This is a genomic window from Streptococcus oricebi, assembly GCF_017883985.1.
GTDB classification, from domain to species: Bacteria; Bacillota; Bacilli; order Lactobacillales; family Streptococcaceae; genus Streptococcus; species Streptococcus oricebi.
This window is the reverse complement of sequence record NZ_PRDG01000004.1, coordinates 1-57,671: the sequence shown is the minus strand read 5'-3', so window position 1 is coordinate 57,671 and position 57,671 is coordinate 1. Positions and strand designations below refer to the sequence as shown.

General features: G+C 45.2%; 50 protein-coding genes, 1 rRNA gene and 1 pseudogene (1 of these 52 running past the window's edge). 48 read left to right on the top strand and 4 right to left on the bottom strand.

What is annotated here, in order from left to right:
- The 20 genes from C4K46_RS06965 to C4K46_RS06870 all read left to right on the top strand — a co-directional run.
- Window positions 1-1,180 carry the 3' portion of a BglG family transcription antiterminator gene (locus C4K46_RS06965; RefSeq protein ID WP_209628181.1) on the top strand. The gene continues 479 nt to the left of window position 1, outside the view, so the window shows 1,180 of its 1,659 coding nt (coding positions 480-1,659); its start codon lies beyond the left edge, outside the window; its stop codon occupies window positions 1,178-1,180.
- A 223-nt stretch (window positions 1,181-1,403) separates the two neighbouring features.
- Window positions 1,404-2,105 (top strand): CPBP family intramembrane glutamic endopeptidase, encoded by a 702-nt coding sequence (locus C4K46_RS06960; RefSeq protein WP_209628180.1) that lies wholly within the window; start codon window positions 1,404-1,406, stop codon window positions 2,103-2,105.
- 188 nt (window positions 2,106-2,293) lie between these two features.
- Window positions 2,294-3,385 carry an L-ascorbate 6-phosphate lactonase gene (ulaG, locus tag C4K46_RS06955; protein WP_209628179.1) on the top strand — a complete coding sequence of 364 codons (1,092 nt, stop codon included), beginning with the start codon at window positions 2,294-2,296 and terminating at the stop codon, window positions 3,383-3,385.
- 310 nt (window positions 3,386-3,695) lie between these two features.
- The gene (tkt, locus tag C4K46_RS06950) at window positions 3,696-5,666 is read left to right on the top strand and encodes a transketolase (RefSeq protein ID WP_209628178.1); all 1,971 of its coding nucleotides are present in this window, start codon (window positions 3,696-3,698) and stop codon (window positions 5,664-5,666) included.
- Window positions 5,667-5,707: 41 nt separating this feature from the next.
- Window positions 5,708-6,235 (top strand): hypothetical protein, encoded by a 528-nt coding sequence (locus C4K46_RS06945; protein WP_209628177.1) that lies wholly within the window; start codon window positions 5,708-5,710, stop codon window positions 6,233-6,235.
- A 112-nt stretch (window positions 6,236-6,347) separates the two neighbouring features.
- Entirely contained in the window at window positions 6,348-6,836 is a 489-nt protein-coding gene (locus C4K46_RS06940; RefSeq protein ID WP_209628176.1) for a prolyl-tRNA synthetase associated domain-containing protein, read from the top strand.
- Window positions 6,837-6,956: 120 nt separating this feature from the next.
- Window positions 6,957-7,283, top strand: a complete 327-nt coding sequence (yajC, locus tag C4K46_RS06935) for a preprotein translocase subunit YajC (RefSeq protein WP_209628175.1) — start codon at window positions 6,957-6,959, stop codon at window positions 7,281-7,283.
- Between the two features lie 128 nt (window positions 7,284-7,411).
- The gene (locus tag C4K46_RS06930; RefSeq protein ID WP_209628174.1) at window positions 7,412-8,161 is read left to right on the top strand and encodes an isoprenyl transferase; all 750 of its coding nucleotides are present in this window, start codon (window positions 7,412-7,414) and stop codon (window positions 8,159-8,161) included.
- A gap of 9 nt (window positions 8,162-8,170) precedes the next feature.
- Entirely contained in the window at window positions 8,171-8,974 is an 804-nt protein-coding gene (locus C4K46_RS06925) for a phosphatidate cytidylyltransferase (protein WP_209628173.1), read from the top strand.
- A gap of 218 nt (window positions 8,975-9,192) precedes the next feature.
- On the top strand, window positions 9,193-10,449 hold the full coding sequence (gene rseP, locus C4K46_RS06920) for an RIP metalloprotease RseP (RefSeq protein WP_209628390.1): 1,257 nt from the start codon (window positions 9,193-9,195) through the stop codon (window positions 10,447-10,449).
- A gap of 55 nt (window positions 10,450-10,504) precedes the next feature.
- Window positions 10,505-12,361, top strand: a complete 1,857-nt coding sequence (locus tag C4K46_RS06915; protein ID WP_209628172.1) for a proline--tRNA ligase — start codon at window positions 10,505-10,507, stop codon at window positions 12,359-12,361.
- A gap of 585 nt (window positions 12,362-12,946) precedes the next feature.
- Window positions 12,947-17,338 (top strand): PolC-type DNA polymerase III, encoded by a 4,392-nt coding sequence (locus C4K46_RS06910; RefSeq protein ID WP_209628171.1) that lies wholly within the window; start codon window positions 12,947-12,949, stop codon window positions 17,336-17,338.
- Window positions 17,339-17,348: 10 nt separating this feature from the next.
- A complete protein-coding gene (locus C4K46_RS06905) occupies window positions 17,349-17,507 on the top strand; it encodes a hypothetical protein (RefSeq protein WP_209628170.1) in 159 nt (52 codons plus the stop codon).
- 14 nt (window positions 17,508-17,521) lie between these two features.
- On the top strand, window positions 17,522-18,763 hold the full coding sequence (locus C4K46_RS06900; RefSeq protein WP_209628169.1) for an aminopeptidase: 1,242 nt from the start codon (window positions 17,522-17,524) through the stop codon (window positions 18,761-18,763).
- Window positions 18,764-18,822: 59 nt separating this feature from the next.
- The gene (locus tag C4K46_RS06895) at window positions 18,823-19,053 is read left to right on the top strand and encodes a GlsB/YeaQ/YmgE family stress response membrane protein (protein WP_209628168.1); all 231 of its coding nucleotides are present in this window, start codon (window positions 18,823-18,825) and stop codon (window positions 19,051-19,053) included.
- A gap of 179 nt (window positions 19,054-19,232) precedes the next feature.
- Window positions 19,233-21,278 carry a BglG family transcription antiterminator gene (locus tag C4K46_RS06890; RefSeq protein ID WP_209628167.1) on the top strand — a complete coding sequence of 682 codons (2,046 nt, stop codon included), beginning with the start codon at window positions 19,233-19,235 and terminating at the stop codon, window positions 21,276-21,278.
- Window positions 21,278-21,562, top strand: a complete 285-nt coding sequence (locus C4K46_RS06885) for a PTS sugar transporter subunit IIB (protein ID WP_209628166.1) — start codon at window positions 21,278-21,280, stop codon at window positions 21,560-21,562. Before C4K46_RS06890 ends, C4K46_RS06885 begins: the two co-directional genes overlap by 1 nt.
- Window positions 21,563-21,594: 32 nt before the next feature.
- Entirely contained in the window at window positions 21,595-22,947 is a 1,353-nt protein-coding gene (locus C4K46_RS06880) for a PTS ascorbate transporter subunit IIC (RefSeq protein ID WP_209628165.1), read from the top strand.
- A 4-nt stretch (window positions 22,948-22,951) separates the two neighbouring features.
- Complete coding sequence (locus tag C4K46_RS06875; RefSeq protein WP_209628164.1) at window positions 22,952-23,806, top strand: transketolase; 855 nt, start codon at window positions 22,952-22,954, stop codon at window positions 23,804-23,806.
- On the top strand, window positions 23,803-24,735 hold the full coding sequence (locus C4K46_RS06870; RefSeq protein WP_209628163.1) for a transketolase family protein: 933 nt from the start codon (window positions 23,803-23,805) through the stop codon (window positions 24,733-24,735). The genes C4K46_RS06875 and C4K46_RS06870 overlap by 4 nt, the downstream gene beginning before the upstream one ends.
- 76 nt (window positions 24,736-24,811) lie before the next feature.
- On the opposite strand, the gene def is transcribed toward C4K46_RS06870, so the two are convergent.
- On the bottom strand, window positions 24,812-25,426 hold the full coding sequence (gene def, locus C4K46_RS06865; RefSeq protein ID WP_209628162.1) for a peptide deformylase: 615 nt from the start codon (window positions 25,424-25,426) through the stop codon (window positions 24,812-24,814).
- Between the two features lie 349 nt (window positions 25,427-25,775).
- Here def and C4K46_RS06860 point away from each other — a divergent pair, with 349 nt between their 5' ends.
- The 14 genes from C4K46_RS06860 to rpsO all read left to right on the top strand — a co-directional run bounded on the left by C4K46_RS06860 (window position 25,776) and on the right by rpsO (window position 41,437).
- Complete coding sequence (locus C4K46_RS06860) at window positions 25,776-26,570, top strand: hypothetical protein (RefSeq protein ID WP_209628161.1); 795 nt, start codon at window positions 25,776-25,778, stop codon at window positions 26,568-26,570.
- Window positions 26,571-27,620: a DUF4118 domain-containing protein gene (locus C4K46_RS06855; protein ID WP_209628160.1), complete on the top strand. Its 1,050-nt coding sequence runs from the start codon at window positions 26,571-26,573 to the stop codon at window positions 27,618-27,620.
- The gene (locus tag C4K46_RS06850; protein ID WP_209628159.1) at window positions 27,620-28,513 is read left to right on the top strand and encodes a hypothetical protein; all 894 of its coding nucleotides are present in this window, start codon (window positions 27,620-27,622) and stop codon (window positions 28,511-28,513) included. The genes C4K46_RS06855 and C4K46_RS06850 overlap by 1 nt, the downstream gene beginning before the upstream one ends.
- A gap of 19 nt (window positions 28,514-28,532) precedes the next feature.
- Window positions 28,533-30,362 carry a DUF2194 domain-containing protein gene (locus C4K46_RS06845; RefSeq protein WP_209628158.1) on the top strand — a complete coding sequence of 610 codons (1,830 nt, stop codon included), beginning with the start codon at window positions 28,533-28,535 and terminating at the stop codon, window positions 30,360-30,362.
- A 12-nt stretch (window positions 30,363-30,374) separates the two neighbouring features.
- On the top strand, window positions 30,375-31,790 hold the full coding sequence (gene pelF / locus C4K46_RS06840) for a GT4 family glycosyltransferase PelF (RefSeq protein ID WP_209628157.1): 1,416 nt from the start codon (window positions 30,375-30,377) through the stop codon (window positions 31,788-31,790).
- A complete protein-coding gene (gene pelG, locus C4K46_RS06835) occupies window positions 31,778-33,208 on the top strand; it encodes an exopolysaccharide Pel transporter PelG (RefSeq protein WP_209628156.1) in 1,431 nt (476 codons plus the stop codon). The genes pelF and pelG overlap by 13 nt, the downstream gene beginning before the upstream one ends.
- Before the next feature lie 18 nt (window positions 33,209-33,226).
- Window positions 33,227-34,993 (top strand): CotH kinase family protein, encoded by a 1,767-nt coding sequence (locus tag C4K46_RS06830; protein WP_209628155.1) that lies wholly within the window; start codon window positions 33,227-33,229, stop codon window positions 34,991-34,993.
- Window positions 34,983-35,708, top strand: coding sequence for a polyphosphate polymerase domain-containing protein (locus C4K46_RS06825; RefSeq protein ID WP_209628154.1), 726 nt, complete (start codon window positions 34,983-34,985; stop codon window positions 35,706-35,708). Before C4K46_RS06830 ends, C4K46_RS06825 begins: the two co-directional genes overlap by 11 nt.
- A gap of 44 nt (window positions 35,709-35,752) precedes the next feature.
- Window positions 35,753-36,424, top strand: coding sequence for a DUF4956 domain-containing protein (locus C4K46_RS06820; RefSeq protein WP_209628153.1), 672 nt, complete (start codon window positions 35,753-35,755; stop codon window positions 36,422-36,424).
- A 24-nt stretch (window positions 36,425-36,448) separates the two neighbouring features.
- Window positions 36,449-37,825, top strand: a complete 1,377-nt coding sequence (locus C4K46_RS06815; RefSeq protein ID WP_209628152.1) for a DUF4832 domain-containing protein — start codon at window positions 36,449-36,451, stop codon at window positions 37,823-37,825.
- A gap of 28 nt (window positions 37,826-37,853) precedes the next feature.
- Window positions 37,854-38,867, top strand: a complete 1,014-nt coding sequence (gene galE / locus C4K46_RS06810) for a UDP-glucose 4-epimerase GalE (protein WP_209628151.1) — start codon at window positions 37,854-37,856, stop codon at window positions 38,865-38,867.
- Window positions 38,868-39,125: 258 nt separating this feature from the next.
- Complete coding sequence (locus tag C4K46_RS06805; protein ID WP_209628150.1) at window positions 39,126-40,316, top strand: MFS transporter; 1,191 nt, start codon at window positions 39,126-39,128, stop codon at window positions 40,314-40,316.
- Window positions 40,303-41,031 carry a pseudouridine synthase gene (locus C4K46_RS06800; protein ID WP_209628149.1) on the top strand — a complete coding sequence of 243 codons (729 nt, stop codon included), beginning with the start codon at window positions 40,303-40,305 and terminating at the stop codon, window positions 41,029-41,031. The genes C4K46_RS06805 and C4K46_RS06800 overlap by 14 nt, the downstream gene beginning before the upstream one ends.
- A 136-nt stretch (window positions 41,032-41,167) precedes the next feature.
- A complete protein-coding gene (rpsO, locus tag C4K46_RS06795) occupies window positions 41,168-41,437 on the top strand; it encodes a 30S ribosomal protein S15 (protein WP_003026255.1) in 270 nt (89 codons plus the stop codon).
- A 144-nt stretch (window positions 41,438-41,581) separates the two neighbouring features.
- On the opposite strand, the pseudogene C4K46_RS06790 reads toward rpsO, so the two are convergent.
- Window positions 41,582-41,818 (bottom strand): annotated as a pseudogene (locus C4K46_RS06790) (helix-turn-helix domain-containing protein); the annotation flags it as partial.
- Window positions 41,819-42,095: 277 nt separating this feature from the next.
- Between C4K46_RS06790 and C4K46_RS06785 the strand changes: the two are divergent.
- Genes C4K46_RS06785 through C4K46_RS06770 form a run of 4 tightly spaced genes read left to right on the top strand, consistent with a single transcriptional unit; the run spans window position 42,096 to window position 45,079 of the window.
- The gene (locus C4K46_RS06785; RefSeq protein WP_209628148.1) at window positions 42,096-42,371 is read left to right on the top strand and encodes a TIGR04197 family type VII secretion effector; all 276 of its coding nucleotides are present in this window, start codon (window positions 42,096-42,098) and stop codon (window positions 42,369-42,371) included.
- A 6-nt stretch (window positions 42,372-42,377) separates the two neighbouring features.
- Window positions 42,378-42,737 carry a hypothetical protein gene (locus C4K46_RS06780; RefSeq protein WP_209628147.1) on the top strand — a complete coding sequence of 120 codons (360 nt, stop codon included), beginning with the start codon at window positions 42,378-42,380 and terminating at the stop codon, window positions 42,735-42,737.
- Window positions 42,731-44,422 carry an LXG domain-containing protein gene (locus C4K46_RS06775; protein ID WP_209628146.1) on the top strand — a complete coding sequence of 564 codons (1,692 nt, stop codon included), beginning with the start codon at window positions 42,731-42,733 and terminating at the stop codon, window positions 44,420-44,422. Before C4K46_RS06780 ends, C4K46_RS06775 begins: the two co-directional genes overlap by 7 nt.
- The gene (locus C4K46_RS06770) at window positions 44,423-45,079 is read left to right on the top strand and encodes a hypothetical protein (RefSeq protein ID WP_209628145.1); all 657 of its coding nucleotides are present in this window, start codon (window positions 44,423-44,425) and stop codon (window positions 45,077-45,079) included.
- A gap of 81 nt (window positions 45,080-45,160) precedes the next feature.
- Here C4K46_RS06770 and pepF read toward each other — a convergent pair whose 3' ends face one another.
- Window positions 45,161-46,963 carry an oligoendopeptidase F gene (pepF, locus tag C4K46_RS06765; protein ID WP_209628144.1) on the bottom strand — a complete coding sequence of 601 codons (1,803 nt, stop codon included), beginning with the start codon at window positions 46,961-46,963 and terminating at the stop codon, window positions 45,161-45,163.
- Window positions 46,964-47,193: 230 nt separating this feature from the next.
- Here pepF and pnp point away from each other — a divergent pair, with 230 nt between their 5' ends.
- The 7 genes from pnp to C4K46_RS06730 all read left to right on the top strand — a co-directional run bounded on the left by pnp (window position 47,194) and on the right by C4K46_RS06730 (window position 54,850).
- Entirely contained in the window at window positions 47,194-49,386 is a 2,193-nt protein-coding gene (gene pnp, locus C4K46_RS06760; RefSeq protein WP_209628143.1) for a polyribonucleotide nucleotidyltransferase, read from the top strand.
- A 22-nt stretch (window positions 49,387-49,408) separates the two neighbouring features.
- Window positions 49,409-49,993: a serine O-acetyltransferase gene (gene cysE, locus C4K46_RS06755; RefSeq protein WP_018371942.1), complete on the top strand. Its 585-nt coding sequence runs from the start codon at window positions 49,409-49,411 to the stop codon at window positions 49,991-49,993.
- 62 nt (window positions 49,994-50,055) lie between these two features.
- A complete protein-coding gene (locus C4K46_RS06750) occupies window positions 50,056-50,232 on the top strand; it encodes a YdeI/OmpD-associated family protein (protein WP_209628142.1) in 177 nt (58 codons plus the stop codon).
- A gap of 3 nt (window positions 50,233-50,235) precedes the next feature.
- A complete protein-coding gene (gene cysS, locus C4K46_RS06745) occupies window positions 50,236-51,579 on the top strand; it encodes a cysteine--tRNA ligase (RefSeq protein ID WP_209628141.1) in 1,344 nt (447 codons plus the stop codon).
- On the top strand, window positions 51,572-51,961 hold the full coding sequence (locus tag C4K46_RS06740) for a Mini-ribonuclease 3 (protein WP_209628140.1): 390 nt from the start codon (window positions 51,572-51,574) through the stop codon (window positions 51,959-51,961). Before cysS ends, C4K46_RS06740 begins: the two co-directional genes overlap by 8 nt.
- A gap of 346 nt (window positions 51,962-52,307) precedes the next feature.
- A complete protein-coding gene (locus tag C4K46_RS10560) occupies window positions 52,308-52,595 on the top strand; it encodes a DUF308 domain-containing protein (protein WP_245335156.1) in 288 nt (95 codons plus the stop codon).
- Between the two features lie 293 nt (window positions 52,596-52,888).
- On the top strand, window positions 52,889-54,850 hold the full coding sequence (locus C4K46_RS06730; protein ID WP_209628139.1) for an amidase family protein: 1,962 nt from the start codon (window positions 52,889-52,891) through the stop codon (window positions 54,848-54,850).
- A gap of 199 nt (window positions 54,851-55,049) precedes the next feature.
- Here C4K46_RS06730 and C4K46_RS06725 read toward each other — a convergent pair whose 3' ends face one another.
- Window positions 55,050-56,006: an aromatic acid exporter family protein gene (locus tag C4K46_RS06725; RefSeq protein ID WP_209628138.1), complete on the bottom strand. Its 957-nt coding sequence runs from the start codon at window positions 56,004-56,006 to the stop codon at window positions 55,050-55,052.
- 91 nt (window positions 56,007-56,097) lie between these two features.
- Between C4K46_RS06725 and rlmB the strand changes: the two genes are divergently transcribed.
- The 3 genes from rlmB to C4K46_RS06710 form a co-directional block, all read left to right on the top strand.
- The gene (rlmB, locus tag C4K46_RS06720; protein ID WP_209628137.1) at window positions 56,098-56,826 is read left to right on the top strand and encodes a 23S rRNA (guanosine(2251)-2'-O)-methyltransferase RlmB; all 729 of its coding nucleotides are present in this window, start codon (window positions 56,098-56,100) and stop codon (window positions 56,824-56,826) included.
- Complete coding sequence (locus C4K46_RS06715) at window positions 56,823-57,341, top strand: NYN domain-containing protein (protein WP_209628136.1); 519 nt, start codon at window positions 56,823-56,825, stop codon at window positions 57,339-57,341. Before rlmB ends, C4K46_RS06715 begins: the two co-directional genes overlap by 4 nt.
- Before the next feature lie 259 nt (window positions 57,342-57,600).
- Window positions 57,601-57,671 (top strand): 16S ribosomal RNA (locus C4K46_RS06710); the annotation flags it as partial.

The following is a 57,671-nucleotide window of genomic DNA, read 5'->3' as shown; positions in this document are numbered from 1 at the left end:
GGTCCAGTATGTCCACGCGCTTTTGACTAAAATTTTTCTAGAAGGAACGACTAGCTTTATCAGGGTCTTAGAAGATAAAATAAGGGCTTATATCCAAGATGACCTACTCTTATCTAAAGTGCTTCAAGGCTATCTGTCCCAACAAGTCCACTTTATCGAGCAGGACCTGGGGAAAAAGATTAACCGTTATGAGTTAGAGTTTATGCTGCGGATTCTGCCTTATCTCCTTCTTTCTTATCGGAATATGGTCTTGAGCGAGCAGGCCAAGTCTGACTTGAAGAGAGAGTTTAGCCTGATTCGTAAACGGGTAGAGTATCGGACTGCCCAAAAATTACAGGAACTTCTAAATCAAAAATTAGGTCTAAAACTAGATGAAATAGAGGTTTCATGGATTGCTATCCTCTTGCTATCCTACCGCAAGGACCAGGATATTCATGCGACTAGCCAGGATTTTGCAGATTTGAGAGTGGCCGTGGATAATTTTATTTGGCAGTTTGAGGCCCATTCTCCCTATGAATTGGAAAACAAGGAAAACTTGGCCCGCAATCTGATGATTCATTGTAAGGCCCTCCTCTTTCGTAAGACCTATGGTATTTTATCTAAAAACCCCTTGACCCGGCATATTATCCATAAATATCCTGAGCTATATGCTTATACAGAGAAAAATGTCTCTATTCTGGAAGAGGCCTGGTTGATTTCTTTGACCAGAGATGAAATTGCTTATCTAGCCATGCATCTGGGAGGGGCCCTAAAGCATCAGGCGCCTGAACAGAAAAAGACCAAGCAGGTCTATATCGTCTGTGATGAGGGAATTGCTGTTCAGCGGCTCTTGCTCAAGCAATGCCAGTCTTATTTTCCAGCTGACTACATCAGGGCGGTCTTTACCAGCGAGCAATACAAGAGTGTGGAAGATTTGTTGGAGGCCGATTTGGTCATCGTGACCAGTGATGGGCTCAATAGCAAATTTCCTCTTTTACAGGTGAAGCCGATTCTTGATTATGAAGATGCGCTTAAGTTAAAGCGTTTCGCAAACTACGATTTGCTGGACGCAGAACACAGTGACTTTAGGTCGGAGCTAGAGCGCCTGCTCAGCCATTATCTGAGCAATAAAGAGGAGGCCCAGGAACTCCAGTACCAGATTGAAAATCTAGTTGAAAAACAAATTTTGACCGATAACTAGTCTTAATAGGCAGTTCAGGAACAAAAAAAGACAGTTTATGGATTTTTGTTCACTTTTGTCAAAAAATTTGTTAGAATCTTGGCTAGAAAGGGCTGACCAAGAAATGAAGGTGGTTGGAAGGCGAGGGATATTGCTTGGAATGACAAGCTGAAACTAGCTGATAGACAAGTCAATCTCTCAACTAAATCACTCAGCCGCTGGGCAGTTATACCAATAGAAAAACATGAAAAAAATTATCCGCTATAGCTATCCTATCTGCTTATTTTATTTCTTAAGAGTCCTCAGCATTATCTGGATTGAGCTTTTTTTGCAGGGAGGAAGAATTGAGCCCTACAGCGATTTTCAGCTGACTTTTGAACTTACGCTCTTATTGGTGACCAGTCTGGCTGCTTTTGGGGCCATTTATTACTGGGGGGATAGGTCTATCTTTAAATGGCCCAAAATAAAAGTGAGCTATCTGTTAGCAACAATCGGCCTTTATTTCTTTCTGCAAGTTTTCAATCAGTACTATTGGCGGTGGTTTCCTTATCATATTACGGAAAATCAAAAAGCCCTAGACGGTATTGTCTACGCTCATCCAAGCGCCTTTGCCTGGGGGAGTCATTTGTTCACCTCGTCGCTTTTGGGACCCTTGCGAGAGGAGCTAATTTTTCGCGGGGCCTTCATGACGAGCTATTTCAAGGAGTCCAAGTATTTTTTAGATGTTTTTCTTTCAGCCATAGCCTTTTCCTACTTTCACATGATTGGTTTTGCCTGGTCCTGGATTGACTTTTTCTTCTATCTGGTGGCCGGTTTAGTTGTGGCGCTGGTTTTTCGCTATAGCAAGTCCATCTACTATCCCTTGCTTTTCCATATTGCTTGGAATGTCTCTAGTTCCTGGAGTCACATTTGGAGTTTTATTTATTGGTATCTTATCAATCCCTAGAGTGCCTGCAAGTTTCAACTTGCGGGGCTCTTTTTATGCTCTCTAGCTCTCCCAGCCAATAGAGCTAGTGGTCAAAAATAAAGTCCAATTTTGAACACTATCTTGTGTTTTATTTGGTCTTTTTTTCTGGCTTAGTCAAGGCTATACTAAAGGAGTAGAATAAAATTCGTTTCGAGGAGGAGTTAACTATGCCTAATGTAAAAGACATCACTAGAGAGTCTTGGATTCTATCAACCTTTCCAGAATGGGGAACCTGGCTGAATGAGGAAATCGAGGCAGAAGAAGTTCCAGAAAATAACTTTTCTATGTGGTGGTTGGGAAACTGTGGAATTTGGCTAAAGACCCCAGCTGGTGCTAATGTGGTTATGGACCTCTGGTCCAATCGTGGAAAATCAACCAAAAAAGTTAAGGACATGGTTCGGGGCCACCAAATGGCCAATATGGCAGGTGTTCGTAAGTTACAGCCAAATTTACGGGTGCAACCAATGGTTATTGATCCCTTTATGATCAATGAATTGGACTACTATCTGGTTTCTCACTTCCATAGTGACCATATTGATCCTTATACAGCAGCTGCCATTCTCAACAATCCTAAGTTAGAGTATGTCAAATTTATCGGACCTTGGCATTGTGCGCGCATTTGGAAGGAATGGGGAGTTCCTGAAGAGAGAATTATTGTGGTTAAGCCGGGCGACACAATCCAACTAAAGGATATGAAGATTCATGCGGTTGAGTCCTTTGACCGGACCTGCTTGGTTACTCTTCCAGTTGAGGGAGCAGACAAGACAGGTGGCGAGTTGGCTGGCCTAGCAGTTACCGATGAGGAAATGGCCCAAAAAGCGGTCAACTATGTTTTTGAAACACCAGGTGGAACAGTCTATCATGGGGCAGATTCCCACTTCTCAAACTACTTTGCTAAGCACGGTAAGAACTTCAATATCGATGTTGCCCTCAATAACTATGGGGAAAATCCTGTCGGTATCCAGGACAAGATGACCTCGGTAGACCTGTTAAGAATGGCCGAAAATCTACGGACCAAGGTCATCATTCCAGTTCACTATGATATCTGGTCTAACTTTATGGCTTCAACCGATGAAATTCTAGAATTGTGGAAGATGCGCAAGGAAAGACTGCAATACCAATTCCATCCATTTATCTGGGAAGTTGGTGGCAAATACACCTATCCACAAGATAAGGACAGAATCGAATACCACCACCCACGTGGCTTTGACGACTGCTTCGAGCAAGACTCCAATATCCAATTCAAGGCCTTGCTATAATTTTTGAAGAATCATTGGAAGCAGTCTGCTCGTTTCCATAGATTTTCAATAGCTATAAAATACGTAAATAAGATTATCCGTATGTTGCGATATGCGGATAATTTTCATATAATAGAGAAGAATAGAAATTTAGAGTGTCAAGGAAGGCAACCTTTTCCAAAAGGGCTGTCTGGTCGCCTATTAGGGCCCAGGAACTGGAAGGAAAACTGTAAATAAATTAGACCATTTTTGGTTTTATCTGCTATCTGAGACGACTCAAATTCAGAGGCCGACCCTTGGGTCTTGGTCTCACAATCGGAAAGGAAATTCTATGTCAAATTTATCTGTCAATGCAATCCGCTTTTTAGGAATTGATGCCATTGAAAAATCCAAATCAGGTCACCCAGGTGTGGTTATGGGGGCAGCCCCAATGGCCTATGATTTGTTTAGCAAGCAAATGCGTATTACGCCAGAGCACCCAAACTGGATTAACCGCGACCGCTTTATTCTTTCAGCGGGTCATGGTTCTATGTTGCTCTATGCCCTCCTGCACTTATCAGGCTTTTCAGATGTGTCTATGGACCAGATTAAAAACTTCCGTCAATGGGGTTCTAAAACTCCAGGTCACCCAGAATTTGGCCATACAGCTGGTGTAGATACAACGACTGGACCTTTGGGACAGGGGATTTCAACTGCGACTGGTTTTGCTCAAGCAGAGCGTTTCCTAGCTGCCAAGTACAACCGTCCTGACTTTAACATCTTTGATCACTATACCTATGTTATCTGTGGGGACGGTGACTTGATGGAGGGGGTTTCTGCTGAAGCGGCGTCCTATGCAGGTCTGCAAAAACTGGACAAGTTGATTGTACTTTACGATTCAAACGACATCAACTTGGACGGAGAAACCAAGGACTCCTTTACAGAGGATGTTCGCGCTCGTTATCAAGCCTACGGTTGGCATACAGACTTGGTTACTGAAGGGACAGACCTTGCAGCTATTGATGCAGCCATCGAAAAGGCTAAAAAAGCTGGCAAACCAAGCTTGATTGAAGTCAAGACAGTTATCGGTTACGGCTCACCAAATAAACAAGGGACCAACGGAGTCCACGGTGCTCCTCTAGGGGCAGAAGAAGCAGAAGCAACCCGGAAAAATCTTGCCTGGGACTATGCTCCATTTGAAATTCCTCAAGAAGTCTACGATGATTTCAAGGTCAATGTAGCAGAGCGTGGAAAAGCAGCCTATGAGGCCTGGGCTAAATTGGTTGAGGACTATAAGGTAGCTCACCCAGACCTGGCTCAAGAGGTAGCGGCTATTATCGAGGGACGTGAACTAGCAGAGCTCAAGGAAGCAGACTTCCCAGCTCATGAAGCAGGCTTCTCTCAAGCAACTCGTAATTCTTCACAAGATGCCCTTAATGCGGCTGCCAAGGTCTTGCCAACCTTCCTGGGTGGTTCTGCTGACCTGGCTCATTCAAATATGACCTACATCAAGGAAGACGGCCTGCAAGATGATGCCCACCGCCTCAACCGCAATATCCAATTTGGTGTGCGTGAGTTTGCCATGGGGACTATCTTGAATGGTATGGCTGCTCATGGTGGTCTTCGAGTCTATGGTGGTACCTTCTTCGTCTTTTCAGACTATGTCAAAGCGGCGGTACGCCTATCAGCCCTTCAAGGTCTGCCAGTGACCTATGTCTTTACCCACGATTCTATCGCTGTCGGTGAAGACGGACCTACCCATGAGCCAATCGAACACTTGGCTGGTCTTCGGGCTATGCCAAACCTCAATGTCTTCCGCCCAGCGGATGCGCGGGAAACCCAGGCTGCTTGGTATCTGGCCCTAACTAGCCAGTCTACCCCATCTGCCCTGGTTCTCACTCGTCAAAACTTGACAGTAGAAGAAGGAACAGACTTTAAGAAGGTGGCCAAGGGGGCTTATGTGGTTTATGAAGCAGCAGGCTTCGATCGTATCCTCCTTGCTTCAGGATCTGAAGTTAACTTGGCAGTAGCAGCTGCTAAGGAATTAGAAACTCAAGGAATCAAGGTACGGGTGGTTTCTGTACCATCTACCGAACTCTTTGATGCCCAAGATGCAGCCTACAAGGAAGAAATCTTGCCAAATGCCATCCGTCGCCGTTTAGCTGTCGAAATGGGTGCGACCCAAAGCTGGTACAAGTATGTTGGTCTAGATGGTAAGGTCCTAGGTATTGATCGTTTTGGCGCATCAGCACCAGCACCAAAGGTCATGGCAGAGTATGGCTTTACGGTAGAAAACCTTGTGGAGCTTGCCAAAGGTTTATAGGATAGCAACTATTTTTGATTAGATTTTCGGAGGATCTTTGTATGAAAAGAAGGACATATATTTTTACTTTAGTGACTCTGACTTGCTTGGCCTTGGTGGCTTGTTCCAGCCAGTCAGGGACAGATAAGAGCCAAGCTTCGACCGAGCAAAAAACTAGTAGCACTAGCTCTGCTAGTCAAGAGGCAAAGGCTAGCCAGAGTTCCAGTGACCAAAGCTCGACCGATCAGGCTAGCTTCTTGACTGATGAGGAAATTAAGGCTGCCAAGACAGTAGGTGATTTCAAGACTTTGAATGCCAAATGGATTGACAGTCTGATGAAAATGGTCAATGACTTGGGGGTAAGTGTAGCAGAGTCAAACAAGGAGGCCTATCAAAAGCAGGTAGACGCTCTCAAAACCCAGCTAGAGGATACTAAGAAAGAATTTGATAACGGTATGGCCCAGCTAGGAGCTGATAGCGTAGAAGTTCCAGACGGAACCCGCCAGGCCATTGCAGAAAATCTCAAAGGCTCTCTGAAATTTGCTCAAAAAATGCTAGACGAAAACAAAAAACTAGCCCAGAATGGCTAGAAAATAAGAAGTTGGGACTATTTATCCCAGCTTTTTTGTTTTAGTCGCAGACCATTAGCCTTTTCTTAGGCATAACATGATATAATAAAACTAAAAAAGAGCGAGGTGTCTTATGACCAATGAGGAATGGATTTATGCCAAGTTAGATGAGATGGGGATTGTCTATGAGCGACTGGATCACGAGCCTATTATGTCGGTGATTGAGGCGGCTGAAAAAGGCATTGTCCTGCCGGGCTGCCAAGTAAAAAATCTTTTTCTAAGAAATAAGAAGGGCCGTCGCTTTTATCTGGTTATCCTGCCCGATGAAAAGATTGCTGACCTCAAGCAGCTGGCGGAGCTACTGGGTGAAAAAGGGCTTTCCTTTGCTAGTGATGAGCGTTTGGAGGAGCTCCTAGAGGTCAAGCCGGGGGCGGTGACGCCTTTTGGACTGGCCTTTGACCGGGATAAGAAGGTCCAGGTCATTATTGATGAAACGGTTCCTCTAGATGCCCAGGTTGGTTTTCACCCCTTTGTCAATACCACCACCCTCAATATCGCCTATTCAGACCTGCTCCGCTTTTTGGACTGGACGGGTCATGAGGTCCGACGGCTAAACTGCTAAGCTGTTCAGAGAAGGAGTCAGTCTCTAGATGGATTTGCCCTGCTGGCTAAGACTCTTTCTTGTCAATCCTTCCAAAATCTGTTATAGTAGTAAGAAAATGGAAATCCAAAGGAGTAACAAATGAATTATTCATTTTTGATAATGTTGGTTGTCATGGTCGGACTTATGTTTTTCATGCAACGTTCCCAAAAGAAACAACAGGAAAAGCGCCTGGAAAGCTTGAAGAAATTGCAAAAAGGCTATGAGGTTGTCACCATTGGCGGTCTTTATGGAGTGATTGATGAGGTTAATCAAGACAATCAAACGGTCGTTCTTGATGTTGATGGCGTTTATCTGACCTTTGAGCTCTCTGCTATCAAGACAATTTTACCTCAGGCTGAAGGACAAGTGGCTGCTGAAACTGCGGGGGCTAGCGACCTATCGGACGAGTCAGCGATTGAAGAGTAAAATCTGGGAAGAAAAATAAAGGGCCTAGGCTCTTTTTCTTTTGGGCTCTTGCAGAAACGGCCTATCTTGTACATTTTCTAGTCTTTTATGGTATAATAAAATGATTAAACTTTAGCAGGAATAAGGACATGTTTAAATTTAGGAAAAAAGACAAACTCCAACTCCCGCTTGATGTTCCCAAGCATATCGGAATCATCATGGACGGGAATGGTCGCTGGGCCAAAAAACGCATGCAGCCGCGCGTTTTTGGCCACAAGGCCGGAATGGAGGCCCTGCAGGGGGTAACCATTGCCGCCAAAAACTTGGGTGTCCAGGTCTTGACCGTCTATGCCTTCTCAACGGAAAATTGGTCACGACCGGAAAAAGAGGTCAAGTTCATTATGAACCTACCGGTGGAATTTTATGAGCGCTATGTCCCAGAGCTTCATCGCAATAATGTTAAGATTCAGATGATTGGGGATGTTTCGCGTCTGCCTGAGGCGACCTATGAGTCTTTGAGAAAGGCGGAAACCTTGACCAAGCTCAATACAGGTTTGATTTTAAACTTTGCCCTCAATTATGGGGGGCGGGCTGAAATCACCCAGGCCGTAAGGGCGATTTCCCAAGATGTCCTAGATGCCCGACTTAATCCGGGAGACATTAGTGAGGAAATGATTGGTGACTATCTAGAAACCAACCGCCTCCCTCGCCTCCTAAGGGATCCGGATTTAATCATTCGGACCAGTGGTGAGTTGCGCCTCAGCAATTTTCTGCCCTGGCAGAGTGCCTATAGTGAGCTCTATTTTACAAACATCATGTGGCCGGACTTTGATGAGGCGGCCTTGAAGGAAGCTATCTTAGAATATAGCCGACGTCAGAGACGTTTCGGCGGAGTATAGGAGAAGATAATGGATAAGGACTTACAAAAACGGGTTATTTTTGCCGGACTGGCCCTAGCTATTTTCATCCCCCTACTATTGGCAGGAGGGATCCTCTTTCAGATAGGAGTTGGCCTCTTAGCCATGCTAGGGGTACATGAGCTACTGAGAATGAAGAGGCTCTCTTCGGTGACCATTGAGGGAGTTTTGGCCATGTTGGCTGCCTTTGTCTTAACCCTCCCCTTAGAGAACTACTTGACCTTTTTGCCTAGCAATGGCAATACGGTCGCTTACAGCCTGATTGTCTTTCTGCTTTTAGGCTCGATTGTCTTTGGCAAGACCTATACATTTGACGATGTGGTCTATCCGATTGCGACCAGCTTTTATGTGGGTACTGGCTTTCACGCCCTGATAGCTGCCCGTCTGGCTGGAGTAGACAAGGTCCTTCTGGCCCTCTTGATTGTTTGGGCGACAGATAGTGGAGCCTATCTGGTCGGTCGAAAGTTCGGGAGAAGAAAGTTAGCACCTAGTGTTTCTCCTAACAAGACCTTAGAAGGTAGTTTAGGTGGAATTGTCTCAGCTTTTCTAGTGACTCTCGTCTTTCTAATTTTTGATAGGACGGTAGCTAGTCCTCATGGTTTTCTGACTGTTTTGGTCTTTTCTATCTTCTTTAGTATCGCCGGGCAATTCGGAGATTTGGTAGAAAGTAGTATCAAGCGTCATTATGGTGTTAAGGATTCTGGGAAATTCATTCCTGGTCATGGCGGGGTCTTGGATCGCTTTGATAGCATGCTCTTCGTCTTTCCGCTCATGCACTTCCTAGGTCTCTTCTAACTAAAGAGAAAATTCTTCCTAGCCTACTTGGCTGGAAGCAAATGGCTAAAATTGATTATATAAAGGGATGGGACTTGGGCCCAGCTCTTTCATTTGCAGAGCTTTTAGTCTCAATCAAGGCGCTTTTTATTCTGGGCTTGTTAGGCTAATTTTGCAATTTTTAAATAAGATTATAAATAGATATAGAAATATAAGAAGGGAAGGTGGATGATTTACCTATGGGAATACTTGCCTTTATCATCATCTTTGGGATTATCGTAGTCGTCCATGAGTTTGGACATTTCTACTTTGCCAAAAAATCGGGCATTCTGGTGCGTGAGTTTGCTATTGGAATGGGACCGAAAATATTCTCACATATCGGAAAGGACGGGACCTCCTATACCATTCGGATTCTCCCCTTGGGCGGCTATGTGCGCATGGCTGGTTGGGGCGATGATCGAACAGAAATAAAGCTGGGCAGTCCTGCTAGTCTGACCCTTAATGAAGCAGGCCAGGTTACTCGGATTAACCTTTCTGGCAAGCAGCTGGACCAACAGGCCCTCCCCATCAATGTGACTAGCTTTGATTTGGAGGACAAGCTGACCATCAAGGGGCTGGTCCTAGACCAAGAAAAGACCTATCCGGTCCATCATGATGCAACAGTGGTCGAGGAGGACGGGACAGAAGTGCGGATTGCGCCGCTAGATGTCCAGTACCAGAATGCTTCTATTTGGGGCCGGCTCATCACCAACTTTGCAGGCCCTATGAATAATTTTATCCTGGGTATCCTAGCCTTTAGTCTCCTCTTCTTTATCCAGGGAGGCGTACCCAACTACCAGAGTAACCAAGTAAAGGTTGTTGAAGGTGGGGTTATGGCCAAGGCTGGTCTAAAGACCGGGGATCGGATTGAAAAAATCGATAACTATACAGTAAAAAATTGGGCAGAATTGACAGAGGCCGTAAAAAAGGCGACAGACCAGGCCAAGGGTCAACCCCAATTAAGGGTGACGGTCTCCAGCCAGTCAAGCCGCAAGGAAGTTCTTGTGGAGCCCAAAAAGCAAGATGGGGTCTATCGAATCGGTGTTCAACCTAGCCTTAAAACGGGCTTTTTGGATAAGCTAGTAGGCGGTGTGCAAACAGCCTGGACCACAGCGACCAATATTTTAAATGCCCTCAAAAACCTTTTTGTCCGGCCTAGCCTGGATCAACTGGGGGGACCAGTAGCCATCTATCGGATTAGTAGTCGGGCGGCCCAGAGTGGTCTCAACGATGTGATTGTTCTTTTAGCCTCCCTTTCCATCAATATCGGAATCTTTAACCTGATTCCTATCCCGGCCTTGGACGGAGGAAAGATTGTTCTCAATCTCTTGGAGGTCATTCGTAGAAAACCGCTCAAGAGAGAAACCGAGACCTATGTGACCCTGGTCGGTGTTGTCTTTATGCTAGTCTTGATGCTGGCCGTAACCTGGAATGATATTATGCGGACCTTCTTTTAGCGGCTAGTAAAGTCAAGAGTCGCTTAGACTTATGAATTAGAAAAAAGGAAAGAATATGAAACAAAGTAAAATGCTGATTCCTACCTTGCGAGAAATGCCTAGCGATGCGCAAGTGATTAGCCATGCCCTGCTTTTGCGGGCTGGTTATGTCCGCCAAATTTCGGCTGGAATCTATACCTACCTACCCCTGGCTAACCGAGTGATTGAAAAAGCCAAGAAAATCATCCGAGAAGAATTTGAAAAGATTGGGGCAGTAGAAATGCTAGCTCCGGCCCTGCTCAGTGCCGACCTCTGGCGGGAGTCTGGCCGCTATGAGACCTATGGGGAGGATCTCTATAAGCTTAAGAATCGGGAAAAGTCTGACTTTATTTTAGGACCGACCCATGAAGAGACCTTTACAGCCCTGGTCAGAGACTCGGTCAAGTCCTATAAGCAACTGCCCCTCAATCTCTATCAGATTCAAGCCAAGTATCGGGATGAGAAACGCCCCCGAAATGGCCTCTTACGGACCAGAGAATTTATCATGAAGGACGCTTATAGCTTCCATGCAAATGATGAAAGTTTGGATCAGGCTTACAGTGACTATAAGGCAGCCTATGAAAGAATCTTCCAGCGCAGTGGCCTAGACTTTAAGGCCATTATCGGTGATGGTGGAGCCATGGGGGGCAAGGATAGCCAAGAATTTATGGCCATCACCCCAGCCAGGCTTGATCTCGACCGCTGGGTCATTTTGGACAAATCGGTAGCTAGCTTTGAGGAAATTCCAGCAGAAGTTCAGGAAGAAATCAAGGCAGAATTAAATAGTTGGCTGGTCTCAGGAGAGGACACCATTGCCTACTCCAGTGAGTCTGACTATGCGGCCAACTTGGAGATGGCAACTAGCGCCTATAAGCCAGGTAGCCGAGTAGTAGCTGAGGCAGAGATGCTTAAGCTGGAGACGCCTAACTGCAAGAGTATTGATGAGGTAGCCGCCTTTCTAGAGCTAGCAGAAGAGGAAACCATTAAGACCCTAGTTTATCTAGCAGACCAAAAGCCAGTCGTCGCCCTTCTGGTAGGAAATGACCAGCTCAATGATGTGAAACTAAAGAACTATCTGGCAGCTGATTTCCTGGAGCCAGCCAGTGAAGCAGAGATTAAAGAAATCTTTGGGGCACCTTTTGGTTCTCTGGGACCAGTTGGTCTTGCTTCTGATATTCGGATTGTTGCCGATCTCAAGGTAGAAGGCATGAAGAATGCTGTTGTTGGGGCTAATGAAGAGGGCTACCACCTAACCGGTGTCAATCCTGGTCGGGACTTCTCAGCAGAATATGCCGATATTCGGGAAGTTCGTGAGGGTGAGCCATCGCCCGATGGTCAAGGTGTCCTGCAATTTGCGCGGGGTATCGAAATCGGCCATATCTTTAAGTTGGGGACCCGCTACTCTGAAAGCATGAATGCGACAGTCCTTGATGAAAATGGTCGAGCTACTCCGGTTATCATGGGCTGTTATGGAATTGGGATTAGTCGCCTTCTGTCAGCTGTCTTGGAGCAACATGCCCGACTCTTTGTCAATAAGACTCCAAAGGGAGACTATCGCTATGCTTGGGGAATTAACTTCCCTAAAGAGCTGGCCCCCTTTGATGTCCACCTGATTACAGTGAATACCAAGGACCAAGAGGCCCAAGACTTGACCGCCCAGCTAGAAAGTAGACTGATGCAGGCAGGCTATGAGGTCTTGACTGATGACCGCAATGAGCGAGCAGGGGTCAAGTTTAGTGATAGCGATCTGATCGGCCTACCTATCCGGGTCACAGTTGGTAAGAAAGCGGCCGATGGAATCGTTGAAGTCAAGATTAAGGCCAGCGGAGATACTATTGAAGTCCATGCGGATAATCTCCTAGAAACCCTGGAAATTCTCTCCAAAAAGGACTGAAAATAAAAAAGGGCTCTTTGTCAACTGTAATGGGGAGAATATGTATTACTATTACTAATGATACTTTTTGATATGGTGCTCGGACGCCAGCTCGAAAGCTCACCTGTCGCTTGACGCTAACTCTAACAGGAGCTAGCTGAACGCTTACGGGAGCTTTCTTTCGTTCAGTCGATTGCGAGCCAATCGACTGAAGCTTGTATTCATGGCTAAACTCTGAGCCTAGATCTCAGAGTTTCCGTCTCTCATCAGAATTATAATTCTGATGAGAGATATCACCATTCAAAAGTATCCTTTACAATTTATTTCACAAGGTAGAAGTTGAAATCAGACCATTACTAGATTGTAAGAGTATATTTTGACTTGAACTAATTTACCCACTACAGATATTATAGAGCCCGAAAAGCTACAACCTGGACAAGACTAATTTGGTCTTGTCTTTTTTGATGTATGCAATGTTTCCATAAGCCCACCGGCTCGCAAGGGCTAGTTGGAATAGGAAGAGGAAGCTTGGCTTTAGGTGCTGGTTTTGATTTTCAAAGAGTCTGATTTATGATAAAATAGGTTCATATCGTACGAGGAAAAACTATGTCATCTACTTTTGAAATTTTAATGGAACAAATCGCCCTACCGCTTGATTGGCGCCAGTCAAGCGCTCTTTTGGATGCCCAGATTGAAAAAGTGGTCGTCCACAAGCTCAGCCGAATCTGGGAGTTTCATTTTTCTTTTAGGGAAATTCTTCCCCTGGAGCTTTACCACCTGCTCAAGCAGCAGTTGAGAGAAGAGTTTGCCAAGACCGGCAATCAGGCTATTTTTGAGATTCATGTAAAAGAGCCCGACTTTACGGATGAGCTCTTGCAGGCCTACTATCGGGAAGCTTTTGAGGAGGGCCCTTGTGCCAGCCAGGGTTTTAAGAGTATTTACAAGGACTTAAAGGTGCGGGCTCAGGGCTCCGACTTGATTATTGAGGGAGCGGCCAGCATTGATAGCCAGCATTTTCGGAAAAACCATCTGCCTAAACTCAGCAAGGAGCTGACCAAGTTTGGTTTTCCGCTTTTTAACTGCCGGATTGAAACCAAGGAAGAACTGACCAAGGAGCAGGTGGAGGCCTTTCAAGCCAGCAATCAAGAGATTGTCCAGGCCGCTAATGATGAGGCCCTAAAAGCCTTGGAGTCTTTGGAGCGTCAGGCTCCACCGGTCGAGGCCAAGCCTAGTTTTACAGACTTTCAGGCTAGGCGGGCGGCTGCCAAGCCCAAGCTAGACAAGGCTGTGATTACCCCCATGGTTGAGATTGAAACGGAGGAAAATCGGATTGTCTTTGAAGGTCTGGTCTTTGACTTGGAGCAAAAGGTGACCCGGACTGGTCGGGTTTTGCTTAACTTTAAGATGACCGATTACAGTTCTAGTTTTGCCCTGCAAAAATGGCTGAAAAATGAAGAAGAGGCCAAAAAGTTTGCCATGATTAAAAAGGGAGCTTGGTTGCGCGTGCGGGGGAATATCGAGATGAACAATTTCACTCGCTCCCTGACCATGAATGTCCAGGATGTGCAAGAAGTGACCCACTATGAACGCAAAGACCTGATGCCAGAGGGGGAAAAACGGGTCGAATTTCACGCTCATACCAATATGTCTACCATGGACGCCCTGCCAGAAGTAGAGGAGTTAGTAGCCAAGGCTGCCCAGTGGGGGCATAAGGCGCTGGCTATTACTGACCATGGCAATGTCCAGTCCTTCCCCCATGGTTATAAGGCAGCCAAAAAAGCAGGTATCCAGCTTATCTACGGTATGGAGGCAAATATCGTTGAGGATCGGGTGCCCATTACCTACAATGAAGTGGATATGGACTTGAGCGAAGCCACCTATGTGGTCTTTGACGTGGAAACAACCGGGCTATCGGCCGTCTATAATGATTTGATTCAGGTGGCGGCCAGCAAGATGCACAAGGGCAATATCATCGACGAGTTTGATGAATTTATCGACCCGGGCCATCCCTTATCGGCCTTTACGACCGATTTGACCGGGATTACCGATGAGCATGTGCGTGGGGCCAAGCCTCTAGAGCAGGTCCTGAAAGAGTTTCAAGCCTTTTGCCAAGGGGCAGTGCTAGTCGCCCATAATGCCAGCTTTGACGTCGGCTTTATGAATGTCAATTATGAACGCCATGGTCTGGATAAGATTAGCCAGCCAGTTATTGATACCCTGGAATTTGCTCGCAACCTCTATCCAGAATATAAGCGACATGGTTTAGGTCCCTTGACCAAGCGCTTCCAGATTGCCCTCGAGCACCACCATATGGCCAACTACGATGCCGAGGCCACAGGGCGCCTCCTCTTTATCTTCATCAAGGATGTAGCTGAGAAAAAAGGGGTCACCAATCTAAAAGACCTCAATACCGACCTGATTGACAAGGACTCCTACAAGAAAGCCCGAGTCAAACATGCGACCATCTATGTCAAAAATCAAAAGGGCCTGAAAAATATCTTTAAGCTGGTCAGCCTGTCCAGTACCAAGTATTTCGAGGGGGTTCCCCGTATTCCACGAACGGTTTTAGATGCCCATCGTGAGGGGCTTATTTTGGGCTCAGCCTGTGATCAGGGCGAGGTCTTTGACGCGGTGCTCTCCCAAGGGATTGACGCCGCTGTTGAGGTAGCCAAGTACTATGACTTTATCGAAGTCATGCCTCCGACCCTCTATGCTCCCTTGATTGCACGGGAGCAGATTAAGGATGAAGAAGAGATACAAACGGTGATTAAAAACCTGATTGAGGTAGGGCGTAGGCTGGATAAGCCGGTCCTAGCCACAGGAAATGTCCACTATATCGAGCCAGAAGAGGAGATTTATCGGGAAATCATCGTGCGGAGTCTAGGCCAAGGGGCCATGATTAACCGGACCATTGGTCATGGTGAGGCCGCCCAGCCGGCCCCACTTCCCAAGGCTCACTTTCGGACTACCAATGAAATGCTAGATGAATTTGCCTTTTTGGGTCAGGATTTGGCTAGGGACTTGGTCATTACCAATCCCAATGAATTGACTAAAATCTTTGAAGAAATCGAAGTGGTCAAGGGGGACCTCTATACCCCGTTTATCGACCAGGCCGAGGAGACAGTGGCCAAGCTGACCTATGAGAAGGCCTTTGAAATCTATGGTAACCCCCTACCTGATATTGTTGACTTGCGGATTGAAAAGGAGCTGACCTCTATCTTGGGGAATGGCTTTGCCGTGATTTATCTAGCCTCGCAGATGCTGGTAGAGCGCTCTAATGAGCGCGGCTACTTGGTTGGTAGCCGGGGTTCCGTCGGATCTAGTTTTGTCGCGACCATGATTGGGATTACCGAGGTGAACCCTCTAGCCCCCCACTATGTCTGCGGCAACTGCCAACATAGCGAATTTGTCACCGACGGATCCTATGGTTCTGGTTTTGATATGCCGGATAAGGCTTGTCCTGAATGTGGGCACAAGCTGAACAAGAACGGTCAGGACATTCCCTTTGAGACCTTCCTTGGTTTTGACGGAGACAAGGTGCCGGATATTGATTTGAACTTTTCTGGTGAAGACCAGCCTAGCGCCCATTTGGATGTTCGAGATATTTTCGGTAAGGAATACGCCTTTCGGGCCGGAACGGTTGGTACAGTAGCGGACAAGACTGCCTATGGTTTTGTCAAGGGCTATGAACGAGACTATAATAAGTTTTACCGCGATGCGGAAGTGGACCGCCTAGCTCTGGGAGCTGCCGGAGTCAAGCGGACAACCGGCCAGCACCCGGGTGGAATTGTTGTTATCCCTAACTATATGGATGTCTACGATTTCACCCCGGTCCAATACCCGGCTGATGATGTGACTGCTGAATGGCAGACCACCCACTTCAACTTCCATGATATTGATGAGAACGTCCTCAAGCTCGATGTACTGGGTCATGATGATCCAACCATGATTCGCAAACTTCAAGACCTATCAGGTATTGATCCCAATGATATTCCTATGGATGACCCGGATGTTATGGCCCTCTTTTCCGGGACCCAGGTCCTGGGAGTGACTGAGGAGCAGATTGGCACGCCGACCGGTATGCTGGGGATTCCAGAGTTTGGAACCAACTTTGTTCGGGGGATGGTCAATGAAACCCACCCAACCACCTTTGCGGAGCTACTGCAATTATCAGGCCTCTCCCACGGTACCGATGTTTGGCTGGGCAATGCCCAGGACTTGATTAAGCAGGGGATTGCCGACCTGTCAACGGTTATCGGCTGTCGGGACGACATCATGGTTTACCTCATGCACAAGGGCCTGGATCCTAAGATGGCCTTTACCATTATGGAAAGGGTGAGAAAGGGCCTCTGGCTCAAGATTTCTGAGGAAGAGCGCAATGGTTATATTGCAGCCATGAAGGAAAATCAGGTACCCGAATGGTATATCGAGTCCTGTGGGAAAATTAAGTATATGTTCCCCAAGGCCCATGCGGCAGCCTATGTTATGATGGCGCTTAGGGTGGCCTACTTCAAGGTCCACCACCCCATTTACTACTATTGTGCCTACTTCTCTATTCGGGCCAAGGCCTTTGACCTCAAGACCATGGGGTCAGGCTTGGAGGCAGTCAAGCGCAAGATGGAAGAAATTGCCCTTAAGCGTAAAAATAATGAAGCCTCCAAGGTCGAGCAAGACCTCTATACCAGTCTGGAAATTGTCAATGAAATGCTGGAGCGAGGCTTCACCTTTGGCAAGTTAGACCTTTATAAGAGTCATGCGACCGAATTTTTGATTGAGGACAAGCAGCTGATACCCCCATTTTCAGCCATGGACGGCCTAGGAGAAAGTGTCGCTCGTCAGCTAGTCCAAGCGCGTGAGGAGGGAGAGTTCCTTTCTAAGACCGAATTGCGTAAGCGAGGGGGTCTTTCTACCACCCTAGTTGAAAAAATGGACGATATGGGTATTTTAGGGAAGTTGCCAGAGGATAATCAATTAAGTCTATTTGATGATTTATTCTAGGAGGATGAAGATGAGATTAGAAATTTCCTGGACTGACAAAAAAGCCCAACAAGACTTTTACTATGAGCTAACCCTTTCAGGCCAAAAGCTCCTACTAGGTGTGGCAGTTCTGAGTGCAGCCCTTGCCCTAAGTAACCTTGTCCGTCAAGGCAAGAAGAAACAGAAATAGAAAAGAGAGAAGAAATGGTGTTAGAAAATTTCCAAGAGAATTTAGAAAAATATGCAAAATTACTAGTAGCCAACGGCATCAATGTCCAGCCAGGTCATACAGTTGTGCTCAATATTGATGTGGAGCAGGCCCAACTGGCCCGCTTGATTGTAAAAGAAGCCTATGCCCTAGGAGCTCGGGAAGTCGTCCTCCAATGGACGGATGATACCATTGTTCGGGAACGCTTGAGCCACATGCCCCTAGAGGACCTAAAAAATGTCCCTGCTTATAAGGTGGGTGAGATGAACTATTTCTTGGACCACAAGGCTAGTCGCTTGGGCGTGCGTTCATCAGACCCTGATGCCCTCTTTGGAGTGGAGCCAGAAAGATTGGCCAGCGCCAGCAAGGCCACCAGTGCCGCGATGAAGCCAATGCAAATCGCCACCCAGGCCAATAAGGTCTCTTGGACGGTGGCAGCAGCAGCTGGTCGTAAGTGGGCCCAAAAGGTCTTTCCTGAGGCAGGAAGCGAAGAAGAAGCAGTTGATTTGCTTTGGGACCAAATCTTTAAGACCTGTCGGGTCTATGAAGAGGACCCCGTTGCAGCTTGGAAGGCTCACGAGGAGCGTTTGAGCGCTAAGGCCAAAATTCTTAACCAAGCCCAATTTACAGCCCTGCATTACATGGCACCAGGGACGGATTTGACCTTAGGTCTACCCAAAAATCACTATTGGGAAAGTGCGGGTAGTCTCAATGCCCAAGGCGAGTATTTTATCGCCAATATGCCGACCGAAGAGGTCTTTACGGCTCCAGATTTCCGTCGGGCCGACGGTTATGTGACCTCGACCAAGCCCCTGAGCTATAACGGGAACATCATTGAGAACATCAAGGTGACCTTCAAGGATGGACAAATCCTCGAAGTCACAGCAGACAAGGGCCAAGAGGTCATAGAAAAGTTGGTTTTTGAAAATGAGGGAGCCCGTTCTCTGGGTGAGGTGGCCCTAGTGCCAGACCCAAGTCCCATTTCCCAGTCAGGCATTACCTTCTTCAATACCCTTTTTGATGAGAATGCCTCCAACCACTTAGCTATCGGTGCAGCCTATGCAACCAGCGTGGTAGGCGGTGAAAATTTCAGCGAGGAAGAGCTGGCAGCAGCAGGCCTCAATCGCTCCGATGTCCATGTGGACTTTATGATTGGCTCTAGTCAAATGGATGTGGATGGCATCCGTGAGGACGGTAGTCGCGTCCCTATCTTCCGCCAGGGAGATTGGGCCATTTAGGGAAGATAAATAATGAAAAGTAGTAGGATTTCCAGAATATCTGAAATGAGGACAAAAATATGCTTGGAAGTTTACTAGTTGGTTTTATCATCGGTTTGATTGCCGCAGCTATCAGTAATCGCGGAGAAAGAATGGGCTGTTTTGGCAAGACCTTTCTCGGCCTCTTAGGAGCCGGTCTGGGCCAATTTCTCTTTGGGAAATGGGGTCCCGTCCTGCGAGATACAGCCATTATCCCCTCTATTTTAGGGGCTATTATCCTGCTAGCCATTTTTTGGCGAAGGGATAGTTAAGTTTAACAAATAGTTACTTATTGAAAAATTCTAATAGGCCAGTCTATGACTGGCCTATTTTTTATGTTAACTTTATAAGAAGAGTCCAAATGAGAATTAAAAATCAGCTACTTTATTTGGACTCAAAAACACTAGCTTAAACAATAGAAAACGGTTACAATAAAAATGAGGAGGACGAAATGACGGATAATAGAACTATTAGTTTGGTTATGGATTTGTTCAAGTATCGAACAATTAGTCTTTATGAGTTAAGCCTCAATACCGGTGTAGAGAAGGATGTTTTGTTAGAAAGTCTTAAAGAGATTAACCAACTCTTGAGGCAAAATAACCTTCCAGCCATTAACCTAAAAAAGGGAATCTATAGCTTGCCGCTTGAATTAACTAGCCAAGCCAGTCGTGTCTTTGATCTTTTTAGAAGTGAACATATTTATCTGTCGCAAAAAGAGAGAATCTCGATGATTTATCTATATACCTTTTGTAGACGGGATTTTATTTCTAATTTTCATTATCAGGATTTGCTAAGTATGAGTCGCAACACCATCTTGGCAGATATTAAGGAGTTAAAGGCGCTGTGCCAGACTTTTGAACTAGAGTTTAACTACAGCCGGTCCAAGGGTTATTACTTACTCGGTCGGGAAGAAGATAAGCATCGCTTGACGCTTTATGCAATCAATGTCCTGTTACATAGCCCTATCGGTACTTGGGCCTTGGCTTATCTTTTTAAAGCTTGGCAAGAGGTTAATGCTATTCAACAGCTTAAGGATTTGACGCAAAGATTTGTTATTCAGGAAAATATCACAGCCTTAGAGGAACGTTTAGATGTTTACCTTTACTTTTTACAATTTTTCGCAATTCGTTATAAGCGAGTCAAAGTCTTGCCGCAAGCTCCAGTGGCAACCAAGAGTCTAGCAGTACACAAACTGGTGGCTAGCTTGTTAGAGGAAGCCGCAGCGATTTATACGGTCAGTGATTTACAATTAGAAGCGATTGAATATTATTTGGCCAGTATCTTTCAAGGGGCTTTCGAGGGAGAGTTAGCAGAAGTCAGTGATTTTTTTCAAGATTTAACCCTGCAAATCGTAGAGGAGATGGAGCGTCTATCTCTTATAGAATTTCAAGAGCGTTCGGATATGATTTTGGGTTTGCAAAGGCACTTAATCCCAGCTTATTATCGCTTGATGTCTCGAATCGAATGCCCTAGCGACTATACCGAAGTCGTAAAAAAAGAACATGCTGATTTATTCCAGCTAGTTAAAAAAGCCTTGAAACCTTTGGAGAACCATCTAGGCTTCGACATGCCAGATAGTGAGGTCAGCTATTTTGTAATCCATTTTGGTGGTTACTTGGAACGGGAAAAAACGCTCCCTTTTCGCTATAGGGCCTTAATCGTCTGTCCTAATGGTATTAGTTCCTCTCTGATTTTAAAGGAGATGCTCAAGCAACTTTTTCCCAATATTGCTTTTTTGGATACTCAGGGATTGGAAGAATTTCAGCTCTTGCCTAATGGGCACTACGATTTGATTTTTTCAACTATTCCCTTAGAAAATCATAAGCCCGTCTTTGTCGTACCCCAGCTGATGAGCGAACGACAAAAGCGGAATTTGTTTCGCCTAGTCAATGAGCATTTTCCAAATGCGGGTTACTTTCCCTTGGAAATCGAGCAGCTTCTAGAAACAATCAAAAAATATGCTAGTATTCATGAGGAGCAAGATTTGAAATACGAATTGGTTCGTTTTATGAATCGTCAACCATTAGAAAGAAAGGAGAAAGCACCGATGTTAGATGAATTGATAACAAGGAAAACCTATGCCAAGACAGATAAAGTCTTATCTTGGCAGGAAGCGATTGCCCTAGCAGCCCAGCCTCTGCTTGCAATGGATAAGATTGAGGAAACTTATATAAAAGCTATGATTGATAAAGTCCACGAATTTGGGCCTTTTATTGACCTTGGTAAGGGCGTAGCTATTCCTCACGCCAGACCCGATGAGGGGGTCAAGTCGCTAGGCATGTCTATGTTGAGTCTGGAGCAGCCTGTTTATCTCTTGGATGACCCAGCTCATGAAATTCGTTTGTTGATTTGCATTGCAGCCATTGATAATCAGACGCACTTGAAGGCTCTGACGCATTTGACTGCGATTTTACGTGAAAATGAAAACATCAAGCGCTTAGTAGAAGCCAAGGATTTTGATGAGATTGCCGATTTACTTAAAAAGGAGGAAAAATAATGTTAAGAATTGGTACAGCATGTGGTTCAGGTTTAGGCTCCAGTTTTATGGTGCAGATGAATATCGAATCTATCTTAGGTGAACTCGGTGTTAGCGATGTACAAGTCGAGCATTATGATTTAGGTGGTGCCAATCCGAGTGAAGCAGATATTTGGATTGTAGGCCGCGATTTAGCAGATTCTGCTGGCCATCTAGGAGATGTTAGAGTACTTAATAGTATCATTGATATGGACGAATTGAGGGAGTTGATTACCGCGATTTGTCAGGAGAAAGGCCTATTATAATATAGAAGCAAGCAAATGAGGGAGGAAATCTTATGCAAGCTGTGTTGAATTTTTTAATTGATATTGCAAAGACGCCAGCCATTCTGGTTGCTCTGATTGCTGTTTTAGGGCTGACTTTGCAGAAAAAACCAGTCGCCGATATTGTCAAAGGTGGAATTAAAACTTTTGTTGGTTTCTTGGTTGTATCAGGTGGTGCAGGCGTTGTGCAAAATTCCCTGCAACCCTTTGGTAAAATGTTTGAACATGCCTTTAATCTGCAAGGTGTGGTACCTAATAATGAGGCTATCGTAGCTGTAGCCTTGACCAAATACGGTACGGCAACTTCCTTGATTATGTTAATGGGGATGATTTTTAATATTCTCATTGCACGTTTCACTCGTTTTAAATATATTTTTCTAACCGGTCACCATACGCTTTATATGGCTTGTATGTTGGCAGTTATCATGAGTGTGGCAGGTTTTACTTCTTTTGGTTTGATTATTATGGGTGGACTAGCTCTAGGAATTATTATGTCGCTATCACCGGCCTTTGTACAGAAATACATGGTGCAGTTAACCAAAAATGACAAGGTAGCCTTGGGACATTTTAGTTCGCTTGGTTATTGGCTCAGTGGATTTATGGGTGACCTTTTTGGTGATAAGTCTAAATCAACTGAAGACATTAAATTTCCAAAGGGCTTAGCTTTCTTGCGCGACAGTACGGTTAGCATTGCTATTTCTATGTCTGTGATTTACTTGATTGTCGCTCTCTTTGCGGGTGGTGGCTATATTGAAAAAGAGCTAAGCGAAGGAACCAACAGTCTGGTTTATGCTTTACAGTTGGGTGGACAATTTGCCGCAGGAGTATTCATTATCTTGTCTGGTGTTCGTTTGATTTTGGCAGAAATCGTTCCAGCCTTCAAGGGAATTTCCGAGCGTCTCGTTCCAAATTCAAAACCAGCTCTGGACTGCCCGATTGTTTATCCTTACGCACCTAATGCGGTCTTGATTGGTTTTATTTCTAGCTTTGTCGGTGGTTTAGTAAGCATGTTTATCCTTATCGTGACTGGCGGTGTGGTGATTTTACCAGGAGTAGTGCCACATTTCTTCTGTGGTGCAACAGCCGGTGTTATGGGGAATGCCTCTGGTGGTGTTCGCGGAGCAGTTATTGGAGCCTTCATGCAGGGTGTATTGATTAGCTTTTTACCAGTATTTCTCATGCCAGTTTTGGGAAGTCTCGGCTTTGCTGGCTCCACCTTCTCCGATGCCGACTTCGGCTTGACAGGAATTTTCCTTGGCATGTCTGCTAAGCAAGGTGGTGTACTTCTCGTTTGTGTGGCGATTTTCATCGTCTTAACTGCTATGTTTGCCCTCAGTTTTGTTGGAAAAAAGCAGAAAGAAGGATAGAATCATGACAGTGACAGCAGAAAAAATCAAGGAGCTCAAAGACTTTGCTCAGGATATTCGTTATCATACTCTAGCTACCTTAAATCATCTGGGCTTTGGCCATTACGGCGGTAGCCTTTCGATTGTTGAGACCTTGGCTGTTCTCTATGGACAGGTGGCAAAGATTGAGGTTGACAATTTTTCTAGCCAAGACCGTGACCACTTTGTCCTATCTAAAGGGCATGCAGGACCAGCACTATATAGCACGCTTTATCTAAAAGGTTTCTTCGATCATGATTTTCTTTGGTCGATCAACCAAGATAGAACTTGCTTGCCCTCTCACCCCGACAGGAACCTGACGCCAGGAGTTGATATGACAACGGGTTCTCTGGGACAAGGAATCAGTGTGGCAACGGGTCTAGCTTACGGTCAAAAAATTCAAAATCAGCCCTATTATACCTACTGCTTGGTTGGTGACGGAGAGTTAAATGAAGGTCAGTGCTGGGAAGCCATTCAGTTTGCGGCTCATCAAGAACTCAGCCACCTTCTGGTTTTTGTCGATGACAATAAGAAGCAACTAGACGGTCCGACTCAACAGATTTGCCAAACCTTTGATTTTGTTGAAAAGTTTGCAGCTTTTGGCTGGGAAGCTCTACGAGTTGATGGTTCTGATGTTAGGGCTATTGTGATGGCGATAGAGGGTTTACAGGCAAGTAGCTCTCCGAAACCCAAGTGCCTTGTCTTAGACACGGTCAAGGGGCAAGGGCTTCCTTTGTTGGAGCAAATGGCAAACAACCACCACTTGCGTTTAAATCTTGATTTGAAAAAGGAGTTAGAGGAAGCGACAGAAAGTTTGCGGCGGGAGGTGAAAAAGGTATGAGACAGACAAAAGAAATGCGTTTAGTCTATCGTGATTTTCTCATAGAACATAGCGCAGCTGAAGAAAAGTTAGCTGTACTTGAAGCAGATTTATCTAGCTCTATGGCGACCAATCAGTTAGAGAGCGATTTTGGCCAGCGCTATGTAGATGTGGGCATTATGGAGCAGGAGATGATAGGCCTTGCAGCAGGTTTGTCGCTGTTAGGCTACAAGCCCTATGTCCACACTTTTGCCCCCTTTATTAGTCGCCGTGTCTTTGACCAAGTATTTCTATCGCTTGGTTATGCTCAGTTAAACGCTACCTTGGTGGGTTCGGATGTTGGAATTACAGCTGAGATGAATGGTGGAACGCACATGCCTTTTGAAGACTTGGGGCTGATGCGTTTGATACCAGAAGCAAAAATTTTTGAGGTTAGTGATGACATTCAGTTTAAGGCGGTCTTAGAAAGAAGCTTAGAGTTAGAAGGGCTTAAATATATTCGGACAACACGTAAAAGTCCCCAAGCTATCTATCAAGGTCAGGAAGACTTTAGTAGAGGTTACTATCTTTTAAAAGAAGGAAAAGATTTAAACTTGCTGGCGAGCGGTATCATGGTCGAGCAAGCCTTGAGAGCAGCGGAATGTTTGGAGCAGGAGGGAATATCGGTTGGAGTTCTTGATTTGTTTCAGATAAAGCCTCTCCCGCATGACTTGTTGCAACTTCTTGTGGGCAAGCCAGTCATCACTGTCGAAAACCATAATCGAATTGGTGGTCTTGGAAGCAGCATCTGTGAGTTACTAGCGGAAGTAGACAAGACGCCAGTTTACCGCATGGGTATTGATGAGCGTTTTGGACAAGTTGGCCATCTAGATTATTTACTCAAAGACTACGGTTTGAGTCCAGAGCATATTTGTCAAAAAATTAAGCAAGTATTAGCTAAAAATGCTTGACTTCATCAAAAATTATAAAAATGACAAAAAACACCCCCAAGTTCCAGTGAACATTACTGGAGCTTGGGGGTCTTAGTTATTTCAAAAGTAGGAGACCTTCTTTTTGTTCAAAGGGGTCTTTTTCATTGATTCGGTCGTAGAACATGATACCATTGATGTGGTCGATTTCATGCTGGACGACAATAGCTTCATAGCCTTTTAGTTTGATTCTTTTTTTCTGGCCTTCTTTATTCCAATAGTCAACAGTAACGCGGGCGTGGCGGATGACATAGCCTGGAACTTCGCGGTCAACCGATAGGCAGCCTTCGCCATCCATTAGGGCGGCTTCTTGGACAGAGTGGGCGACGACCTTTGGATTATACATGACTTCCCTTAAGGCATAGGCTTCTTGGGGAGGATTGCCATCCGCATCTTCAGGATTGGGAAGGAGGACGGCGATAATACGGCGGGAAACATCCAGCTGGGGTGCAGCCAGTCCGACTCCGGCTCTTAGTCCCATCTTTGGCCCTAGGACGGGATCTTGGGAATTTTTGAGAAATTCCAGCATCTTCTCGCCCAGAATGATATCCTGCTCAGATAAGGGCAAGTCTACTTCCTGAGCGGAGGCTCTAAGGGTAGGATTTCCTTCACGGATAATGTCTTCCATCTTAATTTGGTGGGCTGGTTTGGTTAATTTTTCAATCACAGACATGGTCATCTCCTTTTTCATCTACTGATAAATATAACATAAAATGGAAGAGAAATAAAGAAGGGGACTTTTCCTTAGTCAAAATCCAGAGAAAGATTGGAGTTGTCAGAAAATTACAACACCAAAGCACACAAATCTTATCTTTTTCTTAAAAAATAAGCACAAACTACTTAAAATAAAAGACAATTTAAGGCCTTATGTTCGGGGAAATCTTCGCAATTATGTTGCTTCTTTTACTAAAAAAAGGTATGATAGATACATGGGGATACTTCATAAGAGTAACTTGAAAGTAGCATAAATAAGGCAAGAAAATATCTTGTCTTATTTGAGCGCCATAAGAAGGAGAAATCTATTGAAAACCTTACTGATTGGTAATACTAGCTATATTACCAAAGAATTTATCAACACCGCTTTTCCAAGCAGTTCCGTTTTTATTTTCGGTCCAACAGAATTAAAAACATCAAAGAAATCAAACATTACTGTTTTCTCAACCCATATTCGAGAAAACCTGATTGAAGAAGTTTTTGAGTCTTATGAGTTTGATCAGATAGTTTATCTATCCAACTCCCTGACCTATAAAAACAAGGATGTCGGTGAACTGGAGTACTTGCAGTCGGTCTTAACCTACATCAATGACCATAAGGACTTGAAGTTCATCTATCTGACTGGTCCTGAAACGGAGAACCACGAGCAGGTCATCAGTCGGATGGCTCAGGGGCTCTGTCTCAATTGGGAAAACCACTCATCAGTTAGCGTCAAGGTCCTACAGAGTCCTTATTTCTATTCTGCAACCAATCCGCACGACTATCTCTATCAGATTTTCCAAGCGATTGAGCAGGGAGAAGCCTTGGAATTTCCAGAGCCTAAAAAGCAGATTGCCAACTTCATCAATCTAGATGATGTTGCCGATCTTCTCTATAAGATTCTGGATAGCTGGGAGGCTGGAACAGAGCTTTTGGCTATTGAGAATCCCTTCCAGATTACCTATGAAAACTTTGTCCAGTCGCTAAATGACCTGTCAACCACAGAAGGTTACCACCTGGGCTTTAAGGACATGAGCCAGGAGCAGATTGTTTATGTCAACCGCTATGACCGGGTTATCCGTCACCGCTATGGCTGGCTCATCCGTCATTCGATTGTCGATTAGATGGCTGAACTCTACCGGCTTTATTTGATTCGCCGCCGGGGTAGTCAGTACAAGACCCAATTAAAAGAAGGAATTGCCAAGGCCCGTTCTCATTCACCTTTACGCAAGGTTATCGAGGTTCTTTTGCTCTTTGGTTTTTCAGAAGCCATTCACGCTTTTGCCAATGGTCAGTTGCAATTCCGCTTGATTGACGTCCGCCTCCTCTTCGTTGTTTTGGTAAGTACGGTCTTTGGAGCCTCTTACGGGATTTTGGCGGCTGTGCTTTCGGCCACTGCTCTGGCCCTGGCCAACATTACTGGCGGAACCGACTGGCAGCTCCTCTTTTATAATACGGAACGTTGGATTCCTTTTGTTGCCTACATCTTTGTAGCGACTGTCTGTGGTTTCATCCAAACCAAAAATAAGGATGACAACACTGCCCTAGAAAAGGAAAATGGAGTCCTTAAGGAACAAAATAACTTCCTCCAACAGGCCTATACCAACATTATCCATGATAAGCAACAATTGAAGCGGCAAATTATCGGTAGTCGGGACGGCTCAAGCAAGCTCTTTGCCATTTTTAAGGATCTAGATAAGCTAGGAACAGATGAGGTCTTGGTCTCTGCTGTTAAAACCTTGAAGGACCAATTAGAAACCGACAAGGTGGGGATTTACTTCTTTGAGGGCCATCGTCTCTTGGCCGATTTGGCTCCTGCCCTGGCTCAGGGAAGTGAGCTAAGTCAGCAAGTGGACTTGATGGACTTCCCTAAGATAGCCAAGACCCTTAAGGAGAAGGGTATCTGGGCCAATAAAGAACTGGCTGAAGCCTATCCAGCCTATGCCCTAGGTATTTATATGGAAAATCGTTTGAGCTATATGATTTGGGTTGAAGATGTTCCTTACTCACGCATGAATCTCTACCATACTAATCTCTTAAGGATGGTAGGAGAGTTAACTGAGTCAGCCTTGGTTAAGGCCTACTATTACCAAGCCTACACTGACCAGGAAGAAGAACAACGCCAAAACCTGGAAAATACGATTATTGATTTTGAGACAAGAAGGATTGACTAATGACGATAGAAATGATGATTACCTTAGGCTTGCTTCTTCTTCATCTCATTTTATCCTTGATTAGCTACTTCCTTATTAAGACTAACAAAGTTAATTTACCTCTTTATTACATGGTCTTTGCAGTTGCACTACCTTTTGTAGGTATTCTATTTCTGATGGTGGCGACTGGAGATCAGGCCAAGAATGCCAAGGGTCTGGTCGGGACTGAAGAAGAGGAAGGTCAAGTAGCTGTTGCTTTTGAAGATGATTATAGCAGCAATGCTCAGGAGGACTTGAGTGATTTGATTTCCTTGGAGGATGCCCTTCTTTTGAAGGAAGCGGCCACCTCACGAAAATTACTTTTGGATATCATTGGTCAAGGACCAGAAGAATTTTTAGACCTCCTTTACTTGGCAAGACTGAGTGATGACACAGAAGTGGTCCACTATGCTACAACAGTCATTGCCGAGTTATCCCGTCAATATGACCTGCAGATGATGGATTTGGAAAAAGACTACTTAGCAAATCCAGAAGATCCCCGCTTGCTGGGTGATTACTGCCACCTATTGAAGGATTATTTAGGAAAAAACCTAGTAACCGAGCAGGTAGCCCAGCTGACTAGGGAGGAATATGCTGGACTCCTAGCCAAGATGGTTGAGCAAGAGCCAAGTCTTGAAAACTATATCGCTCTTATCGAAAATGACCTAGAGCTAAAACGGTATAAGGAAGTTGAGAAAAACTTGACCTTAGCCAAGGAGCAGTGGCCAAGAAATGAAAAAATCTGGCTGCTCCAACTAGATTACTACTATCAGATGAAAAAAGGGGAAAAGATAGGAGAATTAGTAAAATCCATTAAGGAAGAAAATATCTATATTTCGGCCGAAAACCGCGCTTTAGTCGAGTTTTGGTCTTGATTTAGATGAGGAATAAACATTGAGAAGGACAAAAAAACTATTTCGCTATAAAGAGCCATTGTTTGTTTTACTACTTTTTCTAGTACTTGCGGGCTTTCTTTTGGTACAAAAGAGAGGCCAATCTTATGCAGTCAATACAGACCAGTCCACTTATTTACAGGGGCCGATTCCATCAACCAAGAAGGTCTTAGAATCTCTTTCTAAGGACACCTTGGTCTTGGTGGACTCTCAGGATGAGTCTAGTATGGTTGCGAAAATTCAGTTTGAGCAAATCTTAAAGGATATGCGGATGGGCTATGACTTGGTCGATATTTCCAAGGCCAAGATTCCCAACTTTTCAGACTATAAAAAGGTTGTCGTCCTACTGTCAACCTTGGAGAATTTTCAAAACAAGCACAATGACCTAGTTGAGTGGGTCTCAAACGGAGGCAGTGCCATGTTTGGGGTCACCCTCTTTCGGGAGGAAAACCTAGCCTCTATCGAGCAAAAGCTAGGAATTGAAAATCTAGACTATGTCAATACAGCTGTATCTAATATCTTTATCGATAAGAACTTTATGATTGGCGGAGGCCGCAGCTATAAGATTGACGAGCCATTCAACTCGGCTTGGAAGGTGAGTCTCCTAGAAGATGCCAAGATCCATGCCTGGACCGATGAGGAAGCTAAAATTCCGCTGGTTTGGGAAAGAAATCATGGTCAGGGTAAATTCGTTGTTGACAATATCGGAATCTATGACAAGTCTATTCGGGGAATTTATGCAGCCTCTTATAGCTTGATGACCGATGCGACAGCCTACCCAGTTATCAATGGTTCGACCTACTACCTGGACGACTTTCCATCACCAGTTCCTGCTGGAGATGCGACCTTTGTCAGACGGGACTACAATATGTCTGTATCAGACTTCTATACCAATGTCTGGTGGCCAGACCTATTGACACTTCATAAAAAATACGGTATTCGCCATACAGGGGTGGTTATCGAAAACTATGAAGACAATACCAGTGGTTCAACCAACAAACAGACCGATATTGAACGTTTTAAATATTTTGGAAATTCTTTACTGGCCAATGGCGGAGAAATCGGGTATCATGGTTATAACCACCAACCATTGAGTCTCAGCAATGTGGACTATGGTGATGTTTATCCAGAGTACAAGACTTGGAAGAGTAAGCAGGCTATGGAGGCTTCTTTGAGGGAGCTTGTCCGCTTTACAGATTCGCTCTTTCCTAAGGTTGAAAAGTCAGTCTACGTTCCACCTTCAAACGTCCTATCGCCAGAAGGTCGGGAAATGATTGTCAAGAAATTCCCAGAAATCAAGAGTATTTCAAGTAACTATTTCTCTGGTAAATTTGCCTATGCCCAAGAGTTTGAGGTGGCAGAGGACGGCATGATTGAGCAACCGCGGACAGTGGCGGGGGCTATTTGGGATGACTACTCAACCCTGACGGCCTTTTCTGAGCTAAACATGCACTATGTCAACAACCACTTCCTCCACCCAGACGATGCCCTGGATGAGGAGCGGGGAGCTGCCCAAGGTTGGGCCAAGATGTTTGCTAGCCTAGAAGGCTCTGTCTCTTGGATTGAGACCATTGCACCAAATATTCGCAACTTAACCGGTTCTGAAATGGCTGGGGCGGTTCAACGCTATGGTATTCTCAAGGTTAACCAAACCAATAGTAATGACGAAATCAAGCTTAAACTAGACAACTTCCACGACAAGGCCTACCTCATGTTAAGGATTAACAAGGGCCAACCAGGAAAAGTAACTGGTGCTAAGCTAGAAAATCTGACTGGCAACCTCTATCTCCTAGAGGCTAAGTCAGCCAATATCACCATTAAATTGAAGTAAGGAGGGAAGCATATGAAAATTTGTTTAGTTTTAGAAGGCTCCTATCCTTACGTCCATGGTGGGGTGTCCACCTGGGCCCACCAATACATCACCGAGATGAAGGAGCATGAATTTGTCATCTGGGCCATTGGGGCCAAGAAGAAAAAGCAGGGAGAGTTTGTCTATGACCTGCCGAGCAATGTTATCGATGTACATGAAGTCTTTCTAGACGACCTATCAGCACCAGAAAAGACAGCCAATGCCCAAAAGCCGATTACGGAAGTGGAATACGAGGCTCTCTACCAACTAGTATCTGGTGGTCGTCCAGAATGGGCCATCATCTTCCAGCTCTTTCAAACAGGGAAGCTAACACCAGATAGTTTTCTGGAAAGCGAAGAATTCTTTGCAATTATCAAGCGGATGTGCTCGGAAAGGTATGCCCTGACTCCCCTGGCGGATGTCTTTCATACCATGCGCTCCATGCTCTTTCCGCTCCTTTGCTTGCTTTGTAAGCAAGCGCCAGAAGCGGATGTTTACCACGCTATCTCGACCGGTTACGGTGGAGTTTTAGCCACTCTAGGTAGCTATGTTCATCAAAAGCCCCTGCTTTTGACCGAGCATGGAATCTACACTCGTGAGCGAGAAGAAGAGCTGATTCGTTCAGACTGGGTTTTACCCTCAATGAAACAGCAGTGGATTGAGTTTTTCTATGTCCTGTCCGACGCTATTTACTCGCGGGCAGACCGGATTACCAGCCTCTTTACCAAGGCTAGGGAAATCCAGATTGATATCGGTTGTGAACCCTATAAATGTCAGGTTATCTCAAATGGGATTGACTTTGATGGCTTCTCCAAAATCCCCCTTAAAAAGGCGGATGGCTGGGTCGATATCGGGGCCATTATTCGGATGGCACCGATCAAGGATGTAAAAACCCTTATCTACGCCTTTTATGAAGTTTCATCTCGCTTGCCCAAGGTGCGCTTGCACATCATGGGTGGGATTGATGATCAAGAATACGCAGATGAGTGCTTCAGCCTAGCCAAGAAATTACAACTGGATAATTTGATTTTCACCGGCCGGGTGGATATCAAGGCTTATATGGAAAAGTTGGACTTTACAATCCTGACCAGTATTTCCGAAGGTCAGCCCCTATCGGTCCTTGAATCTATGGCCGCTGGCCGTCCCTGTGTGACCACAGACGTGGGCTGTTGCAAGGAACTCTTGGAAGGCCGGGCAGATGACGAGCTGGGCTTGGCAGGCTACTGCGTACCGCCTACCTATCGGAAGGGTCTGGCTGAGGCCATGATTGACATGTGCCAGCAGGACCAAATTCGGACGCAAATGGGTGTGGTCGCTAAAGAAAGGGTTAAATTGAACTATCAATACCCACAAATGATCCAACAATATAGACAATTATATAAGGAGTATGATCCTCAATGGCAGGTATAGGTTTTGAATTAAGAAAAATATATAATGAGGACGGCCTCTTATCCAAGCAAAGAGCCTATGGTTATGCCAGTGTCATCTATGCTGGTCCCATGATTCTAGGGATTCTCTTGGTTGTTGGAGTGGTAGCTCTCAGTGTTCTAGGTAATCTAGAAAATGAGGCCCGCGATAGTCTGTTAGGAATGATTTCCTACACCATGCTGGCTTCTATTACAATCAATAATTTTTTCTCCCTAGTCGTGACCCGCTATGTATCGGACATGCTCTATGAGAAGAAATACGAAAAAATCCTCCCCTCCTACTATGCCTCAAGTGCTTTAATCTTGGCTATTGGAGCGGTTGTTTACGGGATTTTTCTACTGGTTTCAGGGATTTCTTCCTTGGATATGTTTTTATGCCTCATCTTATTTGGGGAGTTGGCCCTATCCTGGAATGCCATGAACTATCTGACGGCCGTCCAGGACTACAAGAGCATCATGTTGGCTTTTATTTCAGCGATTGGGGTGACCCTGATTCTAGGCTTTGTGGCCATTTACTTTGGCCTACCTCATGGCCTCTTGCTCAGTATCTGTGCAGCCTATGGGGTTATGCTTTTATGGACAACCCGTCTCCTACAAAAGCACTTCCCAGGTCGTCAAGAGGTTTCCTTTGAGTTTCTCAAGTGGTTTGACCATTTCTCTGACCTCTTTAAGATTGGGCTCTACCTCTTTATCGGTCTCTTTGCCCACATCATCATCGTCTGGTTTAGCCCCTTGGGCAGCAATATCATCGGTCTCTTCCGTACGGCACCGACCTATGATGTACCAGCCATGTTGGCCTACTTGACCACCCTGGTTTCAACCATTAACTTTGTTGTCTCCGTCGAGGTTTTCTTCTATCCTAAGTTTAAGGAATACTACCGCCTCTATAATGAGAAGGGCAGCCTCTTAGAGATTAAGGAAACCGAGGTTGAGATGTTGGAGGTCCTCCACAATGAGCTTAAGTATCTGGCCTGGAAACAGCTCCTAGCAACCATCTTGATTATGTTTGCTGGTGAGTTTGTCCTGACCCTTTTGCCCCTAGGCTTTAATGGTCAGATGAGCGGTTATTTCCAAACCCTCTGCCTGGCCTATGGGCTCTATGCTATTGGAAACTCCAATCTCCTCATCCTACTTTACTTTTCAGACTATCAAGGTGCGAAAAAGTCTGCTCGCCTCTTCGCCCTTGCAACCATTATCTTAACAATCGCTTCCCAGTTCTTTGATTCCTCCTTCTATGGCTATGGTTTCTTGGTTGCTGGAGCCTTGTTATACTTGAGCACTGCCGGAAGATTAAATGAATATATAGAAGATTTGCCTTATCATGTTTTAGGATCACAAAAAATGGTTCCCACAAGTAAAGAGGGACTATTTACGAAACTAGCTAAACGTCTAGCTAGATAAGAAAAACGAGGTGGCCCAATGAAAAATAAGACAAAACAGCAACTGTTTCTCCTTCTGACCACTCTTGCTGTAGGAACTCTTTTAGCTGCTTGTAGCAGCAAGGGTTCTCAAAGCCAGACTGGGACCAAGGTTGATAAAGCCAAGGAAGAAAAGATTGAAGATATGCAGTTGCGTGATAATGATAGTCTTTACGCCAATCGCGACGATACCAGTGTTGTGACCATGTATTTGACCGTTCGACGAGGAAATTCCTCAGAAGGAACCGACCATTCCTGGCAAGAAATCAATGGCTTGTCAGCCTATGATTATGAAAGGATGGGCGTGGACCGCTACAAGGTAGCCGGTCTCTTGCAGGTAGGTGACGACAATGGCCCCCAGGCCGGCCAATTTGGTTTTGATGAAGCTGTTCCCAATGCGACTGTCCAGGTTCGGGGACAGAGTTCCAGTAAGGGAAAGCAGAAGAACTATAAAATCAAAATCAAAAAGACCAAGGGAAAGTGGGAAGGTCAAAGAACCATCAATCTCAATAAGCATGTCTATGAGGGCCTGCGTTTTCGTAACAAGCTAGCCTATGACCTCTTAGAAGGAATTCCCCAAATTATGAGTCTTAGGACCCAGTTTGTCCACCTTTATGTCAAGGACGAAACGGGTGATGGTCAGGCGACCTTTCAAGACTATGGTCTCTACACCCAGGTAGAGCAGCTCAATAAAACAGCCCTGGAAGCGCATGGTTTGGACCGCAATGCCAATCTGTATAAAGTAAATAATTTTGAATTCCGTCAGGAAGAAGATAAGATTGTCAAAGAGGACGATGCCAAATTTGACAAGAAGAAATTTGAGGAGCTCCTCGAAATTAAGGGTGATCACGACCATACCAAATTAGTCAATACCCTCAAACGGGTCAACGATCCGTCGGTTTCTGCTGATGATCTCTTAAAGAAGGATTTTGATGCCGAAAATATCCAATACTGGATGGCCTTTCAGATTCTGATGGGAAATATCGACACCAAAAATCGGAACATGTATCTCTACAGTCCTCAACTTTCTAGCAAGTGGTACATCCTACCTTGGGATAATGACGCAGTCTTTCTCAAGACCGAAAGAGAGTACCTAGGAGATGATAAGGACAGTGGCAATAGTTGGGAAGTAGGAGTCAGCAACTACTGGGGGAATATCCTCTTCCAGCGCCTCCTTAAGTCGGACAAGTTCCGGGAGGGTCTGAACAAGGCGGTTAATGACCTCAAGCAGTATTTGACCGAAGATCGGATCAATGAGATGAGTCGTAAATATGCCAGTGTTGTCCAACCTTATCTGGCCAAGATGCCCGATGAAGCCCATGCTAGATTGACCCCACCTAAGTATGAAGAGGTGCTCAATCGCCTACCCAAAGAAGTGGAGCGCAACTATCAGGCCTATGTCGATAGTCTGCACAAGCCCCAACCCTTCTTTATCAGTGACCCGACTATCGAAAATGGCAAGATGCACCTGGCCTGGGAGACAGCCTATGATTTCTCTAACAAGGACGTCAGCTATCATCTAGAAGTGGCCAAGGACTACAATTTCAATGACAAGGTTTTAGATCAGGACAATCTTCGCAGTCTGACCTTTGATACGGATACCCTGCCTAAGGGCCAGTACTTTATCCGAATCACCGCCACCAATTCAGATGGAGCTAGTCAGCGAGCCTTTGATACCTACTTTGCAGATTCTAGCAAATTCTATGGAATTAAGAGTTTCTATGTTCTGGAAGATGGAAAAATTGGAGCAGATAACTATGTCGACTAAGAAGGAACAATATCGCCATGAGATGAAGTATCTCATCAGCTATCCAGAAAAAGAGCTGCTGGTCAAACGTTTCCAAGAACTTCTTTCCCTAGATCGCCATGCCTCTGGAGGAGGCTATACCATTCGGAGCCTCTACTTCGATGACCACTGGAATCGGGCCTATGAGGAAAAGGAAGCAGGGATTTTGATGCGAAAGAAATACCGCATCAGGATTTATAACTTTAGTGACCGTAGCATCAAGCTGGAACGCAAGAAAAAGTTTGGCAGTCATATTTATAAGGAGGCTGCTCCCCTAACTAGGGAGGAGACCGAAAAGATTATCGCGGGAGACTATGACTTTCTCCTAAAGAGTGAGTATAGTCTCTGCCGCGAATTTTACTATGAATGTGTCAGCAATGTCATGCGGCCCCGGGTCATTGTCGATTATGAGCGAGAGCCTTGGATTTTTGATTTGGGGACGGTCCGTCTGACCTTTGATGCAGATGTTCGGGCAGCAGTTGGTAGCTTTGACATCTTTGATCCCAATCTCCCCAGCCTCCCTGTTTTAGAGCCTGGGAAATTGGTCTTAGAAGTCAAATATACCGAATTTCTTCCCCAGGTGATTAAGGAGATTATTCCCACTCAAGCAGATGAATTTGTAGCAGTTTCCAAGTATGTCCTATGCTATGAGAAAACCCGCTACTTAAACGGCTTTGAATATTGGTATGAAACATAGAAAGTGGAAATAAAGAGAACCCTATTAAGAGGAGACGTATATAAATGAGTGTTCAAGATATGATTAAAAATTCGGTCTTACGATCGGAAAACTTTGCCTCCCAAGACATCGGAAAGGTCATTTTTTCGCTGATTCTAGCCATCATTCTGGGAGCCTTCATCTACTTCATCTACAAGAAGTTTTTTACCGGTGTCGTTTACTCGCGTAGCTTTGCCATGACCCTGATTGGGATGACTATCCTGACAGCCATGGTTACCCTGGCTATCAGTTCCAACATCGTTATCTCGCTCGGTATGGTCGGTGCCTTGTCTATCGTCCGTTACCGGACGGCCGTCAAGGATCCCATGGATCTGCTCTATCTCTTCTGGTCGATTACGACCGGGATTACCGTCGGAGCAGGCATGTATGCCTTGGCCTTACTGACCGCCCTCGTTCTCTTCTTGATGCTTCTAATCTTTAGCCGCATGCAACACAAGGGCAAGGTTTATATCCTAGTTGTTCACTATACTGGTGACGAGACGGGCGACCAAATTCTGCGAACCTTTGGCAAGATGAAATACTTTGTCAAATCAAAAACCATGCGGGGAGCTCAGGTTGAGATGGCTGTTGAGGTCTTTTGCAAGAAGGATGATTTGATGTTTAGTGAGCGAATCCGCAATCTAGACGGTGTTCAAGATGTGACTCTGATTCAGTACAATGGAGAATATCATGGTTAAAAGCTAGAGAATGGCAGGTGAAGAATGAAGAAGAGAGTACTGTTTGTTGTGTTAATTGTATCGATTATTTTTAGTCTTATCTTTTTCATAGTATCCGTTTTTATGAAAACTGAATCTCATCATCAAAGCTTTGCCTATTCTGACAAGGTGCTGACCAATCCTTTGGTCGGTTATGCCCCGTCAGCTCTGGAAAAATCTGTCTCAGATGATATCAGTTTGGTCTATGTAGATGTGACTTGGAAAGAATTAGAGCCTAGTAAAGGCGTCTATGATTGGGAGAGTATTGAAAAGGAAAATCAGTTTGACCGTTGGCGTAAGGAAGGCAAGCATGTCGTCTTTCGCTTTGTCTTGGATCTCCCTTCCAAAGAAGTCCATCAAGACTTGCCAGAATGGCTGACCCAAGAAATGGCAGACCCTGGAGATCGCTATGATTCCTCTTATGGCAAGGGCTTTTCTCCCAACTATTCGGACCCAACCTTGATTAGCTACTATCAAAAGGCTGTCGCGGCTATGGCCCAGCGCTGGGCCAAGGATGAGCTGATTAGCTACATCCAGCTAGGAGTTGTCGGTCACTGGGGGGAATGGCATATTAACCAGGAAGCGGGCACGATTCGCTCGCTACCGACCCAGGACGTTTTGGACCAGTATGTCAGTCCTTGGGTGGAGGCCTTTCCTGACAAGGACATCTTGATGCGTCGGCCCTTTGCCCTAGCCAAGAAATATCAACTAGGAATTTACAATGATATGGCGGGGAATGCTCCTAGCACCAAGACCTGGCTCAAATGGATTCAGTCAGGTGGAGTCTACGATCAGACCGGAGAGACAGATGCCATTGTCGCCATGCCTGATGCCTGGAAGAAATCCCCAATCGGTGGAGAATTTACCAGTGCCAACAGCATGCAGACCCTTCTAGAACGGGATTTGGACCAGACCGTTGACTTGATTCGGGAATCCCATACCAGCTTTTTAGGACCCAAGATTGCCCAAGATGTCAATGATAATAAAAATGGCTATCAAACCGTCCTGAAAAACATGGGCTACCGTCTCTGGATTTCCGATGCCAATCTACGCTTTGAAGGCAAGGAAAAAACCCGCCTAAGCATGGTCTGGAAAAATTCTGGGGTCGCCCCTCTCTATCGTAACTGGCAGGCCTATGTCTATGTCAAAAATTGGGCCGGGCAAGTGGTGGAGAAGGTTCCCCTAGACTTGAAACTGGCCAACCTAGAGCCAGACCAGAGTCAGGAAGTGGCCGTTACCTTGACCACCAAGGGGGTCTTTGATGCCATTAAAAACCAATATTCAGTCTCGGTTGGGGTGGTCGATCCCATGACCCAGACAGATGCCCTCCATTTTGCCGTAGAAGGGCAGGAGGAAGCCAAACAACTGGTCTTATTTGAATAAAAAACATATAAAGTAAAGGGGACAATACATGTCAATATTAGTAACTGGTGGAGCTGGCTATATCGGTAGCCATACTGTTGTAGAATTGTTAGCAGCTGGCTATGAAGTCGTAATTGTCGATAACTTTTCTAACAGCTCACCCGAAGTTTTGAAACGCCTCAAGACCATTACCGGTCAAGAACCAACCTTCTATGAGGGTTCTATCCTGGACAAGGACTTCATGACCAAGGTCTTTAAAGAAAACCAAATCGAATGTGTCATCCACTTTGCTGCCTTTAAGGCAGTCGGTGAATCCGTTGAAAAACCTTTGATGTACTACCACAATAACATCACAGGAACCATTGCCCTCTTAGAGGTTATGGCTGAAGCGGGAGTTAAAAACATCGTCTTTAGCTCCAGTGCAACCGTTTATGGAATGAACAATATTTCACCTCTGACAGAGGACCTACCAACCTCTGCCACCAACCCTTACGGCTACACCAAGGTTATGATGGAGCAAATCTTAAACGATGTTGCCTTTGCTGATAGCCAGTGGTCAGTGACCAACCTGCGCTATTTCAATCCGATTGGGGCCCATGAAAGTGGCCTGATTGGGGAAGCGCCAAACGGCATTCCCAACAATCTCATGCCCTACATCACCCAGGTTGCTGTCGGCAAGCTCAAAGAACTCAGTGTCTTTGGTGACGACTACGATACAGCAGACGGGACTGGAGTTCGGGACTACATCCACGTGGTGGACTTGGCCAAGGGCCATGTCTTGGCAGTCAAGGATAACCTAGAAACCAAGGGTGCCAAGGTCTATAATCTGGGAACGGGAACAGGTTACAGTGTTCTGGATTTGGTCAAGGCCTTTGAAGCAGAAAATGGTGTGACTATCCCTTATGTGATTAAACCACGCCGGGCGGGCGACATTGCTACCTGCTATGCCGATCCAAGCAAGGCCAAGAAAATCCTAGGTTGGCAAGCAGGCAAAAACGTCCATGACATGGTTCGTGATTCCTGGAAATGGCAAAGCCAAAATCCAAATGGTTATCAAGAATAAAATTTGGGTCAATCCTAGTGGATAACCTAAAGTTAGAATAGGGACAAGACTGAGCTGGTCTTGTCCTTTTTAATTTAAGAAAATTTTCTTATATCCCCGTAGTAAGTTCTCTTAATTTTGGGCTTGATTGCTAGGAATTTTGAAGGAAGAATTTCAGAAAAAATACTGGGAAATTTTTTCCAAAAAATCCTGCAAGTGGATTGCTTATTGGCTCAAAAAACTGTATGATAGGGTTAGTCTAATCTTTGAGGAAATGCAATGAAAAAGTTTATGGAAAAAGTTAGTATTTTGGGCTTGTCCACTATTCTAACGACCTCCTTTTCAATCTCTAGTGCCCTACCGGCCATGTCTAAGTTTTATAAGTCCTATCCGGCTAGCCAGTTGGAACTTTTAGTTTCCCTGCCCTCTATCGGGATTATCATCATGCTAGTCCTAAATGCCTATATTGAGCGCTACTTATCGGAAAGGCAGATGATTGTGACGGGGCTCAGTCTCTTGTCTCTTTCGGGTTTTGTCCCCCTTTTTACCACGAACTACTGGCTCATCTTTGCTTCCCGTCTCGTTTTTGGCTTGGGAGTGGGACTCATGAATGCCAAGGCGATTTCCATCATCAGCGACCGCTACCAGGGCCGGGAGCGCCTCCAAATGCTGGGCTATCGGAGCTCGGCTGAGGTGGTCGGAACAGCCCTCTTGACCCTAGCGGTCGGCCAACTTCTGCATTGGGGCTGGCAGGCTAGCTTTCTCATCTATGGGGCAGGTTTTCCGATTTTACTCCTCTACCTCCTCTTTGTATCAAAGCCAGAAGCAAGAGCTGCAAGTGAGAGTCTGGCAGAAGCAAGTGATAGCAAGCTTAGGGCCGGTCAGTTAAAAATCATTCTGTTCTTAAGTCTCCTAGCTGGGGTCATCGTCCTTTGTAACACCACTCTCAATATTCGGATTCCCAGTCTCCTGATTAAGAATAAGCTGGGGCAAGAAGAGACAGCTAGTCTAGTTTTGGGGGCCATGCAGTTTACAGGAGTTGTGGCTGGGATTAGTTTTGCTAGTTTGGCGGCCCTTTTAAAAGAGCGCCTCTTACTAGTTGCCGGCCTCTCTTATGGTCTGGCCCAAATCCTTCTGGGCCTCTCGAGCCAACTCTGGTTTTTGGGTTTTATGTCTGTTGCTGCTGGTTTTAGTTACAGCGTTTCTTTGACAGCTATTTTCAACCTCTTATCGGACTTTTTGCCAGCCGATTTAATCAATCGGGGGACCTCCATCATCATCTTAGGCTGTAGCCTAGGAGCTTCTAGTGGCCCCTTTATCCTCCTGCTTTTAGGAGTGATTTCGGACCAGGTCTTTTTACCCTTTGTCCTCCTAGGAGCCCTGATGATTCTAGCAACCAGCTTGATTTATCCAATCAGTAAGAAAATGATAAGGGAAAGAGAAGGAGGGCAGGTAGATGCGTCTAGATAAGTTTTTGGCCGGTAGCGGCCTAGGAAGTCGCAGTCAGGTTAAGCAGGTCCTGAAAAACAAGCAGATTCGCCTCAATGGTCAGATTGAAAAACAGGCCAAGACCCAGGTGGATCCCCTTTTAGATGATATTAGACTAGATGGTCAAAAATTAAGCTACCAAAAGTATCTCTACTATCTCTTAAATAAACCCTCAGGCTTTCTTTCAGCAACCGAGGATAGGACGCAAGCAACGGTCTTGGATTTGCTGGACGACGAGGCTAGACAGCGGCAGGTTTTCCCTGTGGGGAGACTGGACCGAGATACTCGGGGCCTACTCTTGTTAACTAATAATGGCCCCCTGGCCCACGCCCTCCTCTCTCCTAAAAGGCATGTAGAAAAGACCTACCTGGCCCAAGTGGCAGGGATTATGACAGCAGAGGATCAGACAGCTTTTGCTGGTGGCCTTGCCCTCAAGGACTTTACCTGCCAGCCCGCCTCTTTAAAAATCCTGGACCAGGACCTTGAGAAAGAGACCTGCCTGGTAGAGATTACTATTTCAGAAGGGAAACATCATCAAGTCAAGCGCATGGTCCAGGCCCGTGGCAAGACAGTGACCGATTTGAAGCGCCTGAGCATGGGACCATTAGAGCTAGACTCCGAGCTAGCAGAAGGAGACTATCGTTCTTTGACAGCTAGTGAATTGGCCAGTTTAGAGGTCTATGGGCTAGAGCTTTAAGAAGGGCTAGCTAAATCTTGACAAAAGGGGGCCTTCTTGGTAGAATAATAATGTCCTTGAGACAAATAGCTATTTCTTGGTTGAAGGTTAGCCAAGCCCCACACTCGGATTTAGCAGAAAACAAAGGAGAAGAATCATGGCAATCTCAAAAGAGAAAAAAAATGAAATCATTGCACAATATGCACGTCACGAAGGTGACACTGGTAGTGTTGAAGTTCAAGTAGCTGTACTTACTTGGGAAATCAACCACCTCAACGAACACATCAAGGTTCACAAAAAAGACCACGCTACTTACCGTGGTTTGATGAAAAAAATCGGTCGCCGTCGTAACCTTCTTGCCTATTTGCGTAAGAATGACGTTAACCGTTACCGCGAGTTGATCAACTCACTTGGTCTTCGTCGTTAATCAAAGAAAACTCTACGAAAAGTAGAGTTTTTTTATCTGGCAGATTATGCTAGGAAGAGTTAACTTAGATAAAATCAGAACGACTAGGAGGCAGTTATCTGATTCAAAATCAAAGCCCTTGGAACTTGATAGACTCCAGGGGCTTTACTTTTCTAATAATTGGATAATGGCTTTTAATTTCTTCTCTTGAACTTCCTGAGGGTATTGGGCTAGGAGCTGTAGGATATAGGTTAGCTCAGGGCTATCAGCTTGCAAATCAAACTGAAAAAACTCGCTATAACTGATATCTAACGTATCCAGTAGGCGCTCGACGGTATCCAAACGAGCATTGTAGCGATTGTTCTCAAATTTATTGACATAGCGGGGGTCAAGGTCGGCTTCGGTAGATAGCTGTTATTGACTGATTTTTTTACTTTTTCGAATAGCCTTTAGTCTGGCTGCTACAAAAGCATTTAAGCTTATCTTTTTTACCATTACTTTCTTCCTTATAAGACCAGAATAGCATGATGAAAGATAAGAAAAAAGGCTTATAAAAAGAGGGGTGTTCCCTTTATAGGGGTATTTCTGAAAATAATATATCTGATATAATATAACTAGAAATTGGCCCAGTGCTCAAGTTCTGACAACAATATGATATAATTTTAAAAAGGAGCCATTTATGGTAGAAATTAAAAGTAATGCTTCAATAGCGCGTGGACATGCCACCCGCTTGCAGACAGCCGGCCGAAGCTTATCAGGCCTAGCCGCTATTCAAAAAGACAGCTTAACTACTATGCAAGGCAATAGCAATGCCCAGCAACATGTGGAATTTCTATCCAGTCTAGCAGGCAAGATTGGGGGAGCTCTTAGCACAGCCTCGACCAATCTTCAGAGTGCAGCTGGCGAATTTGAAGCGAGCGACCAAGCAGCGGCTTCTAGTATCAAGGGAGAATAAAGAGCTATGAAGGAGCAAGATAAATGGGAAGCCTTGCGGGCTCAGGAGCTAGACCTAGATGACCAGCTAGCAAGGACGGAGAGAGAACGTTACCGAACTCAAGAGTTGGCTCTGGACTGGCAGGCCTATATTCCTCAAGCCAAAGAGACGAATCAAGAGCTCCTGCTAGCCTATCAAGGGTCAGACCAAGCCCAGCGGATAGAGTTGACGATTAGAGAACTGGAGGGCTATTCTCTAAAGATTGAGGATAACTACGAGTCACTTATTCAAGCTTATCGTAAAAAGGAGAACCGCTTGCTGGATGACCTAGAGGCTATCGCTCGGCAAAAGCGCAAGCTAGGTCAAGAGGAGAAAAAGTCATGGTAAAGTTAAACTTAGTTCTATCAACCGTTCAAGCCCACACGACAGCTAGCAACTGTCAAGGCCAACTAGCAGCCTATCAGGCCATTCAACAGGCTATCCAGACCTTTGTAGCCGATAGCGAAAACCTCAAGGGACAAGCTTACGATTCGGCGCGGGCCTATTATTCCGCAGTCTTATTGCCAATCTCCCAAGGAGCAGAACTCTATGTTGAGACGGCCGAGACCTCCATGAAGAATCTTCCCAGTGAGTGCACGGCCAAGTGTGGGGCTTTCCTGCTAGATACAGAAGAAGTAGAGCGTTTGATTCAAGCCCAAGAGGCCTCTATTTCTGCCCTGGAACTCCAGTATGATGGGCTAAGGGCGTCTAGTGTTCCTATGGAGGCTAAGAAGTCCAATCTCGCCTACATGGCCAAGCAAGTGGAGATTCATCAAGGGATTAAGAAAGACTTGGAAGAACAACTTCAAAAATTATTTGACTTTGATGCTTATTCTCCTCAAATCTTTTCTGAAGCGGACGCCTTAAAAGCTGACCTTGAGAAGGGGTTGAGTCAGACAGAGAATAGTTGGGACGCTTCCAGTCAAAGCTTCATCATTTCAGAAGATTTAGCTTGGGCTCGTCATTTAAGCACCCTGCATAGCCTAAAAGATACTAACTATACTGTTCAAGAAAAAGAATTTATCTATAACCTCCAAGAACAGTATGGGTTTGATAAAGAAGAATCAGAAATCATGCTGAAAGCCTACAATAGTATGGTCGATAAAGTAGGAACTAAAGAGGCTAATAAGAATTGGACACTCATTATGTCATCTATTGTATATGGTGGTCCGACTTGGTGGTATACGAATGGTGCGCTTAATGAATCTGAGATTTCTACTGTCTTATGGTTATTGGGGCTCAATCAACAAGAGGTGAGGAAATTAGAAAGTGCGATTATCAACCAACATAAGTTGGCTGCAATTGAGAAAATATCAGATAATGAAAGTGCTGAAAGTAAGCAACAAAAGTTAGATAAAGTTGCAAATATACTTTACGGGACTAAGGATAAAATTGTTACATTTTCTGAATTAACAAAAGACAAACAAAATAGAGCGCAGGATTTACTTAAACAATTTGGTAACACGATTGACTTTTCTCACATGAATGCAACCATTGCAACTTACTTTAATCAATCGCCAGCAGAAGATGTTGCAGATGTTTTATTAGGTGGCTTAAATGAGCGTTCTGGTTATTTGGGAGATGTTGCAGGTGCTAATGGTGCTGTACCTAGTATGGGGAATGATGATTATCGTGCGGATTTAGATGCGGTTAATCTTTATCAACGGTGTAAGCATGGTGCTAGTTTGATAAATTCTTATAATTCTTATTATAATGATGTCGAATCAGATTCAACATATAGAACTAAAGAGTTTGTGAAAAATATTGGTGGTTGGACTAAATTGCAAGAAGATTATAGAAAATATGACGAAAATACTCGTCCTGAACTTATTAAGCAAAGTCAACAAAAAATCAATGAAGGGAATGCATTACTAGAAAAAGGAAAAAAATTGAATGATTCTAATTATATCAATGAAGGGAAACAGATAATAGCTGAAGGTAAGGAACTTGATAACTTACAGAGGACTTTCGATAATTTTATTGTTAATCTCATTAAAGGGAACAAAGATTTAGTTGATTATACAGGTAAATAAATGAAAAAGAAAACTTTTCTACAAAAAATTATAGTATTTATAACACTTGCTATTTTATGCTTAGCAAAGCCTACCTACGATTTATTATTTGTGTATATTGCTTCAAATACTCGCTTAGCTCATAAATTTATGAATCCAGATGTCTATCAAGAAAAATGGGAAAGTGTGGGAGCATATCATATGAATTGGGATAATGATGCTTTGAAAGAGGGGATTAAAAAAACATCTCCAGCTATTTTAAGAATTGATGGGGTCGAAATTTTGGATATTCCTTTAAATGACAAAGCTAACCCTAGTTTTCAAGTTAATGAAAATCCAGAAAAATATGTTATTTTCCGTTTCAACTTACAAAATAATAAATATGAAGTCAATAATCTGGGAACGAGTGATTTAGAAGTTAACGAAAAGAATAATCAAGCACTTATAGAGAGAACGGGAAGAAACATGACTACATTACAACAGGAAATTTTTCGTTATAAAAATAAATTTCTTTCTAGTTTAGAAAAGATGAAGTCTCTGGAAAAAAAGGCAACTCTTATTAGCTTTTTATGTTGGTCCATTGGTTTGTCTGTAATTTACGGTGTCTATCTTTTAATCATGATTGACTGGGACGCAGTGCGACGGAAAAGGTTGTTTAAAGGCTTGGATATATCATAGCAGGTCATAGGCCAGAAGGAAAAATCGAGACATTGAATAAGCAAAAACAGCAGGTGAATTTCCTGCTGTTTTTAATTCTTCTTAATTCCTTGCTTCTAGCTCCTCACTATAGGCGATAATCTGATCTACTGTATCGGCTAAGAATTGGATAGTGTCGCGTAGGGGCTTGTCGGTAGAAATATCGGCTCCGATAATTTGGGCGGTTTCAAGTGGGGTCTTGCTGCCGCCGGAGCGGAGGAAGTCCAGCCAGTCTTGAGCTCCTTGGGAACTATTTTTTAGGTGAAGAAAGCCAGCTGTTGAGATAACCAGACCAGCTGAGTAGGTGTAGCTATATAGGCCCATGTAGTAGTGGCTCTGCCGCATCCAGGTCAGGGCGGCATCGTCATCGATTTCTAGGGCATCGCCCCAGAAGTCGCTTAGGACCTCCTTCATCAGGCTATTTAGTTTGCTTGCCCCAAAGGTTTCTCCAGCCTCAATCAGCTGATAGACCTTACGCTGAAAGGCTGCTTCTAGTAAATGGGTGATAAAGTTATGGAAGTAGGTGTCGGTCAGCCTGTGGGCTAGGGCAAAGCGTTTTTGCCGCGGAGAGTCAAAGGCCTGTTCTAGATAATCACTAAGAAGGAGCTCATTAAAGGTGGAAGGAGCTTCAACATAGTAGGTGGACATGTGGGTATTAAAGTAGCTCTGGCTATTGTCGGAAAAGATAAATTGACCAGAGTGGCCGATTTCGTGGATGAGGGTGTAGACATCGCTCATCCGTCCTGTCCAGCTCATGAGGACATAGGGGTGGACCTTGTAAGGGTCGGCGGCGTAACCGCCGGCTTCCTTGCCGCTATTAGCCGCAAAGTCAACCCAGCGTTCGCTTTGATAGTTTTTGACTTGCTCTTTATACTCTTCACCCAGAGGTTCCACGGACTTCATCACGAGGTCATAGGCATCATCGATGCTAACAGGGGGATTAAGCTCGCTATCTAGGTCTAGCTTCCAATCAGCAAAGGTCATCTTTTCTAGACCATTGACCTTGGCTACATGTTTGAGAAATTTACGAGCAATCGGTGCAAAGTCCTCCATGATGAGGTCAATCTGGCGATCAAACATAGAGCGGTCCACTTCCTGCTCGGCTAGAAGATAGTCAAAGACGGAATCGTAACCCCGCATATCAGCCAAGACTTTTTCTGATTTGACCTGGGCTAGATAGGCTGCGGCTGCGGCATGTTGGTGCCGGCGGAGTCCTTGAGAGAAAGAGCGAAAGGCCTTTTCTCGAACCTCGGCATTCTCATGGTTTTGGTAGAAGTTTTCATAGGTGACAAAGCTGTTTTGATAGGTCTTGCCGTCTACTTCAAAGTCGGCCATAGCATAGTCGCCAGCCCGCATTTTTGAGTAGATATCTTGGGGGCTGTAAAAGACCTCGCTTAGTCTAGTCAGGGTTTTCTCAGTCTCAGCACCCAAGTAGTGTTTCTTTTTGATTTTGGCCTGGCGAATGGCGCTACTTAGGCGGGGGACCTGCTCTAATTGGTCCAAGACCTCTTGGTCGGCCTTGATAAGGGCATCGTCAAAAAAAGATAATTCGACTGCTGCCCAGGTTTCAAAGTCCATACCTGCTTGGGCGATTTGGGCAAAACTCTCATCATGATAGTCTGTCGTTTGGGGCATAAAGGCATAGGTTGAGATGTGGCTGATTTGGATATAGATTTCTTCTAGCTCCTTAAAAGCCCGTTCAAAGTCTGCAAAACTTACTAAACTGGTCTGGTAATCGCGACTAAATTGATTGATGTCCTCGCGTGCTTTTTCGATGGCCCTTAGAAAATCTTGCTGGTCCTGGTAAAGGGCAGTCAGGTCCCAGAGTTCCTTTTCTGGAAATTCTGAACGTAGTTTTTGTTCCATGATTTTACCTCTCAAATTCTTTTCCTCTAGTATAGCAAAAAATTCATGGTCGAGGAGATTATCTATTCTTTTTTATCCAAAAATATGTTAAAATAGGCTCTATACGTGGTTTTGTGCAAAGCTGAATCTTGGCCCTCAACCAGGAGGCCCAGAGGCGCTTGCTAGAGCTAGCTTTGCCTAGGTTGAGCTTTGTGGAAAACACGTAAAAATTTATTTGAGGAGTAGTCTAAATGACCAAACAAATTTTTGAGACCTTGTTTGCCGGTAAAAAGTTAGTCGTGGAAACAGGTCAAGTTGCCAAGCAAGCCAATGGAAGTGTTCTTGTGCGCTATGGAGATAGCACTGTCTTGACAGCAGCCGTTATGTCCAAAAAAATGGCGACCAGTGACTTCTTTCCCTTGCAGGTAAACTATGAGGAAAAGATGTATGCAGCTGGGAAATTCCCCGGTGGCTTTAATAAACGAGAAGGCCGTCCGTCAACGGATGCGACCCTGACTGCCCGTCTGATTGACCGACCTATTCGGCCCATGTTTGCGGAAGGCTTTAGAAATGAAGTCCAAGTCATCAATACCGTTCTTTCCTACGATGAGGACGCTTCAGCTCCAATGGCAGCTATGTTTGGTTCCTCTTTGGCCTTGTCTATCTCAGATATTCCCTTTAATGGACCGATTGCGGGTGTTCAAGTCGGTTATGTAGACGGTGACTTGGTCATCAATCCAGACAAGGAAGCAGCAGAGCGCTCCCTATTGGACTTGACCGTTGCTGGGACCAAGGAAGCCATCAATATGGTCGAGTCTGGAGCTAAAGAATTGTCCGAAGAATTGATGCTAGAAGCTCTACTCAAGGGCCACGAAGCCATTCGGGAGCTGATTGCCTTTCAAGAACAAATTGTAGCAGCCGTCGGTAAGGAAAAGGCCGAGGTAGAGTTGCTCCAAGTAGATGAAGAATTGCAGGCCGAAATTATTGCCTTTTACAATGATGACCTGAAAAAAGCTGTCCAAGTTGAGGAAAAATTAGCGCGTGAAGCAGCGACTGAGGCAGTCAGAGATCAGGTTATGACTACCTACCAAGAAAAATATGCGGACCATGAAGAGTTCGAGCGGATTATGCGCGATGTGGCAGAAATCCTGGAGCAAATGGAGCACGCCGAAGTTCGCCGCCTGATTACTGAGGATAAGATTCGCCCTGATGGCCGTCGTGTAGATGAAATTCGTCCGCTAGATGCCGAAGTTGACTACCTGCCCAAAGTGCATGGTTCTGGTCTCTTTACTCGGGGTCAAACCCAGGCCTTGTCAGTCTTGACCTTGGCTCCAATGGGTGAAACCCAGACCGTAGACGGACTGGCTCCAGAGTATAAGAAACGCTTCCTCCACCATTATAACTTCCCCCAATATTCAGTCGGTTCAACTGGTCGCTATGGAGCACCAGGTCGCCGGGAAATTGGTCATGGTGCTCTCGGTGAGCGGGCCCTAGAGCAAGTTCTTCCAAGTCTAGAGGATTTCCCTTATGCCATTCGTTTGGTGGCTGAAGTCTTAGAGTCTAACGGCTCCTCCTCTCAAGCCTCAATCTGTGCGGGCACACTGGCCCTGATGGCTGGTGGGGTGCCAATCAAGGCGCCTGTTGCTGGGATTGCCATGGGCTTGATTTCTGACGGCAACAACTATACTGTCCTGACCGACATTCAAGGTCTGGAGGACCACTTTGGAGATATGGACTTTAAGGTTGCGGGGACTCGCGCAGGGATTACAGCCCTACAAATGGATATTAAGATTGAAGGAATCACCCCACAAATCTTGACCGAGGCCTTGAGCCAAGCCAAGAAAGCTCGTTTTGAAATCCTTGATTTGATTGAAGAGACTATTCCTGAAGTTCGACCAGAATTGGCACCAACCGCACCTAAGATTGACACCATTAAAATTGATGTGGACAAGATTAAAATCGTTATCGGTAAGGGTGGGGAAACCATTGACAAGATTATTGCCGAAACTGGTGTGAAAATTGATATTGATGAAGAAGGAAATGTTTCCATCTACTCAAGCGACCAAGCTGCTATCAACCGGGCCAAGGAAATCATTGCCGGTTTAGTCCGCGAGGCTAAGGTTGATGAGGTCTACCATGCCAAGGTTGTTCGCATCGAGAAGTTTGGAGCCTTTGTCAATCTCTTTGATAAGACCGATGCCCTGGTCCACATCTCCGAGATGGCCTGGACCCGGACCAATAATGTGGAGGATTTGGTCCAAATCGGTGACGAGATTGATGTCAAAATCATCAAGATTGATGCCAAGGGTCGTGTAGATGCTTCCATGAAAGCTCTCTTGCCTCGTCCGCCAAGACCAGAAAGAAAAGAAGGCGACAAGGGCCATCATGGACATAAGCGCCATCACAAGGCTAAGACAGAGACAGCTAGTGAAAAGTCAGAATAAGAGATAAAAAGAGAGGAAAATTATGGGTTGGTGGAAAGAAACCATTGATATTGTCAAAGAAAATGATCCGGCCGCCAGAACCTCATTGGAAGTTCTTTTGACCTATCCAGGTATCAAGGCCTTAGCGGCGCATCGCCTTTCTCATTTCTTGTGGAAGCATGGCTTTAAGCTCCTCGCCCGCATGCACAGCCAGTTTTGGCGTTTTTGGACCCAGATTGAGATTCATCCAGGTGCAGAGATTGCCGAAGGGGTCTTTATCGACCACGGATCGGGCTTGGTGATTGGCGAGACGGCTATCGTGGAAAAGGGCGCTATGCTCTATCATGGCGTGACTCTTGGTGGGACAGGAAAGGATGTTGGTAAGCGCCACCCGACCATTCGACGCGGTGCCCTGATTTCCGCTCATTCCCAGTTGATTGGACCGATTGAGGTCGGGGAAAATGCCAAGGTTGGTGCTGGGGCGGTCGTTGTGGCAGATGTACCGAGCGACGTGACCGTTGTCGGCGTGCCGGCCAAGATTGTCCGCGTTCACGGTCAAAAAGACGAGCCGACCATTAAATCTTTGGAAGAAATCCGCGAGGAAAGCTACTATTCGTCCAAGTTGTGAGGGAGTATGCTATTTGAATAGTTTTGAGGAGTTCTTAGAAAGATTACTCAGGAGGAAATATCATGGATTTTACAAGAGAAACATTTGCAGCTCAATTAGAGGGACAAGCTCAAAGCCGTTTTTCTAAGATGTCGCCTAGTCATCAGAAAGAGTGGCTCCGCTATATCAATGAAGCCAAAAAGGACCAAACCAAGCTCCGTCGGATAGAGAAGATGCAGCAGGATTTATTGAAGGATTAGAAGATGATTAAAATTTACGACACCATGACCCGTAATTTGCGCGAATTTGTGCCGCTTGAGCCTGGCAAGGTCAAGATGTATGTCTGTGGACCAACGGTTTATAATTATATCCATGTTGGAAATGCCAGAAGTACAGTGTCTTTTGACACTATTCGCCGTTATTTTGAATACCGCGGTTTTGCGGTGGACTATATTTCTAACTTTACCGATGTCGATGACAAGATTATCAACCGGGCCCAGGAAGAAGGCATTAGCCCTAAAGAGGTGGCCGACAAATATATCGCCGCCTTTCTAGCCGATGTGGCGCAGCTCGGGGTCAAGCCTGCTAGTCAAAATCCGCGCGTCATGAATTTTATGGAGCAGATTATTGAGTTTATCAAGGTCTTGGTGAACAAGGGCTTTGCTTATGAAAGCCAGGGTGATGTCTATTTCCGCGTGGAAAAGTCTGTCAATTATGCTAAGTTAGCCAATAAAACGCTGGAAGATTTGGTGCAGGGAGCCTCTGGCCGGACGGATGAAGAAACCGCCCGCAAGGAAAATCCGCTGGATTTTGCTCTTTGGAAGAGAGCTAAAAACGGTGAGATTTTCTGGGACAGCCCTTGGGGGGCGGGGCGTCCCGGCTGGCACATCGAGTGCTCGGTTATGGCGACAGAAATATTGGGTGACACCATTGATATTCACGGTGGCGGAACCGACCTAGAATTTCCCCACCATACCAACGAGATTGCCCAGTCAGAAGCTAAAACAGGGAGAACCTTTGCCAACTACTGGATGCACAATGGTTTTGTCAATATCGACAATGTCAAGATGTCTAAATCCTTGGGCAATTTTATCACCGTTCACGATGCGCTTGAGACCATTGATGGCCAGGTGCTGCGCTTCTTTTTTGCCAGCCAACATTATCGCAAGCCCATCAACTTTACGGAAAAAGGAGTGGCAGATGCGGAGACAAATCTCAAATATCTGAAAAACACCTACGAGCAGCCCTTTACCGGAGTAGTTGATGAAGCAGAATTGCAAACTTTACTCCAGAAATTCACTGCTGCCATGGACGAAGATTTTAATACGGCAAATGGGATTACAGTGGTCTTTGAGCTGGCTCGCTGGATTAACTCAGGCAACTACAATGCCGAGGTCAAGGAGAAGTTTCGTCAAGTGCTAGAAGTATTTGGCATTGCTTTTGCAGAAGAAGTGCTGGACGCTGATATTGAAGCCTTGATTGAAGAACGTCAGGCTGCCCGAGCTGCCAAGGACTTTGCGACAGCCGATCGTATCCGGGACCAATTGGCCAGCCAGGGAATCAAGCTTTTGGATACCAAGGAAGGTGTAAGGTGGACTCGTGTTTGATGTCAATCTGATTAACGGGATTGCCCTAGCCTTTGAGGGCGATGCAGTCTATTCTATGTATATTCGTCGCCACTTACTTATGCAAGGCCTGACCAAGCCCAATAAACTCCATCAAGAGGCGACCAAGTATGTATCAGCCAAGGCCCAGGCCAACTTGATTGAGGCCATGTTAGAGCAGGGATTGCTAACTGAAAGGGAGCAGGGTATCTACAAACGGGGCCGCAATGCCCATAGCTACACCAAGGCAAAAAATGCAGACATCGTTACCTACCGCATGTCCACAGGTTTTGAGGCAGTCATGGGCTACCTCCATCTGAACCAGCAAATAGAACGTTTGGAAGAGTTGATTGCCTGGTCTATCGATTTTATAGAGCAAGAATAAAAAGTCAGACCCAAGTTTTCACTGAAAACTTGGGTCTGCTTACTGTTAATAACTGTACTTTTTTCCCACTTTCAACTATAATGAAGTGAGTAAATGAAAGGAGGCTTATTTTATGAAAACTTTCGGAAAATGGCTATCGGTCTTGGCAGGAATGCTCTATGTTTTCTTTGCCCTCTATCTATTTTTTAATCCTCTGGCTAACTTAGCCGCCATCAGTTGACTTTTTGCCTTTTTCATCTTTTTAGGAGCTGTCTCAAACTTTACCAACTACCTGACAGCAACCGAGGCGGAGCGTCGAGGCCATCTCATCTATGCTCTAATCAATCTGATTTTTGCAGTCTTATTTTTGGCCTATGGTTACTTAAGCCTGCCCATCCTTATTCCAACGATTCTAGCGGTTGCCTTGATAGTTTCTTCTATCGGTGGGATAATTCGAGCTAATCGTCTGAAGCCCTGGGCACCGAAGATGAGTGACCTCCTTCTGGGACTTTCGATTATCGGTCTCCTTTTAGGTCTAGTCCTTCTCTTTAATCCGATGATTGCTAGTATTTTCGTCTCATACATTATTGCTCTCGGCTTTGTTTATAACGGAGTTACCTATTTGCTCCATGCCCTGACTCGCTTAGAAGAGTAAGAAGCAAAAGAAATACGAGCATGGCCAGTCTGCAAGAGTCTTGAAGCTAGATCTTAGAGAGGCCAACCTCTTACAATTAGCTTGTTTAGTTAGGACTCCAAATAGCCCTGTCAGTTTCAAACTGGCAGGGCTTTAACATTGCAGCTAGAGCTCTTGGAGTCAAGATTAAGAGACTAGGTTAGCTCTTTTAGAAAATCTTGTCCCCCCCTTTGCTAGTAAAAAAGCAGACAAGGAAAGCCTGGATTGTCCCTTGCCTATGTTATAATTAAGAAAAATAGACAGAGGAGTGTTTTATGCCTAAAAAACCCATTCCCCACGCTGTATTTAGCAAGAGCAAGAAAGAATTGCTAGTTCTCGCCTTTCTTTTGCTCTTTGGTTCGACCTCTCTAGCCCAAGCAGATAGTCTTTCAGCGCCAGAAAGAGATTCTAGCAGTCAAGAGACTGTTCTAGCTAGCGCAGGGCAGGAAATCCCAGCTGCCTCAGAAGAGTCCGGTATTCCAGCCAGTCAAGAGCTACCAGCTTTAGCCCAGGCTAGCGATGAGACGGTCCTTGCTTCTGAACAAGTTTCCTCGCCTCTAAGCTTGGACCAATACCAAAAAGCGGATGCTAGTAGCTTGGCTGAGCAAGTACGTTCAGGCCAGGTGACCAGTGAAGAATTGCTCGATTTAGCCCTGGAGTCTATCGCAAAAACCAATCCAGAACTCAATAGTGTGATTAGCCTGAGGGCTGATGAAGCCAGAAAGGAAGCCCAAGCCTTGGTTGATAAGGGCCAACCCTTTCTAGGTGTGCCTATCTTAGTAAAAGGTTTGGGACACAGTATCAAGGGAGGCGAGTCCAGTAATGGCTTATCATTTATGAAGGACAGTACCAGTAAAACGACTGGTGCCTATGTCAAAGCCCTGCAAGAAGCCGGTTTTATCGTAGTCGGCCAAAGCAATTATCCCGAGATGGGCTGGATTAATGTAACCAATTCAGATTCTCACGGGATTAACCGTAATCCCTGGAATTTAGACCACAATCCTGGTGGTTCTTCTGGTGGTTCAGCGGCCGCAGTTTCTGTCGGCCAAGTCCCTCTAGCTTCCGCCAGTGACGGTGGTGGCTCTATCCGGATTCCTGCCTCCTGGAGTGGCCTGGTTGGCTTCTTTCCAACGCTTGGGGTGACTGCTGGAAATACAGCATCTGAGCATGGTCAGGTGGTAAATTTTGCCATGACTAGGACTATGAGAGATACAGAAACCCTCTTTAATGCCCTCCTGAAAAAAGAAGTCCTGCCCAATCAGTTGCAAAAAGACCAGCCGATTGCCTATACCACTAAAACCCCAGCGGGGACTCCGATTAGTCCAGATGCTGTTCAGGCGGTGAAGCAGGCAGTAGACTTTTTGAGGAGTCAAGGCTACCAGCTAGTAGAGGTAGATTATCCTGTTGATGGTGAGCAGTTGATGAAGAGTTACTATAGCTTGGCTGCAAATTCCGCCAAGACAGTTAATTTCTTGGCCAATCAAAAACTCAAGCGTAATCTGCAAAAGGATGACGTAGAGCTTCTGACTTGGGCCCTATACCAAGCAGGTAAGGACTTGAGCAAGGAAGATATGGACAAGACCTACCAACATATCGCCAAGGTTCGCCAGCAGATGACTGACTTCTACCAGCAATATCCCATTTTCTTAACTCCGACCAATGCTTATCCAGCCCCGGAAGCTAATTATCATCATATTCCGCAAAATTTAGTGGCGCAATTAAGCGATATGTCAAATTTGACTCAGGCCGAAAAAATGCAGCTTATCTATGACCAATGGCTACCAGCCTGGACCCTGACCCCTTTCACCCAGCTGGCTAATCTGACCCAAACCCCAGCCATCAGTCTCCCTACCTATGTGACTGCCCAAGGCTTGCCCCTAGGCATTATGTTTAATACCTACAAGAACAATGACCGTAGTCTACTAGCCTTGGGACGCTTATTTGAGGAAGCCAATCTCTTTCAAACCCTCTACCAGCACCGAGGAGTTCAAGAAGATGATAAGGACCCGTCTAATCTCCCCTTGGATTCTGGTGAAGATTTAGTTGGCCAAAGCCCTCATTCTCAGCTAGTTGGTCAGCTGACCCTAGGCAGTCGAGAAGAAAAGGGAGACCTCCCCATCAAGGCGAGCAGTCAGACCAAGCTACCCGAGACAGGCCAAAAGACCGAGGCCTATCCCCTCGTCGGCCTGATTAGTCTTTTGGGCCTCTTCTGCTTAAGAAAAAAAGCCAAGCATTAAAAAAGATTGAAGAAGGCCTCCCTGGAGGATAGATTCTTCAATCCTTTTATTTTTTAAAAGGTTTTTACTATATTACAAACCTTATCTATTGATAACCTTGTAAAGCTTTCAAGGTCAGCTGACCCTATTAGGAAAAACTTATTGATGAAGGTAGAAGAAAGAATTGGCGGCTTATATATTTAGGGTCTCAAAAATCAAGCTAGTCCCCTTGATATTGCTCATAAAAGTCCACCTTGATTTGGATAAAGCGTTCCATATCGCGCAGGAGCTGAAAGAGCTGGGCCCGACTTTCAAATTCAGCCCTTGTCTGGGGCAGGGGACGCTGGTCAAAAGTCCGGTGGAAATGTCCGATTGCCGCCAGCAAGTCATGGGCAGGATTTGTCTGACTGAGTTGGAGGGCTGTCTTGGCAAAGAGTTGAGCCAAAATCTGACTTTCCTCCCCCTTAAACTGACAATGATTGATGTCAATAGCCATATCTTTGAGAATTTTATTTTGTCGCTGGCGCATTTCAAAATAATGGACCTCATAATCCGTCTGAAAAAAGACTTGGTTATGACGATCATAGTAGACTAGGCGCAAGGCTTGCTCTAGCTGATGGTCCAACTCCTTAATCAATTGGGCATCATTGCTCCCATCTCCTGTCAAAAGAAAGTGCTGGAAACGAAGCAGAATTTTTTTCAGTTGCTCCTCGACCAGTTGATGATAGACCTTGATTTCTTCCTGTTTGGAGGGCATATAACTATTAAAGATAAGGGCCAGAAGGGCACCGATTACAAAGAGGGCCAGTTCATTGCCCCAAAGGAGAAGGGAAAAAGATTTTTGGCTCAAAAGATGGGTCACGAGGACAGTGCTGGGAGCTAGGCCTAGTTCCAAACCAAAGTGATAGGCCAGGGGAACATAGAGAGCCATGTAAAGCCCTAAGGCCAGGAGCTGAAAGCCCAGAAGTTTGAAGGAAATAAAGGCCAGAGCCAGGGCTAATAAGGTAGACAAGAGCCGCTTGCCAGCCGCCTTGAGCGAAGAGCGACGAGTATCCAGTAGGCTTAAAATGGCGATAATTCCTGCCGAAGGAGCATAGCTCAAGCCCAGGACTTGGGCTAGATAAATGGCTATAATCGTAGCAAGCGTCAGTTTAATGGTTCTTTGTAAGAGTGACATCTCTTCCTCCCAGAAAGTTTCTTTCTTTATTTTATCACAATTCCCGCTACTCCATCTTGGTAATGTTTGCCATTCATGGTACAATAGAAGCATGGAAAAAAACGATATTGTCTACGGCTTTCATGCCGTAACCGAAAGCTTGCTTGCAAATACCGGAAATAAACTTTACATTCAAGAAGATTTAAGGGGAAAAAATCTCCAAAAAATCAAGGAATTGGCAAGGGAAAAAAAAGTAGCCATTTCCTGGACGTCAAAGAAGAGCCTGACAGAAATGACAGAAGGGGCAGTACACCAGGGCTTTGTTTTGCGCGTGTCAGAGTTCGCCTACCAGTCCCTATCTGATTTATTGGGAGCAGCCCAGGAGCAAGAAAACCCCCTCTTTCTCATTCTAGATGGGATTATGGATCCCCATAATCTAGGTTCTATTTTGCGGACAGCGGATGCGACCAATGTTGCCGGAGTTATTATCCCCAAACATCGAGCAGTAGGTGTCACCCCGATTGTCGCCAAAACAGCAACTGGAGCCTTAGAGCACGTCCCCATCGCTAGGGTCACCAATCTTAGTCAGACCCTCACGAGTCTAAAAGAAGCTGGCTTTTGGATTTTTGCGACAGATATGGAGGGAACTCCCTCAACCAAGTGGAATACCCAAGGAAAACTAGCCCTCATTATCGGAAATGAAGGAAAGGGAGTCTCACATAATCTAAAAAAATTAGCTGATGAGATGATTTCTATTCCCATGAATGGTCATGTCCAAAGTTTAAATGCCTCAGTAGCTGCGGCCATCCTCATGTATGAAGTCTTTAGAAACCGCCTATGAAAAGAAAAATTTTATTAGTTGATGGCTACAATATGATTGGTTCCTGGAAAGAGACCAGGCAACTTTTCAAGAAAAGTCAGCTGGATGCTGCCCGCAACATCCTCCTGAATCGCCTCAGTAATTATGCTAGCTTTGAAGGGCTAGAAATCGTCTGCGTTTTTGATGCCCAATATGTTCCAGGACTGCGCCAGCGTTACGACCAGTTTAATCTGACCGTTATTTTTACAGAAGAAGAGGAGACAGCCGACTCCTATATTGAAGCTTTGGCAGCCCAGCTAAACAATCCCCGCAATCAGGTATCGGTGGCAACCAGTGACCTTAATGAACAATGGACCATCTTTGCCCAAGGGGCCTTGCGGGTCTCTGCCCGTGAATTAGAAAAGCGGGTGGCGACTGTCAAGTCTGACTTGGACCAGTTGAGCAATCATATCGATTTAAGCAAACCACCCCTGCGCCCTTGGAATGACCAACAATTAAAAGAACTAGGTAGCCTCTTGGAAGATATATCAGACTAACCAGCCTTTAGGCTGGTTTTAAAGGCTTTTTTTGGTTTGAAGAGAAGATCGATATAAAAAAAGTAAAAAAAGGAGTTAAAAAGTATTGACAAGGCATTAAGTAGGTGATATACTGATATAGTTGTCTCAAGGGGACAAGGACCATTGAAAACTGAACAAGACGAACCAATGTGCAGGGCACTACTAAGGAATTAGTAGTACTGTAACAATAAAAAAACAATAAATCTGTCAGTGACAGAATGAGTGTAAGACTCAAACGATTAATGAGAGTTTGATCCTGGCTCAGGATGAACGCTGGCGGCGTGCCTAATACATGCAAGTAGAACGCTG

Bases quoted from the DNA above. Each gene is read 5' to 3' on its own strand.
- C4K46_RS06715 (WP_209628136.1), top strand. From the start codon at position 56,823: ATGAAAAGAAAAATTTTATTAGTTGATGGCTACAATATGATTGGTTCC.
- C4K46_RS06725 (WP_209628138.1), bottom strand. From the start codon at position 56,006: ATGTCACTCTTACAAAGAACCATTAAACTGACGCTTGCTACGATTATA.
- C4K46_RS06895 (WP_209628168.1), top strand. From the start codon at position 18,823: ATGCTTGGAAGTTTACTAGTTGGTTTTATCATCGGTTTGATTGCCGCA.
- C4K46_RS06770 (WP_209628145.1), top strand. From the start codon at position 44,423: ATGAAAAAGAAAACTTTTCTACAAAAAATTATAGTATTTATAACACTT.
- C4K46_RS06900 (WP_209628169.1), top strand. From the start codon at position 17,522: ATGGTGTTAGAAAATTTCCAAGAGAATTTAGAAAAATATGCAAAATTA.
- C4K46_RS06775 (WP_209628146.1), top strand. From the start codon at position 42,731: ATGGTAAAGTTAAACTTAGTTCTATCAACCGTTCAAGCCCACACGACA.
- C4K46_RS06905 (WP_209628170.1), top strand. From the start codon at position 17,349: ATGAGATTAGAAATTTCCTGGACTGACAAAAAAGCCCAACAAGACTTT.
- C4K46_RS06815 (WP_209628152.1), top strand. From the start codon at position 36,449: ATGAAGAAGAGAGTACTGTTTGTTGTGTTAATTGTATCGATTATTTTT.
- pnp (WP_209628143.1), top strand. From the start codon at position 47,194: ATGACCAAACAAATTTTTGAGACCTTGTTTGCCGGTAAAAAGTTAGTC.
- C4K46_RS06855 (WP_209628160.1), top strand. From the start codon at position 26,571: ATGGCTGAACTCTACCGGCTTTATTTGATTCGCCGCCGGGGTAGTCAG.
- C4K46_RS06870 (WP_209628163.1), top strand. From the start codon at position 23,803: ATGAGACAGACAAAAGAAATGCGTTTAGTCTATCGTGATTTTCTCATA.
- pelF (WP_209628157.1), top strand. From the start codon at position 30,375: ATGAAAATTTGTTTAGTTTTAGAAGGCTCCTATCCTTACGTCCATGGT.
- C4K46_RS06875 (WP_209628164.1), top strand. From the start codon at position 22,952: ATGACAGTGACAGCAGAAAAAATCAAGGAGCTCAAAGACTTTGCTCAG.
- yajC (WP_209628175.1), top strand. From the start codon at position 6,957: ATGAATTATTCATTTTTGATAATGTTGGTTGTCATGGTCGGACTTATG.
- C4K46_RS06750 (WP_209628142.1), top strand. From the start codon at position 50,056: ATGGATTTTACAAGAGAAACATTTGCAGCTCAATTAGAGGGACAAGCT.
- C4K46_RS06925 (WP_209628173.1), top strand. From the start codon at position 8,171: ATGGATAAGGACTTACAAAAACGGGTTATTTTTGCCGGACTGGCCCTA.
- C4K46_RS06890 (WP_209628167.1), top strand. From the start codon at position 19,233: ATGACGGATAATAGAACTATTAGTTTGGTTATGGATTTGTTCAAGTAT.
- C4K46_RS06785 (WP_209628148.1), top strand. From the start codon at position 42,096: ATGGTAGAAATTAAAAGTAATGCTTCAATAGCGCGTGGACATGCCACC.
- cysS (WP_209628141.1), top strand. From the start codon at position 50,236: ATGATTAAAATTTACGACACCATGACCCGTAATTTGCGCGAATTTGTG.
- C4K46_RS06910 (WP_209628171.1), top strand. From the start codon at position 12,947: ATGTCATCTACTTTTGAAATTTTAATGGAACAAATCGCCCTACCGCTT.
- C4K46_RS06930 (WP_209628174.1), top strand. From the start codon at position 7,412: ATGTTTAAATTTAGGAAAAAAGACAAACTCCAACTCCCGCTTGATGTT.
- rpsO (WP_003026255.1), top strand. From the start codon at position 41,168: ATGGCAATCTCAAAAGAGAAAAAAAATGAAATCATTGCACAATATGCA.
- tkt (WP_209628178.1), top strand. From the start codon at position 3,696: ATGTCAAATTTATCTGTCAATGCAATCCGCTTTTTAGGAATTGATGCC.
- cysE (WP_018371942.1), top strand. From the start codon at position 49,409: ATGGGTTGGTGGAAAGAAACCATTGATATTGTCAAAGAAAATGATCCG.
- rseP (WP_209628390.1), top strand. From the start codon at position 9,193: ATGGGAATACTTGCCTTTATCATCATCTTTGGGATTATCGTAGTCGTC.
- C4K46_RS06800 (WP_209628149.1), top strand. From the start codon at position 40,303: ATGCGTCTAGATAAGTTTTTGGCCGGTAGCGGCCTAGGAAGTCGCAGT.
- C4K46_RS06780 (WP_209628147.1), top strand. From the start codon at position 42,378: ATGAAGGAGCAAGATAAATGGGAAGCCTTGCGGGCTCAGGAGCTAGAC.
- C4K46_RS06885 (WP_209628166.1), top strand. From the start codon at position 21,278: ATGTTAAGAATTGGTACAGCATGTGGTTCAGGTTTAGGCTCCAGTTTT.
- C4K46_RS06850 (WP_209628159.1), top strand. From the start codon at position 27,620: ATGACGATAGAAATGATGATTACCTTAGGCTTGCTTCTTCTTCATCTC.
- C4K46_RS06915 (WP_209628172.1), top strand. From the start codon at position 10,505: ATGAAACAAAGTAAAATGCTGATTCCTACCTTGCGAGAAATGCCTAGC.
- C4K46_RS06940 (WP_209628176.1), top strand. From the start codon at position 6,348: ATGACCAATGAGGAATGGATTTATGCCAAGTTAGATGAGATGGGGATT.
- C4K46_RS06805 (WP_209628150.1), top strand. From the start codon at position 39,126: ATGAAAAAGTTTATGGAAAAAGTTAGTATTTTGGGCTTGTCCACTATT.
- galE (WP_209628151.1), top strand. From the start codon at position 37,854: ATGTCAATATTAGTAACTGGTGGAGCTGGCTATATCGGTAGCCATACT.
- C4K46_RS06960 (WP_209628180.1), top strand. From the start codon at position 1,404: ATGAAAAAAATTATCCGCTATAGCTATCCTATCTGCTTATTTTATTTC.
- C4K46_RS06880 (WP_209628165.1), top strand. From the start codon at position 21,595: ATGCAAGCTGTGTTGAATTTTTTAATTGATATTGCAAAGACGCCAGCC.
- ulaG (WP_209628179.1), top strand. From the start codon at position 2,294: ATGCCTAATGTAAAAGACATCACTAGAGAGTCTTGGATTCTATCAACC.
- C4K46_RS06730 (WP_209628139.1), top strand. From the start codon at position 52,889: ATGCCTAAAAAACCCATTCCCCACGCTGTATTTAGCAAGAGCAAGAAA.
- def (WP_209628162.1), bottom strand. From the start codon at position 25,426: ATGTCTGTGATTGAAAAATTAACCAAACCAGCCCACCAAATTAAGATG.
- rlmB (WP_209628137.1), top strand. From the start codon at position 56,098: ATGGAAAAAAACGATATTGTCTACGGCTTTCATGCCGTAACCGAAAGC.
- C4K46_RS06945 (WP_209628177.1), top strand. From the start codon at position 5,708: ATGAAAAGAAGGACATATATTTTTACTTTAGTGACTCTGACTTGCTTG.
- C4K46_RS06820 (WP_209628153.1), top strand. From the start codon at position 35,753: ATGAGTGTTCAAGATATGATTAAAAATTCGGTCTTACGATCGGAAAAC.
- pelG (WP_209628156.1), top strand. From the start codon at position 31,778: ATGGCAGGTATAGGTTTTGAATTAAGAAAAATATATAATGAGGACGGC.
- pepF (WP_209628144.1), bottom strand. From the start codon at position 46,963: ATGGAACAAAAACTACGTTCAGAATTTCCAGAAAAGGAACTCTGGGAC.
- C4K46_RS06825 (WP_209628154.1), top strand. From the start codon at position 34,983: ATGTCGACTAAGAAGGAACAATATCGCCATGAGATGAAGTATCTCATC.
- C4K46_RS06830 (WP_209628155.1), top strand. From the start codon at position 33,227: ATGAAAAATAAGACAAAACAGCAACTGTTTCTCCTTCTGACCACTCTT.